57 protein-coding genes and 1 tRNA gene (2 of these 58 cut by a window edge) are annotated in these 57,274 nt (G+C 49.8%); 21 read left to right on the top strand and 37 right to left on the bottom strand.

All coding sequences use genetic code 11. The features are described 5' to 3' along the window. On the top strand, positions 1–2,018 hold the 3' portion of the coding sequence (locus ACSYSY_RS04055) for a heavy metal translocating P-type ATPase (protein WP_491708018.1). It extends 442 nt beyond the left edge of the window; the window shows 2,018 of its 2,460 coding nt (coding positions 443–2,460); its start codon lies off the left edge, out of view; its stop codon occupies positions 2,016–2,018. Beyond that, positions 2,015–2,467 (top strand): Cu(I)-responsive transcriptional regulator, encoded by a 453-nt coding sequence (gene cueR / locus ACSYSY_RS04050; RefSeq protein ID WP_491708017.1) that lies wholly within the window; start codon positions 2,015–2,017, stop codon positions 2,465–2,467. Before ACSYSY_RS04055 ends, cueR begins: the two co-directional genes overlap by 4 nt. 14 nt (positions 2,468–2,481) lie before the next feature. On the opposite strand, the gene ACSYSY_RS04045 is transcribed toward cueR, so the two are convergent. Next, positions 2,482–2,718, bottom strand: coding sequence for a hypothetical protein (locus ACSYSY_RS04045; RefSeq protein ID WP_491708016.1), 237 nt, complete (start codon positions 2,716–2,718; stop codon positions 2,482–2,484). Between the two features lie 230 nt (positions 2,719–2,948). Here ACSYSY_RS04045 and ACSYSY_RS04040 point away from each other — a divergent pair, with 230 nt between their 5' ends. After that, complete coding sequence (locus ACSYSY_RS04040) at positions 2,949–3,698, top strand: orotate phosphoribosyltransferase (RefSeq protein WP_491708015.1); 750 nt, start codon at positions 2,949–2,951, stop codon at positions 3,696–3,698. 8 nt (positions 3,699–3,706) lie between these two features. Then, positions 3,707–4,549, top strand: a complete 843-nt coding sequence (gene murI / locus ACSYSY_RS04035; protein WP_491708014.1) for a glutamate racemase — start codon at positions 3,707–3,709, stop codon at positions 4,547–4,549. A gap of 24 nt (positions 4,550–4,573) precedes the next feature. Here murI and ACSYSY_RS04030 read toward each other — a convergent pair whose 3' ends face one another. From ACSYSY_RS04030 to fabI, 5 genes are all read right to left on the bottom strand, one after another. Further along, entirely contained in the window at positions 4,574–5,599 is a 1,026-nt protein-coding gene (locus ACSYSY_RS04030; protein ID WP_491708013.1) for a polyprenyl synthetase family protein, read from the bottom strand. Positions 5,600–5,818: 219 nt separating this feature from the next. Beyond that, entirely contained in the window at positions 5,819–6,841 is a 1,023-nt protein-coding gene (locus ACSYSY_RS04025) for a ribonucleotide-diphosphate reductase subunit beta (RefSeq protein ID WP_491708012.1), read from the bottom strand. A 58-nt stretch (positions 6,842–6,899) separates the two neighbouring features. Continuing rightward, positions 6,900–8,792, bottom strand: a complete 1,893-nt coding sequence (locus ACSYSY_RS04020) for a ribonucleoside-diphosphate reductase subunit alpha (RefSeq protein WP_491708217.1) — start codon at positions 8,790–8,792, stop codon at positions 6,900–6,902. Positions 8,793–9,188: 396 nt separating this feature from the next. Next, on the bottom strand, positions 9,189–10,277 hold the full coding sequence (gene aroC, locus ACSYSY_RS04015) for a chorismate synthase (RefSeq protein ID WP_491708011.1): 1,089 nt from the start codon (positions 10,275–10,277) through the stop codon (positions 9,189–9,191). Positions 10,278–10,282: 5 nt separating this feature from the next. Then, positions 10,283–11,134 (bottom strand): enoyl-ACP reductase FabI, encoded by an 852-nt coding sequence (gene fabI, locus ACSYSY_RS04010; protein ID WP_491708010.1) that lies wholly within the window; start codon positions 11,132–11,134, stop codon positions 10,283–10,285. A 180-nt stretch (positions 11,135–11,314) separates the two neighbouring features. Here fabI and pdxH point away from each other — a divergent pair, with 180 nt between their 5' ends. The 6 genes from pdxH (at position 11,315) to ACSYSY_RS03980 (ending at position 16,619) form a co-directional block, all read left to right on the top strand. Next, positions 11,315–11,980 (top strand): pyridoxamine 5'-phosphate oxidase, encoded by a 666-nt coding sequence (gene pdxH / locus ACSYSY_RS04005; RefSeq protein WP_491708009.1) that lies wholly within the window; start codon positions 11,315–11,317, stop codon positions 11,978–11,980. Between the two features lie 27 nt (positions 11,981–12,007). Continuing rightward, positions 12,008–12,913 carry a universal stress protein gene (locus ACSYSY_RS04000; protein WP_491708008.1) on the top strand — a complete coding sequence of 302 codons (906 nt, stop codon included), beginning with the start codon at positions 12,008–12,010 and terminating at the stop codon, positions 12,911–12,913. A gap of 48 nt (positions 12,914–12,961) precedes the next feature. Beyond that, on the top strand, positions 12,962–14,242 hold the full coding sequence (locus ACSYSY_RS03995) for a 3-deoxy-D-manno-octulosonic acid transferase (RefSeq protein ID WP_491708007.1): 1,281 nt from the start codon (positions 12,962–12,964) through the stop codon (positions 14,240–14,242). A gap of 10 nt (positions 14,243–14,252) precedes the next feature. After that, a complete protein-coding gene (gene lpxK, locus ACSYSY_RS03990; protein ID WP_491708006.1) occupies positions 14,253–15,242 on the top strand; it encodes a tetraacyldisaccharide 4'-kinase in 990 nt (329 codons plus the stop codon). Beyond that, entirely contained in the window at positions 15,239–16,174 is a 936-nt protein-coding gene (locus tag ACSYSY_RS03985) for a lysophospholipid acyltransferase family protein (protein ID WP_491708005.1), read from the top strand. The genes lpxK and ACSYSY_RS03985 overlap by 4 nt, the downstream gene beginning before the upstream one ends. Positions 16,175–16,262: 88 nt before the next feature. After that, positions 16,263–16,619 (top strand): hypothetical protein, encoded by a 357-nt coding sequence (locus ACSYSY_RS03980; RefSeq protein WP_491708004.1) that lies wholly within the window; start codon positions 16,263–16,265, stop codon positions 16,617–16,619. A 79-nt stretch (positions 16,620–16,698) separates the two neighbouring features. Here ACSYSY_RS03980 and ACSYSY_RS03975 read toward each other — a convergent pair whose 3' ends face one another. Beyond that, complete coding sequence (locus ACSYSY_RS03975; RefSeq protein ID WP_491708003.1) at positions 16,699–18,009, bottom strand: penicillin-binding protein activator; 1,311 nt, start codon at positions 18,007–18,009, stop codon at positions 16,699–16,701. Here ACSYSY_RS03975 and rsmI point away from each other — a divergent pair. Further along, complete coding sequence (gene rsmI / locus ACSYSY_RS03970; RefSeq protein ID WP_491708002.1) at positions 17,994–18,881, top strand: 16S rRNA (cytidine(1402)-2'-O)-methyltransferase; 888 nt, start codon at positions 17,994–17,996, stop codon at positions 18,879–18,881. The genes ACSYSY_RS03975 and rsmI overlap by 16 nt on opposite strands. Before the next feature lie 6 nt (positions 18,882–18,887). Here the strand turns inward: rsmI and ACSYSY_RS03965 are convergent, their stop codons facing one another. The 3 genes from ACSYSY_RS03965 to ACSYSY_RS03955 form a co-directional block, all read right to left on the bottom strand. Beyond that, on the bottom strand, positions 18,888–19,490 hold the full coding sequence (locus ACSYSY_RS03965) for a LolA family protein (protein WP_491708001.1): 603 nt from the start codon (positions 19,488–19,490) through the stop codon (positions 18,888–18,890). A gap of 21 nt (positions 19,491–19,511) precedes the next feature. Next, positions 19,512–20,894 (bottom strand): glutamate--cysteine ligase, encoded by a 1,383-nt coding sequence (locus ACSYSY_RS03960; protein ID WP_491708000.1) that lies wholly within the window; start codon positions 20,892–20,894, stop codon positions 19,512–19,514. 142 nt (positions 20,895–21,036) lie between these two features. Further along, positions 21,037–21,741 (bottom strand): 16S rRNA (uracil(1498)-N(3))-methyltransferase, encoded by a 705-nt coding sequence (locus tag ACSYSY_RS03955; RefSeq protein ID WP_491707999.1) that lies wholly within the window; start codon positions 21,739–21,741, stop codon positions 21,037–21,039. A 94-nt stretch (positions 21,742–21,835) separates the two neighbouring features. Between ACSYSY_RS03955 and ubiA the strand changes: the two genes are divergently transcribed. Further along, positions 21,836–22,750 (top strand): 4-hydroxybenzoate octaprenyltransferase, encoded by a 915-nt coding sequence (gene ubiA, locus ACSYSY_RS03950; RefSeq protein ID WP_491707998.1) that lies wholly within the window; start codon positions 21,836–21,838, stop codon positions 22,748–22,750. Here the strand turns inward: ubiA and ACSYSY_RS03945 are convergent. The 5 genes from ACSYSY_RS03945 to ACSYSY_RS03925 all read right to left on the bottom strand — a co-directional run bounded on the left by ACSYSY_RS03945 (position 22,747) and on the right by ACSYSY_RS03925 (position 29,168). Next, positions 22,747–24,153 (bottom strand): MFS transporter, encoded by a 1,407-nt coding sequence (locus ACSYSY_RS03945; protein ID WP_491707997.1) that lies wholly within the window; start codon positions 24,151–24,153, stop codon positions 22,747–22,749. The two genes, ubiA and ACSYSY_RS03945, sit on opposite strands and share 4 nt — an antisense overlap. A 7-nt stretch (positions 24,154–24,160) precedes the next feature. After that, on the bottom strand, positions 24,161–25,573 hold the full coding sequence (locus ACSYSY_RS03940) for a sugar porter family MFS transporter (protein ID WP_491707996.1): 1,413 nt from the start codon (positions 25,571–25,573) through the stop codon (positions 24,161–24,163). Positions 25,574–25,664: 91 nt separating this feature from the next. Beyond that, complete coding sequence (gene der, locus ACSYSY_RS03935; RefSeq protein WP_491707995.1) at positions 25,665–27,032, bottom strand: ribosome biogenesis GTPase Der; 1,368 nt, start codon at positions 27,030–27,032, stop codon at positions 25,665–25,667. Next, entirely contained in the window at positions 27,025–28,473 is a 1,449-nt protein-coding gene (locus ACSYSY_RS03930) for a PQQ-like beta-propeller repeat protein (RefSeq protein WP_491708216.1), read from the bottom strand. The genes der and ACSYSY_RS03930 overlap by 8 nt, the downstream gene beginning before the upstream one ends. Next, a complete protein-coding gene (locus tag ACSYSY_RS03925) occupies positions 28,473–29,168 on the bottom strand; it encodes a tetratricopeptide repeat protein (RefSeq protein WP_491707994.1) in 696 nt (231 codons plus the stop codon). The genes ACSYSY_RS03930 and ACSYSY_RS03925 overlap by 1 nt, the downstream gene beginning before the upstream one ends. 103 nt (positions 29,169–29,271) lie before the next feature. Here ACSYSY_RS03925 and ACSYSY_RS03920 point away from each other — a divergent pair, with 103 nt between their 5' ends. After that, the gene (locus ACSYSY_RS03920) at positions 29,272–30,198 is read left to right on the top strand and encodes a glycosyltransferase family protein (RefSeq protein WP_491707993.1); all 927 of its coding nucleotides are present in this window, start codon (positions 29,272–29,274) and stop codon (positions 30,196–30,198) included. 17 nt (positions 30,199–30,215) lie between these two features. On the opposite strand, the gene ACSYSY_RS03915 is transcribed toward ACSYSY_RS03920, so the two are convergent. Genes ACSYSY_RS03915 through ACSYSY_RS03890 form a run of 6 tightly spaced genes read right to left on the bottom strand, consistent with a single transcriptional unit; the run spans position 30,216 to position 35,425 of the window. Next, positions 30,216–31,535, bottom strand: a complete 1,320-nt coding sequence (locus ACSYSY_RS03915; protein WP_491708215.1) for a dihydroorotase — start codon at positions 31,533–31,535, stop codon at positions 30,216–30,218. Continuing rightward, positions 31,525–32,487: a glycosyltransferase family 9 protein gene (locus tag ACSYSY_RS03910; protein ID WP_491707992.1), complete on the bottom strand. Its 963-nt coding sequence runs from the start codon at positions 32,485–32,487 to the stop codon at positions 31,525–31,527. Before ACSYSY_RS03910 ends, ACSYSY_RS03915 begins: the two co-directional genes overlap by 11 nt. Further along, positions 32,484–33,182 (bottom strand): DNA polymerase III subunit epsilon, encoded by a 699-nt coding sequence (dnaQ, locus tag ACSYSY_RS03905; RefSeq protein WP_491707991.1) that lies wholly within the window; start codon positions 33,180–33,182, stop codon positions 32,484–32,486. The genes ACSYSY_RS03910 and dnaQ overlap by 4 nt, the downstream gene beginning before the upstream one ends. A 7-nt stretch (positions 33,183–33,189) precedes the next feature. Next, on the bottom strand, positions 33,190–33,816 hold the full coding sequence (coaE, locus tag ACSYSY_RS03900; protein WP_491707990.1) for a dephospho-CoA kinase: 627 nt from the start codon (positions 33,814–33,816) through the stop codon (positions 33,190–33,192). 14 nt (positions 33,817–33,830) lie between these two features. After that, entirely contained in the window at positions 33,831–34,667 is an 837-nt protein-coding gene (locus tag ACSYSY_RS03895) for a shikimate dehydrogenase (protein WP_491707989.1), read from the bottom strand. Beyond that, a complete protein-coding gene (locus ACSYSY_RS03890) occupies positions 34,664–35,425 on the bottom strand; it encodes an N-formylglutamate amidohydrolase (protein ID WP_491708214.1) in 762 nt (253 codons plus the stop codon). The genes ACSYSY_RS03895 and ACSYSY_RS03890 overlap by 4 nt, the downstream gene beginning before the upstream one ends. 38 nt (positions 35,426–35,463) lie before the next feature. Between ACSYSY_RS03890 and ACSYSY_RS03885 the strand changes: the two genes are divergently transcribed. Both ACSYSY_RS03885 and argH read left to right on the top strand, forming a co-directional pair. Continuing rightward, entirely contained in the window at positions 35,464–35,589 is a 126-nt protein-coding gene (locus ACSYSY_RS03885; protein ID WP_491707988.1) for a hypothetical protein, read from the top strand. Further along, positions 35,579–37,021, top strand: a complete 1,443-nt coding sequence (argH, locus tag ACSYSY_RS03880; RefSeq protein WP_491707987.1) for an argininosuccinate lyase — start codon at positions 35,579–35,581, stop codon at positions 37,019–37,021. Before ACSYSY_RS03885 ends, argH begins: the two co-directional genes overlap by 11 nt. A 148-nt stretch (positions 37,022–37,169) precedes the next feature. Here argH and gluQRS read toward each other — a convergent pair whose 3' ends face one another. The 9 genes from gluQRS to ACSYSY_RS03835 all read right to left on the bottom strand — a co-directional run bounded on the left by gluQRS (position 37,170) and on the right by ACSYSY_RS03835 (position 45,669). Continuing rightward, a complete protein-coding gene (gene gluQRS, locus ACSYSY_RS03875; RefSeq protein WP_491707986.1) occupies positions 37,170–38,021 on the bottom strand; it encodes a tRNA glutamyl-Q(34) synthetase GluQRS in 852 nt (283 codons plus the stop codon). A gap of 18 nt (positions 38,022–38,039) precedes the next feature. Then, positions 38,040–38,570, bottom strand: coding sequence for a hypothetical protein (locus ACSYSY_RS03870; RefSeq protein WP_491707985.1), 531 nt, complete (start codon positions 38,568–38,570; stop codon positions 38,040–38,042). Next, positions 38,567–39,370, bottom strand: coding sequence for an MBL fold metallo-hydrolase (locus tag ACSYSY_RS03865; protein WP_491707984.1), 804 nt, complete (start codon positions 39,368–39,370; stop codon positions 38,567–38,569). Before ACSYSY_RS03865 ends, ACSYSY_RS03870 begins: the two co-directional genes overlap by 4 nt. After that, entirely contained in the window at positions 39,367–40,152 is a 786-nt protein-coding gene (locus ACSYSY_RS03860; RefSeq protein ID WP_491707983.1) for a TatD family hydrolase, read from the bottom strand. The genes ACSYSY_RS03865 and ACSYSY_RS03860 overlap by 4 nt, the downstream gene beginning before the upstream one ends. After that, positions 40,149–41,687 (bottom strand): methionine--tRNA ligase, encoded by a 1,539-nt coding sequence (gene metG / locus ACSYSY_RS03855; RefSeq protein WP_491707982.1) that lies wholly within the window; start codon positions 41,685–41,687, stop codon positions 40,149–40,151. The genes ACSYSY_RS03860 and metG overlap by 4 nt, the downstream gene beginning before the upstream one ends. Before the next feature lie 46 nt (positions 41,688–41,733). Next, complete coding sequence (locus ACSYSY_RS03850) at positions 41,734–42,666, bottom strand: DNA polymerase III delta subunit-related protein (RefSeq protein WP_491707981.1); 933 nt, start codon at positions 42,664–42,666, stop codon at positions 41,734–41,736. Further along, positions 42,663–43,325, bottom strand: coding sequence for a dTMP kinase (gene tmk, locus ACSYSY_RS03845; protein WP_491707980.1), 663 nt, complete (start codon positions 43,323–43,325; stop codon positions 42,663–42,665). Before tmk ends, ACSYSY_RS03850 begins: the two co-directional genes overlap by 4 nt. Continuing rightward, the gene (locus ACSYSY_RS03840; RefSeq protein WP_491708213.1) at positions 43,309–44,544 is read right to left on the bottom strand and encodes a D-alanyl-D-alanine carboxypeptidase family protein; all 1,236 of its coding nucleotides are present in this window, start codon (positions 44,542–44,544) and stop codon (positions 43,309–43,311) included. The genes tmk and ACSYSY_RS03840 overlap by 17 nt, the downstream gene beginning before the upstream one ends. A gap of 93 nt (positions 44,545–44,637) precedes the next feature. Continuing rightward, positions 44,638–45,669 (bottom strand): lytic murein transglycosylase, encoded by a 1,032-nt coding sequence (locus ACSYSY_RS03835; RefSeq protein ID WP_491707979.1) that lies wholly within the window; start codon positions 45,667–45,669, stop codon positions 44,638–44,640. Between the two features lie 186 nt (positions 45,670–45,855). Here ACSYSY_RS03835 and ACSYSY_RS03830 point away from each other — a divergent pair, with 186 nt between their 5' ends. Both ACSYSY_RS03830 and ACSYSY_RS03825 read left to right on the top strand, forming a co-directional pair. Further along, positions 45,856–46,422, top strand: coding sequence for a DedA family protein (locus ACSYSY_RS03830; protein WP_491707978.1), 567 nt, complete (start codon positions 45,856–45,858; stop codon positions 46,420–46,422). 6 nt (positions 46,423–46,428) lie between these two features. Beyond that, positions 46,429–47,499 carry a D-alanine--D-alanine ligase gene (locus ACSYSY_RS03825; RefSeq protein ID WP_491707977.1) on the top strand — a complete coding sequence of 357 codons (1,071 nt, stop codon included), beginning with the start codon at positions 46,429–46,431 and terminating at the stop codon, positions 47,497–47,499. Positions 47,500–47,501: 2 nt separating this feature from the next. Here ACSYSY_RS03825 and ACSYSY_RS03820 read toward each other — a convergent pair whose 3' ends face one another. Beyond that, the gene (locus ACSYSY_RS03820) at positions 47,502–47,960 is read right to left on the bottom strand and encodes an MlaD family protein (RefSeq protein WP_491707976.1); all 459 of its coding nucleotides are present in this window, start codon (positions 47,958–47,960) and stop codon (positions 47,502–47,504) included. Between the two features lie 132 nt (positions 47,961–48,092). Here ACSYSY_RS03820 and ACSYSY_RS03815 point away from each other — a divergent pair, with 132 nt between their 5' ends. The 3 genes from ACSYSY_RS03815 (at position 48,093) to ACSYSY_RS03805 (ending at position 50,857) form a co-directional block, all read left to right on the top strand. Beyond that, positions 48,093–48,935 carry an undecaprenyl-diphosphate phosphatase gene (locus tag ACSYSY_RS03815; RefSeq protein WP_491707975.1) on the top strand — a complete coding sequence of 281 codons (843 nt, stop codon included), beginning with the start codon at positions 48,093–48,095 and terminating at the stop codon, positions 48,933–48,935. A gap of 114 nt (positions 48,936–49,049) precedes the next feature. Further along, on the top strand, positions 49,050–50,603 hold the full coding sequence (locus ACSYSY_RS03810; RefSeq protein ID WP_491707974.1) for an APC family permease: 1,554 nt from the start codon (positions 49,050–49,052) through the stop codon (positions 50,601–50,603). A gap of 179 nt (positions 50,604–50,782) precedes the next feature. Further along, positions 50,783–50,857 (top strand) — tRNA-Met (locus ACSYSY_RS03805). Positions 50,858–51,159: 302 nt separating this feature from the next. On the opposite strand, the gene ACSYSY_RS03800 is transcribed toward ACSYSY_RS03805, so the two are convergent. Both ACSYSY_RS03800 and prmC read right to left on the bottom strand, forming a co-directional pair. After that, positions 51,160–51,651 carry a DUF4167 domain-containing protein gene (locus ACSYSY_RS03800; protein WP_491707973.1) on the bottom strand — a complete coding sequence of 164 codons (492 nt, stop codon included), beginning with the start codon at positions 51,649–51,651 and terminating at the stop codon, positions 51,160–51,162. Positions 51,652–51,782: 131 nt separating this feature from the next. Next, entirely contained in the window at positions 51,783–52,619 is an 837-nt protein-coding gene (prmC, locus tag ACSYSY_RS03795; protein WP_491707972.1) for a peptide chain release factor N(5)-glutamine methyltransferase, read from the bottom strand. A 57-nt stretch (positions 52,620–52,676) separates the two neighbouring features. On the opposite strand from prmC, the gene ACSYSY_RS03790 reads away from it, so the two are divergent. Further along, complete coding sequence (locus tag ACSYSY_RS03790) at positions 52,677–53,156, top strand: hypothetical protein (protein WP_491707971.1); 480 nt, start codon at positions 52,677–52,679, stop codon at positions 53,154–53,156. A 4-nt stretch (positions 53,157–53,160) separates the two neighbouring features. Here ACSYSY_RS03790 and prfA read toward each other — a convergent pair whose 3' ends face one another. From prfA to ACSYSY_RS03770, 4 genes are all read right to left on the bottom strand, one after another. Next, positions 53,161–54,228, bottom strand: a complete 1,068-nt coding sequence (gene prfA, locus ACSYSY_RS03785; protein WP_491707970.1) for a peptide chain release factor 1 — start codon at positions 54,226–54,228, stop codon at positions 53,161–53,163. Between the two features lie 21 nt (positions 54,229–54,249). Continuing rightward, positions 54,250–55,488, bottom strand: coding sequence for a histidine--tRNA ligase (gene hisS, locus ACSYSY_RS03780; RefSeq protein WP_491707969.1), 1,239 nt, complete (start codon positions 55,486–55,488; stop codon positions 54,250–54,252). Beyond that, complete coding sequence (gene ispG, locus ACSYSY_RS03775) at positions 55,488–56,627, bottom strand: flavodoxin-dependent (E)-4-hydroxy-3-methylbut-2-enyl-diphosphate synthase (protein WP_491707968.1); 1,140 nt, start codon at positions 56,625–56,627, stop codon at positions 55,488–55,490. Before ispG ends, hisS begins: the two co-directional genes overlap by 1 nt. A gap of 80 nt (positions 56,628–56,707) precedes the next feature. Continuing rightward, a protein-coding gene (locus ACSYSY_RS03770; protein ID WP_491707967.1) for a helix-turn-helix domain-containing protein crosses the window boundary here: on the bottom strand, positions 56,708–57,274 show its end. 660 nt of this gene lie beyond the right edge of the window; the window shows 567 of its 1,227 coding nt (coding positions 661–1,227); its start codon lies off the right edge, out of view; the stop codon is at positions 56,708–56,710.

Raw genomic sequence — 57,274 nt, 5'->3', positions numbered from 1 at the left:
TTGATGAAACCACCTCCAAAGAAAAAGAAGCGGAAGAAAAAACTCTTAAACGCGATCTTTTATGCGCAATCACACTCTCCCTGCCTGTATTCCTTCTTGAAATGGGGGGCCATCTTATCCCTGCCCTCCATAAGATTCAGATAAGCTGGTACCTCCAATTCATTCTGACCTCATTAGTCCTCGCACTCCCCGGTTTTCGTTTCTATAAAAAAGGCATACCCGCTCTTATACATTTTGCACCGGATATGAATTCTCTCGTCGCTATCGGTACGTTAGCGGCCTATATTTATTCTGTTATAGCAACATTTTTCCCTGCTCTTTTACCTGAGGGCACGGTCCATGTTTATTATGAAGCCGCGGCTGTTATCGTGACTCTTATTTTGCTGGGTCGCTACCTGGAATCCCGGGCAAAAGGCCGCACATCAGAAGCCATCAGAAAACTGGGACGATTACAGGCTAAGACAGCCAGAGTTTTCCGCAATAACAATCTGGTGGAAATCCCTGTTAGTGAGGTTGCAACAGGCGATCATGTCGAAGTGCGCCCTGGTGAACGGATCCCTGTTGATGGAGAGGTCACAGAAGGACAGAGCTATATTGACGAGTCAATGATTACAGGCGAGCCCCTTCCTGTTCTGAAAACCAGAGGCAGTTCCGTCGTTGGAGGAACCATTAATCAGCAAGGAACACTGACCTTCCAAGCCACAGCTGTTGGACAGGCCACCATGCTTGCCCAGATTGTCCGCATGGTTGAACAGGCTCAGGGAGCAAAATTGCCCATACAGGCCCTAGTCGATAAAGTAACGATGTGGTTTGTTCCTGCTATTTTTGGCTTGTCCGCTCTGACCTTTATCATCTGGTTCTGGTTTGGTCCTTCTCCCTGCCTGACCTATGGGCTGGTCAATGCCGTTTCTGTGCTTATCATTGCCTGCCCTTGCGCCATGGGACTGGCAACCCCCACTGCGATTATGGTCGGCACAGGCCGGGCCGCTGAGTTGGGGATCCTCTTTCGCAAGGGAGAAGCCCTTCAGAGCCTTAGAGACGTCACAATAGTCGCATTTGATAAAACCGGCACTTTGACAGAGGGACGTCCCGTTCTCACGGATTTTCAGACAATAGAAGGATATGACAGGAAACAGGTGTTAGGCCTTGTGGCTGCTACTGAAAGCAAGTCTGAACATCCTATCGCTCACGCCATTGTCTCTGCTGCTGAACGTGAACAGATCACTCTTCCTATTGTTACCGATTTCACTTCTATAACAGGTTTGGGCGTTAAGGCCCGAATTGATGAAACGTTGGTACAGATCGGTGGAAGCCGGTATATGCAGGAAATTGGGGTGGATATGACCCCCTTTTCCACTCTGGCTGACCGCTCTGGTCAGGAAGGAAAATCCCCTCTCTATGCCGCAATTGATGGAAAGCTCGTTGCGCTCCTAGCTGTCTCAGATCCGATCAGACCGACAGCACCATCAGCCATTAAGGCTTTGCATCAACTTGGCCTCAAAACAGCGATGGTCACCGGTGACCATCAGATAACTGCGGAAATAATTGCCCGTCAGCTTGGAATCAGCACTGTTATCGCCAATGTTCTTCCAGCAGGGAAAGTGGAGGCCATCAAGCAGTTAAGGGAAAGCTACGGCAAAATCGCCTATGTGGGTGATGGCATTAATGACGCCCCTGCCCTGGCCACTTCAGATGTTGGAATAGCCATTGGAAGTGGGACCGATATCGCCATTGAATCGGCTGATATTGTGCTCATATCAGGTCATCTGGAGAGCGTTCTGACAGCCATTACACTCTCGCGCGCGACAATTCGTATCATTGAGCAAAATCTCTTCTGGGCTTTTGCTTATAATGCCCTTCTAATTCCTATCGCAGCCGGAATTCTTTATCCCCTATCGGGTATCCTGTTATCTCCGGTTATGTCAGCGGGTGCTATGACATTATCAAGCATTTTTGTCCTGGGAAATTCCTTGCGTCTTCGCCGCTTTTCATCCGGTGTGAAAGAGAGAAAATCATGAATATCGGACAGGCTTCCAAGAACTCAGGCGTTTCTGCCAAAATGATCCGCTATTATGAACAGATCAATCTTATCCCCAAAGCTGAACGCACAGAATCAGGCTATCGCGACTATTCAGCACGGGATATTCAACGCCTGCATTTTATTAAACGCGCCCGTGATTTAGGTTTTTCTCTCGAGGAAATCGACACTCTCCTTGCACTCTGGCACGATAAATCCCGCCAGAGTGCCGATGTCAAACGCATCGCCCAAACCCATATTTTGCGGCTTCATGAACGTATCAACCATTTGCAGCAAATGGTTGCGACACTTGAAAATCTGGTAAAATGCTGTGCAGGCAATGAGCGACCTGAATGCCCTATTCTTTCAGATCTGGAAGATATTTCTGACGGGCTCAAAGCCGAACAAAACATGCCGGATTTAAGAGAGACGCTCCGTCATCGGCTTTAAAAACGATAGGGGATTTAACAGTTACAGCCCCGGGTCTCACCTTTGCTTTTCTTTACAAGATGATGGTCAATCCATTCCGAGACCAGCAAACGGGCCTCAGGTAAAGAGGCTTCAGGATGGTAAATGCGGTAAAGAGATGTACAAGCCGTAAAAGCCTGCATATCATTCCGACCACTTTCCTTGAGTTCCTGATAAGCTGTAATAACAGCTCGCTCACAGTTACGCCCTATATGACGTGTATCAATTACCATTATGCGCAATCCCTATAGAAGCCGCCTGCCCGAAATGCGACTCCATCGTTGCATGGCTCTTCAGCCATAACGGACGATTGTTATTAAGACACGATCGCATCAAGGCTTTCAAACTATTTATGAGGTAATCGCATTAATAACCATCTTTCCTCTACCCTTGGAGGTCTCTAAAGGCTAGATGTCTGTTAAAAGCATTACCAAGAAAAGAATTTGTTCTGGGGGAGATAACCATGACCGCCGATGCTCATTCAACGGCACCTGCACGCTCAACACAATGGGACCGCGACGCTGCGCTTACAACAGCGCGTATCCTGCTTGAAATCAAGGCGATCAATTTTCGCCCCAGTGAGCCTTATACCCTGACTTCCGGCTGGAAATCTCCAGTTTATATTGATTGCCGCAAAATCATTTTCTTCCCACGCGCCCGCACCAAAATCATGGAGCTTGCTGTCGAGAAAATTGAGCGGCATATCGGCTATGAAAGCCTTGATGCCGTTGTCGGTGGGGAAACAGCTGGTATTCCCTTCTCCGCATGGATTGCAGACCGCTTGATGACCCCCATGGCTTACGTGCGTAAAAAACCTAAAGGGTTTGGCCGTAATGCCCAGATTGAGGGTGACGTTCCTGAAAATATGCGGACCCTGCTGGTTGAAGACCTGACCACTGATGGGGCCTCCAAAATCCGTTTTGTCAAAGCCTTGCGTGAAGCCGGCGCAATCGTCGATCATACATTTGTGGTCTTTTATTACGGCGTCTTCCCCGGCGCGCAGAAATCTCTTTCCGCTATGGGGATCAATCTTCATGCGCTCTGCACATGGTGGGACGTTCTGGAAGCTTGCGCGGGTGGCAAGTATTTCTCTGATGAGGATAGTGCTGAAGTCCGTCGTTTCCTTGAAGACCCTTGCGGGTGGTCAAAAGCACATGGCGGTGTAGGCAGTGTGGAAGAAGCCCTCGCCTTCAAAACCGAAGAGAAAGGCTGAGCTTTTTCATGAACACGCTCTCTTCCCCCCCCAGAGATGCTCCCAGAATTCTGGTTTTTGATTCTGGCATTGGGGGGATGGGAGCCGTTCAGGCATTACGTCAGCTTGCACCGGTTTTACGCATCGATTATCTGGCAGATACCGCTCTTTTCCCCTATGGAGAGCAGGAAGACCAGTTCCTGACCAACAGGATTGTTTCTCTTCTAAGCAAAGCGGTAGAAACCCTGGCCCCAGATATATTGGTTGTTGCCTGTAACACAGCCAGCACGCTGGCGCTGACTGCCTTACGGGAGCATTTGACACTCCCGATCGTTGGCTGCGTTCCCCCCATCAGATGGGCTGGTCGCGTATCAGTAACGCGCACAATCGGCCTTCTGGCAACATCAGCCACTGTAAGACGCCCTTATATTACACAGCTTTGGCGTGATTATGCCTCTGACTGTACTCTCCTCGTTCATGGCGGGCGCGCTCTTGCAGACATGGCCGAACAGGCCTTCCGTGGAGAAACGCCCGATCCGGCAGCCATCAGGCACGAACTCGAACAGCTCTTCAGCCAGAAGGGCGGCGATAAAATTGACACAATCGGATTAGGGTGCACGCATTACAGTTTCCTGCTACCCAGCTTTCAACGCGTCAGCCCCCCCTCGATCATGTGGCTGGACCCGGCTCCCGCAGTCGCTCAGCAAACCTTACGGCGTCTGGGTGAAAACTGGCCCTCTCCCCTTAAGGTCGGCCATGACGCTCCCGCACCACGTTTTTTTATGACAGCCCTGCCCTCGGATGAAAGCAAATTACTGCATCAAATCCAATGGCTGGGCTATCAAAGCTGTGCTCTTTTCCCATTTCCCTAGGAAAAGAGCATCACATCACGTCATTTAATGAGCGCGATGAACTGTATAGAGCACCGTATTGACCAGAAGGGTCTTTAATTCACTTGGAGGGAAAATTTCGAGTGATTTTACAGCCTGTTCGGCGTAATCACGCGCTTTTTTCAATGTGACCCTGATGGCATCTGTCTGTTCAATCAGGGAAAGAGCATGCTCCAGATCTTCTTCTGTCTGCTCATTTTCTTCAACCACACGTTTCCAGAAGATTTTATCTTCCGCGCTTCCTGCTTCATAAGCCGTCAGAACCGGGAGCGTAATCTTCCCTTCACGGAAATCATCCCCCACGGTCTTGCCCAGCAATTTCTGATCCGCTGCATAATCAAGAGCGTCATCTACAAGCTGAAACGCCATGCCCAGATTTGTGCCGTAAGCTTCCAGTGCAAGCTCTTCTTCTTCACTTTTCTCTGCCACAACGGCTCCCACGCGGCAGGCTGCGGCAAAAAGAGCGGCTGTTTTGCCATGAATGACTTCCAGGTAACGATCAACAGGGGTGGAAAGATCATTCTGGGTTGTCATCTGAAGGACTTCACCCTCAGCAATCGTCGCAGAAGCATCAGAGAGAATGGCCATAACCTTGATCGAGCCATCAGCGGTCATAAGCTGGAAGGAACGAGCAAAAAGGAAATCACCGACAAGAACTGAGGCCTTATTCCCGAAAAGCGCATTTGCCGATTCAAGACCACGCCGGAGTTTGCTTTCATCAACCACGTCATCATGAAGCAACGTGGCTGTATGGATAAATTCCACACAGGCTGCCAGGCCCACATGGCGCTGATGGTCAGGTCCCGCGGGATAACCACACAGCCTGGCAGAAGCAAGTGTCAGTAAAGGACGAAGTCTTTTACCGCCAGCGGCGATCAAATGAGCAGCCAGTTGCGGAATCAAGGCAACCGGGCTTTGCATACGCTCTAGAATAGCATGATTGCAGGCCTGCATATCCACATCAAGATAGGCTGCCAAAGCGTGAAGAGCATCCTCACTTCTGGCGCTCTCTTCGGCCGAGTCAGGTGTCATTTTTGTTTGATGATCCGGTGAGAAAGAAACCAAGGGCCGCAACTCCACTCTCCATATTCCGTCATCGGAAAATGGTCATATATTAAGGATTGGGGACTCTCCGTTTTCTTTCAAAAAAGAGAGTCCGATCACTGATGCGAACTCTAGCAAAATTATAAGCTATGAAGAAGAGGTGAAGAAACGCGATCTTTCCTCTTCTAGTGCCCTCTTAAAGGAAGCTCAGTTAAAAATGCCGCTTTCAAAAGCTTCTTCCCAGCTTCCCTGGGTCGAAGCGCGGGAATATTCCGTGGCACGGTTTTCAAAGAAATTCGTGTGCTCGACAGCATTGAGCATATCATCAACCCATGGAAGTGGATTTTCCTCAATCCCATAAACCGGGTCCAGACCAAGCTGCGTCAGACGACGGTCCGCAATAAAGCGGATATAACGTTTTACCTGTTCAGCATTCAGCCCTTCAACCGGCCCCATCTCAAAAGCGAGATCAATAAAGGCGTCTTCATGCTCAACAGTTTCACGGCATATGGCTGTTAATTCATCCTGAAAATCCTGCGTCCAGAGTTCCGGATTTTCACGAATAAAGGTGCGGAAAAGCCGGATCATGGAGAGGCAATGCAGGGTCTCATCGCGCACTGACCATGAAACAATCTGCCCCATACCTTTCAATTTATTGAATCGGGGGAAATTCAGCAAAATCGCAAAGGATGCAAAAAGCTGCAACCCTTCCATAAACGCCCCGAAAGCCGCCATCGTCTTGGCAATCTCACGTTTATTATTGATGTTGAAGGACTGCATGAAATCATACTTGTCCTTCATTTCCTTATATTTCAAAAAGGCTGAATATTCCGTCTCCGGCATCCCGATCGTATCGAGCAGGTGAGAATAAGCCGCGATATGGATCGTCTCGATGTTGGAAAAACAGGAGAGCATCATCAGCACTTCAGTCGGCTTGAATACCTGACTGTAATATTTCATGTAGGCCGAATTCACCTCGACATCGCTCTGCGTAAAAAAGCGAAAAATCTGTGTAACGAGGTTACGCTCTGTCTCTGTCAGCTTACGGTGCCAATCCTTGACGTCTTCGGACATCGGGACTTCTTCTGGCAGCCAGTGCAGGCGCTGTTGCGTCAACCATGCATCATAAGCCCAGGGATAACGGAAGGGCTTATAAACAGGATTTTCAACCATCAGGTTCGATTCAACAGTCCCTTCAGGCGCCATTGGAAGGGGTTTCGTCTCTGTCATGGTTGTCCTCTCCTACCTCTTTGAAATATCACTCTATCAACATTTATGTTGCCCTGCCTTACTGGCAGGACAGACACTCCTCATAATCGTTATTTTTCTGCTCTGGTGTGCGTTCTGTCGCGGTCGGAAGGTGGTTGTCATCTCCTTCCATAATATCGCGCTTGACGGCCATGTTAGAGACGGCATCCGCCCGCTGGATGGAAAGAGAGCGGCAGTAATAAAGTGACTTCACGCCTTTCTTCCATGCCTCGTAATGGACACGTACCAGGTCACGTTTATGCACATCGGCCGGCAGGAAAAGATTGACTGACTGCGACTGACAAATAAAGGGCGCACGATCTGCGGCATGTTCAATCACCCAACGCTGATCAATCTCAAAGGCCGTCTTAAAGACGTCCTTTTCTTCCTGTGTCAGAAATTCAAGATTCTGCACCGAACCTTTATTCAAGGTAATGGCAGACCACACTTCATCGGTGTTCTTTCCGTATTTATCCAGCACTTTAGCCAAGTGGCGGTTTCTGACGGTAAAGGAACCGGAAAGGGTCTTCTGCAAAAAGACGTTCGCACTGATGGGGTCAATCCCGGGGCTCGCATTGCCTGCGATAATGGAAATGGACGCCGTCGGGGCAATCGCCAGCTTATGGGAAAAACGCTCCTTGATCCCGTAATCGGCAGCATCCGGGCAGGCGCCTCTTACCTCGGCAATATCACGTGATGCCTGATGAGCCTGCTCAGAGATATGAGCAAATATCTTTTTATTCCAGACCTTGGCCATCACACTGCCAAAAGGAATCATACGCGCCTGAAGGAAGGAATGGAAACCCATAACCCCCAACCCGACCGAACGTTCTCTCATAGCGGCATAGCGCGCATGATCCATATGGCTCGGAGCATTATCGATAAAATCCTGCAAGACATTATCGAGAAAGAGCATCACATCACTGATAAACTGCTTATTATCTTTCCATTCATCCCAATATTCCAGATTGAGAGAGGACAGGCAGCACACAGCTGTACGGCGCTTTCCGTGATGGTCAACACCGGTTGGTAGGGTAATTTCAGCACAGAGATTGGAGGTTTTTACCTCAAGACCAGCGAGACGATGATGCTCAGGGCGTGCCCTGTTCACCGTATCGGAATAAACAATATAAGGCTCTCCCTGCTCCATACGGGCTGTTAGAAGACGGATCCAGAGAGCACGGGCTGAAACCTTGCGAATGACGCTATGATCTTTGGGAGAAACCAGAGCCCATTCTTCATCATTGGCCAGAGCACGCATGAAATCATCAGTAATCAGCACACCATGGTGCAGATTCAGCGCCTTACGGTTAGGGTCACCGCCTGTAGGACGACGCATTTCGATAAATTCTTCAATTTCAGGGTGCCAGATCGGCAGATACACAGCCGCTGACCCACGGCGCAAGCTTCCCTGACTGATTGCCAGAGTCAGACTATCCATCACACGGATAAACGGAATAACACCAGAGGTCCGACCATTACGACCGATATGCTCACCAATGGAACGCAGATTGCCCCAATAAGAGCCAATCCCACCCCCTTTGGCAGCGAGCCAGACATTTTCATTCCAGAGGTCCACAATTCCCTGAAGGCTGTCATCAGCCTCATTTAAAAAGCAGGAAATGGGCAGACCACGCTTTGTCCCACCATTGGAAAGAATAGGCGTTGCCGGCATGAACCAATGACGCGACATATAATCGTAAAGACGTTGCGTATGCTCTGCGTCAGCTCCATAGCGTGAAGCAACGCGTGCAAACAGGCCCTGATAAGTCTCCCCCTCCAACAGATAACGATCATCCAGTGTCGCCCGCCCGAATGCCGTCAGAAGGGCATCACGTGAAGAGTCGATATGGACCGCATAATGGTTGGGAAGTTGAATATCCTTCTCAAAAAGTTCTTGATCAACGACATCTGCATTATCGGCGAATGTCATCTTGGCTTCCTGGAAGGTCATGGCCTAAAACCTCTGGCTAAAATCTTGAAATCACCCTTTTTCGGAAGTTTTTTCCGAACGACAGCGTACTCCGGTTACGCTACCCCTAAGGGGTAATAGCGTAACCGGAGTACGCACATAGCACATATTGGTTAAAAATAAGATCTTGACTACTAGATATCGTTTCTAAAGATAGTTTGTGAATCGAAAAATTTAAAAAAAATCAGAGAAATACGTGTGTTTCCTTGATTTAAAAAAATATTTTATCTTTCTTTCAGCCCCCCTTACCCTCCCAAAAAAGAGGGCATTTTTCAGTAAGGGAAATGATCTAGAAAAATCAGCCGGACATAAAAACGCCCGGCTGTAAAAACTTTTAAAGCGGCGCGGATAAAACCCCTACCCGCATTGAGCACGATGACGTAAAAGCTGATCGGTCAGCACACACGCCATCATGGCTTCTGCAACAGGTACAGCCCGTATGCCGATGCAGGGGTCATGACGTCCTTTTGTCATAACCTCTACATCTTCGCCTGCTGAATTGATACTGGGAACCGGGACAAGAATGGAGCTGGTTGGCTTTACAGCCATCCGTGCAACAATAGGCTGCCCGGTCGATATTCCCCCGAGGATACCGCCCGCATGATTACTGAGAAAATGCGGGTTTAAACGGTTTGCTCCGTGACGGATAGGATCAGCATTTTCCTGCCCTTTAAGAGAGACAACGCCAAAGCCATCACCAATTTCAACAGCTTTGACGCCGTTAATCCCCATCAAGGCAGAGGCAATCTCGGCATCCAGCTTGCCATAAATCGGAGCACCGAGCCCTGGTGGCGCATTTTCGACAACAACTTCAACGAGAGCCCCGATAGATGAGCCTTCTTTGCGAATGGCATCAAGCTGTTTCACCCACTCATCAACTGATCGCGCATCCGGGCACCAGAAGGGATTTTTTTCTCTTTCATCCCAGTCCCATCTCTCACGATCAATAGGATGAGCACCGATCGCGGTCAGGGCCCCTCTGATCGTCAGTTCCGGTCCGACAAGCTTTCTTAGAACAACGCGCGCTACTGCACCGGCAGCCACACGCATGGCTGTTTCACGCGCTGAAGAACGCCCTCCCCCCCGATAATCACGAATGCCATATTTCAGATCATAAGCGATATCGGCATGCCCTGGCCGGTATGACTGGGCAATATCTCCATAATCCTTTGAGCGTTGATCCGTATTCTCAATCAGAAGAGAGATCGGTGTCCCGGTTGTCTGCCCCTCAAAGACACCTGAGAGAATTCTGACCTGGTCAGCTTCGCGTCTCTGGGTGGTGTATTTTGACTGTCCTGGCTTGCGTTTATCAAGCCAGGGCTGAATATCACTTTCGGAGAGTTTCAGGCGGGGGGGACAGCCATCAATCACACAGCCAATGGCCGGTCCGTGACTCTCCCCCCATGTCGTAACGCGAAAAAGCCGCCCGAAACTATTCTCCGACATAGATATTACTCTCCTGAATTCAGGGTGATATCGGGCGCATCAGGATTTTTCATACCGATGATATTATACCCGCAATCAACGTGATGAATTTCACCTGTGACACCAGATGACAGGTCAGACAGCATATAAAGCCCTGCTCCGCCAACATCCTGCAGGGACACATTGCGCTCCAGCGGGGAATTCAACTGGTTCCAGCGTAAAATATAGCGGAAATCACCAATCCCATTAGCGGCCAGAGTCTTGATCGGGCCAGCTGAAATGCCATTGACGCGGATATTATCCTTGCCCAGATCCACAGCCATATAACGGACAGACGCTTCCAAAGCGGCTTTGGCAACACCCATGACATTATAATGAGGCATGACGCGCTCAGCACCAAGATAGGTCAGTGTCAGAATGGAGCCGCCCGGATTCATCATCGCTGAAGCACGGCGTGCGACGGCTGTGAAAGAATAGCAGGAGATATCGAGTGCCTGAAGAAAGGCCTGACGGGGCGTATCAACATAACGGCCACGCAAAAACTGTTTATCAGCCCAGCCAATAGCGTGGACGACGAAGTCAATTTTGCCCCATTTTTTCTCAATTTCGTCAAAGGCTGCGTCAATAGCGCTGTCATCGCTGACGTCACAGGCAATCACCATATCTGATCCCAGACTTTCAGCCAGCGGGTGAACACGCTTGCCAAGAGCCTCTCCCTGATAAGTGAAAGCGATTTCAGCGCCCTGAGCGGCACAGGCCGTCGCAATAGCCCAGGCGATCGAGCTTTTATTGGCGACTCCCATAATGACCCCTCTTTTACCCTTCATAAGCGTTCCGCCAGCAGGGGTCTGAGTGGTGGTCTCTTCTGTTTCAGTCATAATTTGAATCCTGATCGTGTTAAGTACTACAACTCTTTGCTTTTTCTGCTTGCATAAGTCCTACGCTCGGGCAAGAGTAAGTTCTCATAAAAACGCATGATCTTATCTGAAAGTCAGAAAAGAACAATATTCATGCACCTCCCTCACTCTTTGGGAGTTACTGCCTTAAGGAGATCACATATGTTCAAAAAGCCGTCTAAAGGGAAAATATCAGCTCTGCCGGAACATATGCTTCTTGATCTCAGCGCTGATCCTTTTGACCTTTTCAGCTCCTGGATGCGAGAAGCTGACGCCAGCGAACCAAATGACCCGAATGCCATGAGTGTGGCGACAGCCACCCCGGACGGGCGTCCTTCTGTCAGAATCGTACTTCTGAAAGGCGTTAGCCGGCGCGGTTTTATTTTTTATACCAATAAAAACAGTCGTAAAGGTGAAGAGCTGGAGCAAAACCCTTATGCCGCATTGCTTTTTCACTGGAAAAGCCTCAGACGGCAGATTCGCATTGAAGGGCGCGTGGAATCGGTCTCATCTGAGGAGGCTGATGCCTATTTTGCCAGCCGGTCACGCATATCCCGCCTGGGAGCCATTGCCTCCAACCAGTCTCACAGGTTGGAAACAAGAGAACTCCTTGAACAGAAGCTGACAGATTTGCAGGCACGCTATAAAGAAGGGGACCTCATTCCCCGCCCCCAGAACTGGTCTGGCTACCGGGTTATCCCTGACGCATTTGAGTTCTGGCAGGAGCAACCGCACCGCCTGCATGACCGTGCACGGTGGGAAGCTGAAGATCACCCTGACAGAACGATCGAAGCAAGAAGCTGGAGTGTTGAACGCCTCTACCCGTAACGCAATCATCAGGAAAGGCCTCGTTTCATGAACTCGGAAACCAGAAATATTCTTCTGCCCCTGACGTCGATCCATTCATTGGAAAGTGTCTTTGAAACGGGGCTGCTCCTTGCAAAACGTTACCGCGCCCGGATCAGCTGTATCTTATTTAACGACCGCCCCGGTGAGATCGCCGCCATAGCTGGCGAAGGCATGGCGACCGTTGCCATGGCTGATATGATCGAAGCGACCATTAATCAGTCTAAACGCAATTTCGATACGTTACGCCATTATCTTGATAAACTTCAGAATGAAGGAAAGATCATTTGGCGCAACCTCTCTGATTCAGAGCAAGGGTCTGCCTTACCTTCGCTCCGCGGGACAAACGTCCCCCAGATTACCTTGAAATTCATGGAAGGAACGGTTGAAGACGTTCTGACGTGGCAGTCCCGCCTGGCTGACATTATCCTGGTCCCGCCTATTGTTTCCAACAAAGATTCACACGCTTCTGATATTCTCCATGCCATGCTCTATGAAGGCAGTCAGCCAGTCGTAATCGCTCCCCCGAAGCCCCCGGCGCATGTGGGTCAGCATATTGCTATTGCCTGGAATGGCACTGCTGAATCAGCGCTCGCCCTGCGTAATGTCCTCCCCTGGACCCGACAGGCTGAAAAAGTCACATTACTCACGAGCCCCGATTATCAGAGGCTTGGACCTGACGTGAAAGAAGCGCTCGCTTACCTTGAACTGCATGGCATTACAGCGCGCTCAGAAACGATTGAAGGCGGCAAACGCAATGTCGGTAAAAATCTCCTGAAAACAGCTCACGATCTCCGTGCGGATCTGTTAAGTATGGGCGCCTATTCTCACTCCCGCCTCAGGCAACGTCTTTTAGGCGGGGTGACACGTTATATGCTCGAAAATGGCGATATGACGATCATGATGAGCCGTTAAAAAGACTTTATGACGTCCATTTTCAGGAAAAACGAACGTTTCTGATTTATGTCCCGCTCCCAAACGCCACGACGGAAGTGGTCTTTTTTTTTCGTTCTCTGGACTCTGGCAGGCTGGTGCCTAACGCTGCCTCTTATCATTTATGGATTCTGGCGGAAGACTAAAGGAAAAGAGATCCCTGGGCGCCTGAAAGAACGTTTCGGACTGCTCTCAGCCTGCCAGCGGGACTTTTTGTCCCGCCTCCCTCCAAACCATAAAAAATTATGGATTCATGCTGCCAGTGTCGGGGAGACACTTTCTGCCTTCCCTCTGATTGACACCCTGCTGGAACGCGATGACTCGCTCATAATTCTCCTGACAACCATGACCGTCACCGGGGCACAGATTGCGCGTAAACATCCTGCTTATAATCATCGCCTCATTCACGCTTTCCTCCCTTACGATACTCCCTTGGGGCGTTTTCTATTTCTGAAAAACTGGAAACCATGTGGAAGCGTCTTTATCGAAAGTGAGGTCTGGCCTGGTATCGTCAGAGAATGTAGCCGCAAGAACGTCCCTTTTATGCTGGTTAATGCCCGCCTGTCCGATAAAACGGTTCAAAACTGGTCACGTTACAAAACGCTTTTTCAAAACATTCTCTCTTCCGCTAGCTGGGTCATGCCGCGTGATTCTCACGACCGGAACCAATTTCAGAGACTTGGCGTTCAAACACTTGTTCCGGTGGGCGACCTGAAAGAGGATGCACCTCCTCCCTATGCAGATCCCATCCAGCTTGAAATTTTACGGAATAAAATTGCTGATCGTCCTGTTTTTATTGCTGTTTCCACTCATGAGGGAGAAGAAGAGATCATCATTTCTGCCTTAAGGATCGCGCGACAGAAAGTCCCGGCTCTTCTGGGAATCATTGTTCCCCGTCATCCAGAACGTGGGGAAATGCTTGCGACCCGATTTAAGGCACCAAGGCGCTCTCTCAATGAGGTTCCGACATTATCAGATCCCTTATGGATCATCGATACATTGGGAGAAATGGGACTGTTTTTAAATCTTTCCCAGTCTGCCTTTATCGGGAAATCTTTATGCCTGCCCGGCGGAGGACATAACCCTTTCGAACCTCTCAAGGCTGGATGCAGAGTTGCCTGTGGGCCCTATATGAGCAACTGGACTGAAGCCTGCGACCGATTACGTTCTCATTTGACCACGCTTAAGAGCGAAACTGAGATCGCAAACTGGATTACTGAGCGCACCAGCACTCCCCCCGATAACCTTTTTAAAAAGAGAAATGTTTCTTTTTGTCTTTCTGAACAAATTTTAAACACAATCATCTGTTAATCGAAGAGAAATGAAGAAGTTACGTCAGCCGAAATTCTGGAGCGGTTCAACGGTACGTTTGCCTGCGCGCTTCCTGTCTCCAGTTACTTATTTTACCCAATATTTGAACCATAGACGACAAACCAGGCCTTCCACCCGCGTCTCTGTTCCGGTTTTATGTATCGGAAATATTACAGTCGGCGGCACTGGTAAAACCCCTCTTACCCTTGATTTTATCAATCGCCTTAAAGAAAAAGGGCACTCTCCACACATTATAACCAGAGGGTATGGCGGCCAGCCTCACGAGGCTCATAAGGTTGATTTACGTCATGATAGTGCTGTGACTGTGGGTGATGAAGCCCTTCTTCTGGCTGTTTCTGCCCCAACATGGTGCGGGAAAGACCGTGTTGCCTGTGCTTTGAGCGCTATTGAGGACGGTGCGGATTGCCTCATCCTTGATGATGGTTTTCAGGATCCCTCCCTCTTTAAAGATCTCTCTCTCGTCGTTTTTGACGGGGAATATGGGGTCGGGAATAATTGCCTGATCCCCGCTGGGCCACTTCGGGAAACATTTGATTATGCCATCCAACGGGCCCAGGGCGTTGTCATTATCGGGCAGGACAGGCATAAACTTTCCGAAAAACTGCCTCCGGCTTTTCCGCTTGCACAGCTCTCTTTTTATCCACGGCCGGAAATAAGGGCTCTTCAGGGAAAACAGCTGATCGCTTTTGCAGGGATCGGGCGCCCTGAAAAATTCTTTGATATGCTTCGGAAGGCGGGTTTGTTTTTACTTAATACAGTTCCTTTCCCCGATCATCATACCTATTCCAGTGCCGAACTTTCAGACCTGGCTCTTCTCGCACAGATAGAGGGAACAGCTTTGGTTACGACAGAAAAAGATGCTGTGAGGCTTCCTTCCGACTTTATGAAAAAGGTTACAGCCGTTAAAATAGATTTATATTGGGATGATCCAGCCATGGCTGATCATTGGTTGGATCTGTTATTTAGTCATAAAAAGTGAAGCTTTTCCTTTATTACCTTCAAAATATCCTTCTCAAATTCGCCATTTTTTTTCTGTCACATCTGCCATTCAGAGTCGCCTCATGGATGGGTGGTACTTTGTGCCGCCTTATAGGACCCTCTTTGAGGCTCTCAAAAATTGCTGATCGCAATATGCAGATTGCCTTCCCTGACTGCACGACCCAATGGCGTAAAAAAAACATTCAGGGCGCCTGGGATAATATAGGCCGCACTTTTGCAGAATTTCCCCGTCTCCGTGATATTTCCCTGAACGCTTCTTCTAAAGTCGCCTGTGGCATTATGGGAGAAGAGTATCTTTATGAAGCACGACAGAGCGGCCGACCTGTTATTTTCTTTTCAGGGCATATAGGCAACTGGGAATTGCTCCCTGTAATCGTGGCCCGATATGGCCTTCCCTTTTCGCCTTTTTATCGTAAACCCAATAATCCATTTCTCGACCAGACATTACGTTCCTTGCGGGAAAAAGCGGTCGGACAAAAGGTTACTATGTTTCCCAAAGGCGCCAAAGGGGCTCGGCAAGCCCTGAGACACATTGCCTCTGGGGGGCATTTAGGTGTGCTTGGTGATCAGAAAATGAATGACGGGATTGAAACAACATTTTTCAACTACCCTGCCATGACTGCCCCTGCCGCGGCTTCTCTGGCCCTTCGTTACAATGCCTTGATTATTACCGGTCATATCTGGCGTGAAAAATCAACACGGTTTGTTCTTCAGGTAGACCCGCCTTTAGATCCATCCTCTTCATTAAAATCGCTTTCACAGCAGGAGGCTGTCAGCACACTCACACAAATGCTCAATGACACACTCCAAAGCTGGATTGAGCAGCATCCCTCCCAATGGCTCTGGTTTCACCGTAGGTGGAATAAGACACTTTATACGGACAGAGACCGTCATAACGAAAAAATCAATTGAAAGCATTTTATGTTATGCGTTATAAGCATAACAGTGTTGCAATAAGTGAGAATCAAGTTTCTGACTGTAGTTTCGTAGGAATTTCACGATGGCAAGAACTGTTTTATGCGAATCGTCCTCATTTGATTTCGTTTCTCAGACAGACATCAGCAATGTCATTCCATTTCGTCAGAAAATTTTAGCCCGCCATAAAGATTATCTTTCTCAATGGCTGGAAGCTGGGCTTTCTATGGGCTTACTGGATGCCTCAGTGGATCCCCTTTCCCCCCATACAGAGCAGATTACCATCTGGGTCAGAGAAAGTGCCGAGCCCGCTTATATCATCATGCCTGTGGGCAAAGACTGGGTTTTGACGGATCATCTTAATTGCTGTGAATTAGGACGTTTCTCATCGCTGGACAGAGCCTTAAATAAAGTTAGACCCGTCCTGCCCCTGATTCATTAATGTAAGTGGCATAAAAAAACCGGACCTCTTTAAAAAAGGCCGGTTATGATTTGTCCAAACTGCTTTCAGATTTTTGCAATTATTTTTGCATAATCCGACGCGCCCCCCCTCCAGGCAGAATCTGATAAATGACGAGAGAGCGTTCAACGTGCCCGTCATTTTTAAGCCAGAATGTGCCATTCAGGCCAGAAAATCCGTTAGAACGAGTGAGGTTCTCTTTATCAAGCTGGTTATTGCGCACCAGTGATCCTGCCAAAGCCGCTGCGTCATACGCAAAATCAGACACTGGCGATGGAGATGTATGATAAACAGCCTGGTATTTCTGGATATATCGATCTCTCAGACGGTCATCAAAGGCTGGATACCATGCCCCTTGCAAGGCACCTAATTTACCATCAAATGACTTCCACAGCATTGGGCCCAGAATTCTTACCTGAGGGGCCGCAATCTGATGTGCCTGAAGAGCCTGAATCACATGACCAAGAGCTAACCCCGTATCAGCCAGCAATAATGTGTCAAAGGTAGGTTTCGTCTGATTCGCCGGAGGCGCTTGTGTATCTTTGGCAGGCGGAACCTCATCATTACCTAAAGGATCAATGGCTGATGGTTCTGACGATTCCTGCTTTTCATCCTGATGATCTGATAGTGATGCCTGACCAAGTAAAAAGGAAAAGGCTTTATTGATGGAAGCTTCATCACTGGTATGATAGACGACTTTAGGAAGCTCAAGATCATTTTTCTGACAGAATGAAACCAGAGCATTTCCCATGGCATGCCCCAGAGCATTATCAGGAAGAAACGCTGCAAAAGACTTTCTACCTTCGTCCCGTGCGGCCTTTACCAGGCGCTTTACCTGCTGATCAGGCGTCAGTCCCATAATCCATACGGTAGAACGAGCCTGCTGGTCATCACTTGTAAAAGCAAGTTCCGGCACACCGGCTGGTCGAAGGACATCGGCAACACGTTCAGTAGAGCTGGACGTTAAGGGACCCAGTACAATTTTATCACCGGCCTTAAGCGCTTTTTCAGCGGCCTCTGCCGGGCCACCTTTGGCTGTTTCATCATAAATATCGAGACCCGGCTCTTTCCCTGCTGGCAAAGCCAGAAGCGCTGCATCACGCAACCGTACCCCGATAGAGGCCTGAGACCCTGTCAAAGGGAGAATAAGCCCGATACGAGACCGCCCCTCTACCGTGCCCACTGAGGGTCTGGGAGGAGAAAGATCGGAGTCCGAATCATAGGAACTACACGCCGACAGAGCCAGCATCGTGCCACTGGCAAGAACAGCCATTACAAGCGAAGCGCCATTCTTGCTCTTGCACAAGCCGCTCTGATGACGGCAATAATGCGCAAGACGACTCATTGGGGAAAGTAATGTCTGAAGAATCATATAAGCCCCTCCAAGGCAATGCGATTACCGCTTCTAGCGGGCAACTTATTCTTGTAGCAACACCTATCGGCAACATGGCTGATATAACCTTGCGTGCGCTGGAGACTCTGAAACAGGCAGATGCGCTCCTCTGCGAGGATACAAGAGTCACCAGCAAGATATTACGCCATTATGGTATCACAAATACACTCTTTCCTTTGCATGACCATAATGAAGAGGAACAGCTTTCATTTTTTATTTCGGAACTCAGGCAAGGGAAGACTCTGGCTGTTGTTTCAGACGCAGGAACCCCCGTTTTTTCAGATCCCGGCTACCGTCTGGTGCGCGCAGCCCGCGCTGAATCCATAAAAGTTACGGCCCTTCCCGGCCCGAATGCAGCTGTTACAGCCCTGATTTTATCAGGTTTCCCGCCAGCACCATTTCTGTTCATGGGCTTTATGCCACGGGGTGAAAACCGCCGGACGCATTTAGCCACGCTGAAAGCTTCTGAACAGGCAGGCCTTCAGGCAACCGCTGCATGGTATGAATCCCCCCACCGCTTGCTTGAAAGCCTTGAAATGCTGGCAGACGTCTTTTCTCCGGAACGGGAAGTCTCGGTAGGAAGAGAGCTGACAAAACTCTATGAAGAAATAGTGCGTGGCACTCTCTCTGACGTCATCACTCATTTCAGAGATCATGCTCCCAGAGGGGAGATAACGCTTCTGCTGGCCCCCCCGCCACAGGAAGAAACCTCCGAAGAGGATCTGGAGCAAATTCTGGCAAAAGCGCTAAAGACGCATTCCCTCAAAGACGCTGTGACGTTGATTGCGGGCAGCACGAACCTTCCCCGTAAAGTCGTCTATAAAAAGGCTTTAAGTCTGACGCAGAAATAAAGAAGCTTAATCCGCTTTAGGCAGCGTAAAGAGATCTGACGCAAGCGCGATATTCGTCTTGACGTCAGAAAGGCGGATCTGAGTGACAGCGCCCTGCGCATCACGAACATTCCAGCCCAGAAAGGCAAATGGTTTCTGGGCAAAAAACATCGTCAGCTCCCCTTCCTGCGGCGAGGCCGTTTTTACGACGCTGATCTGAATATCACCATTTACTTCGCGGAAAGACGTCACGGTTACGTCGCCTGAGAATCGGGGATCCGGGCGCAGCAGCAACCCTAAAGGCGTGTGCTGTAATGGCAGCGTGGTAACCTGATCTATGGAGCGATCCTGATAGACAACCTTATCGTCATTGGCGATGAGTGAAAGTGTGCTTGGAGCATCATAATTGAAACGCACACGCCCGGGCCTGTTAAGAAAAACAGTGCCCGTGCTTGCTTTGCCATCTGGTGCAATCTGCTGAAACCTGGCCTGAAAACTATGCGTTGCCGCCAGATTTTTCTCAATGCGGTCAATCCATCCCTGCTGGGCATGAGACAACGTCGCTGCATAGGCAGAGCCCGCCACGGCCACAGAGGACAAGCCAAGAACGAGCGCCAGAACTTTCAACATAGATACAACTTTCACTATATTCTAGATAACGGCGGCTTCTTCAAAAATCGGCCGTACATTACCATTCCACACTGTTTTATAACGTTCCAGCCAATAGTGAGCCTGAAGGGGAGCCCCCTCGGAAATTTCCATGAGAGGATCAAGATAGATTTCCTCTCCCAATCCTCTGGCTTTCAATCCTTCAACAGCCAGTGAAAGAACACTACGAGCAAGTTTCTTCAGTCCCCCGGGGAAGGCCGCATCAAGCCCTATATGGGCTACTTCCGGCCTTAGATCCTGATAGACTGTCCAGGGATGTTTTTTAACGAGCTTTTCTGCTTCTGCCAAAATGGAAGGATCATAAAGAAGACCAACCCAGAAAGCTGACTGCGCCAGCATCATATCAGGCCGCCCTGCATCAGCGCCTCTCATTTCCAGAAACTGTTTCAAACGCACATCAGGAAAAACAGTAGTCAGATGATCCTCAAAATCCCCTACGCAAGGGGTTAATCCTCTTAAAGGAGCCTGGTCTTCGCCTTCAAGCCACTTGCGGAATGAACACCCCGCTACATCGTGATACTGACCGGAACGCATGACAAAATACATGGGAACGTCCAACACCCAGTCAACATATTTTTCAAAGCCGAAATCTTCATCAAAAAAGAGCGGCGGCTGGCCACTTCTGTCATTATCCGTATCCAGCCAGACACGTGCCCTGTTTGAAAGCCAGCCATTGGCCTTCCCCTCGACAAAGGGTGAGTTTGCAAAAAGAGCGGTTGCGAGCGGCTGCAAAGCTAGTGACACGCGCATTTTACGCGCCATATCACGTTCGTCAGAAAAATCGAGATTGACCTGTACTGTGCAGGTCCGGGTCATCATATCCAACCCTCTGGTCCCTACTTTCGGCATATAACGGCGCATAATCGCGTAACGGCTTTTGGGCATCCACGGCATTTCCTCACGCGTGCAGAGAGGGCGAAAGCCTAACGGAGCGAAACCCAGCCCCAATAAAGCCGCCGGCAGTTTTGCCTGAACAAAATGAGCGTCCATCTCTTCTTTTGTTTCATGCAACGTCTTGAGTGGCGCTCCCGAAAGTTCAAACTGACCGGCAGGTTCCAGAGACAGTGAAGCCCCTTTATGCTCGCCCGTGCCTGTAAGGCCGATTATATTTCCCTGGTCATAAATCGGCTCCCACCCCATGACGGCAAATGACGTCAGCAGATCCCCTATCCCTTCTGGCTTGTAAGGAGGGGGGCTGAAAGCAGGGCGTTTATCGGATGCTGCATCGGGAAAAACAAAACCGAATTTTTCATGCTCGGTCCCGATCCTCCATTCCCCTGCGGGCTTACAACCTTTTGAGAACACTTCAACAAGCTGCGCCTTACTCTCAAGAGGTGTCTGATTGGTCTGACCAGGGTTCGACATAAATTAAAGGGCCTTATTTGCAGAAAAATTTTTATGAAAACGCGTGGACTATAGACTATTATAGTTCGATTAGCATGGGACTTTTTTCAAGGCCACAACAGGGACGCTTTCACGTTTTTGTGCCATCTTATCACAAAGAGGCTTAATGAAAATTAAGAAGGGAAAGCCCTGCACATATAGCTGTCTCTGCTCGCAAAATACGCGGCCCCAATGAAACGGGCGTCACAGCCTTATGATGTCTCAGCAGCCTCATTTCATCTGCCGTGAACCCTCCTTCAGGCCCGATAACCAATCCACTGGCCCCGGAAAATACTTCCTCTTCCTGCTGTCTTTCCAAGGCAGCGATCAAAGGGATTTCTTCCGGCCAATGCGCCAGGCATACAGAAAGCGGTGTCGCTGCATGAAGGACAGGAATATCGAGACGTTCACACTGCTCTGACGCCTCTCGCGCTATCAGGAGCAAACGTTCCTCATTCATTCTGGGATGATTGGTTCGAGCCGTTATGACAGGATGAAAATGCGTCACCCCCAGCTCTGTCCCCATACGAATGACCAGCTCTGTTGCCTCTCTTTTCAAAAGAGAGAAAATAAGGTGCAGGGGACGTGTTTCTTCCTGAGGACGCAATAAGTCCGTCAAGGCAACAACAGCCTCGCCACGTTTGATTGCAACAAGCTCAGCGCCCCACTCGCCATCCACCCCGTTAAAGAGGCGAACAGTCTGCCCCACCTTGCGTCGCATCACATTGCTCAGATAATGAGCCTGTTGTGGCAGAAGATGCAGTTCCTCACCCCGGGCAAAAAGGCCTTGGGCGGGTGGGAGATAAAGACGGGGATCTGTATAATTCATGGCTTCAAGATTAGCCCACCTCTTATCAAGGTGCCAGATGTCTTTTAAACTGTTAGAGAGGTTCTTCTCTGCTTCATCCGGTCAAGGAATAACAATGCTTCCCCAGGCCCCACATACAGATATTCGTCTGAACGGCTTTATCGCCAAGCTTCCTGAACCATGGCGTTCTTACGCCCTGCTTGCCAGGCTGGACCGGCCTGTAGGCACATGGCTTCTTTTCCTGCCAGGCGTTTTCGGGATTTTTCTGGCTCAGAACAGTACTCTGTGGGACCGGGTTTTTAATGTTCTTCTCTTTGCTCTCGGCTCTCTTCTCATGCGGTCTGCCGGATGTGTCGTTAATGATTTATGGGACCGCAAAATCGATGCCCAGGTTGCCCGTACCGCTCATAGGCCGCTGGCCAGTGGCGCTTTAAGTGTCAAACAGGGGATAGCCCTGCTCATTATTCTTTTGATGCTCAGTTTCTGTATATTGCTGGCACTTCCTGAAATCTGCTGGCTCCTGACCCCGATTGCCCTGCTTCTTGTCGCCTTTTATCCCACTGCAAAACGCCTGACCTGGTGGCCCCAACTCGTTATGGGATTCACATTTGGCTTTGGTGCCCCTATGGGTTACGCCGCCAGTGAAGGGCGCCTCGATGCGGTCGGCCTCACACTTTATGGCGGCGTTATTCTCTGGCAGCTCGGTTTCGACACGGTTTATGGCTTTCAGGATATGGAAGATGACGCCCGCATCGGGGTTAAATCCACCTCATTGAAAATGCAGCATAAAGCACGCTCATTTGTGGGTGGATGTTACGGGACGGCTCTGTTTCTCTTCTTTCTTTCTGCCAGTAGTGCCGGACTGCACCCTTTATTTTATCTGGGATTTATTCCTGCAACCATTCTGCTAACAAGGCAGGCTGTTACCCTTGATCCCTATAATGCCCCTGCCTGCCTGAAGGCCTTCCGGCAGAATGTACCTGCCGGCTTATTGCTTGCTTTGGCCTTTATATTAGGGCGCCTCGCTTAGGACAGTGAAACCCTGCGCCCCTGCAACAGAGAACGCCCGGCACTCAGCCCTGCCCCGAAAAGAGCCACAAGGGCTGCTGCGCCCAGGCAGATAAAGGCGGGATGAGGGAAAATTGTAAACATTCCCGCAACAATCAAGGCACCCGAGGTCTGCCCTCCCAGGCGAGCAACTGAAAGCATCCCACTCGCACTTCCTTCACGCCCGACTGGCGCCGTCACCATAATGGCACGGTTATTGGGAGGCTGGAACATGCCAAACCCCCATCCAGCCAATAAGGTCCGCCAGGCGATATCCATGTTGGAGGCATCCAGCGGAAGAGCCCATAAAAGGACAAAGCCTATCGCCGTAATCAAGAGCCCCAGGGAAGACAGGAAAGACGCCGAAAAACGATCTGAAAAATGCCCGATCACATAAGACATGGAGGCCGTTCCGACAGCCCATGGCGCGATCAGAAGACCAACAGTCGCAGGATTTTTATGAAATGCGTCTGCCAATGTAAAAGGCATCGCCACAATATAAAGATTAGAGGCGATAAAACCACAATAACTGACAAAACAGGCAATGAAAAAAGGACGTCTTTTCAGGATATCCAGAGGAACGATGGGTTCTTCACGATTTTTCTGCCATTTTATCAGACAGTACCAGCTGATCACACTTAAACAGGTTAAGGACGTGCCCAGGGCAAAATCCTCATGCATGAGCCCGTCAATCCCCACCCCCAGGGTCGCGAAAGAGAGAACCGTCAATAACGAGCCCTGATAATCAATTTTTACCTGACTACGCGGTGTTTTCGGCAGTTCCAGCCAGGACAGAAATAAGGCAACAGCTCCAAGAGGCAGATTGATCCAGAAAATCCAGTTCCATGAGGCGACACTGAGAATAAAAGACCCGATGGTCGGCCCAATACTCACGCCAAGCCCGACAAAAAAGCCGTTCAGCGCGATCCCTTTTCCCAGATATTTATGCGGATAAATAAAGCGCACCAGAGCGATATTAACGCTCATAATGCAGGATCCCCCTACCCCTTGAAGGGCACGGGAAAGAGCAAGCTCCAGCATGTTCTGCGACAGGGCACAAAAAACCGAAGCAACGATGAAAAGCGCTATCCCGAACTGGTACATGCGCCCGAAACCAATCCGCGCACCAATAGCTGCCAGGGGGAGCACAAATGAAAGACTGGCAAGCTGGTAGGCATTGACAACCCAGATCGCCCGTGAGGGATCCGAATGGAGGTCACTGGCGATCGTCGGCAAGGCAACATTGGCAATTGCGTAATCAAGAACTGAAAGCAAAAGAGCAAGCAGAACGGCTGACATAGCCTTAAAACGCCGCGCTCCATAAAGCCCGGCATGTCGGAGGGGGTCGTATTCCTCCTGAAGATCATCGGCCTTTTCTGCCTGCATATGTATTTCAGTCTCCTAGATGACGCAGTGCTTTGCCTGCGTATAGATTGCTCTCAATCTTCTCCAAAGTGACGCCCTTTGTCTCAGGCACATAGAAGATCGTAAATAAAATAAAAACACCATTACAGAGGGCAAAAATAACAAAGGTCATGCTTCCGCCAATTTTTCCCATTACTATGGGGAAAATAGCTGAAATAACCATGTTGGCAGCCCAGTTCATCAATGTAGAACAGGCAATGCCGAAATCACGGCCACTGGTTGGCTGGACCTCCGAACATAAGGTCCAGACCAGTGGGCCAGCCCCGATCGCGAACCCTGCCACAAAGAATAAAATAAGGCCGCACAGAATGCTCTCCAGAACCACGCTGTCTGTTCCACTACCCAGAATGGCAGCAGCACCAAGAAGAGAAACAACCATGATGACACAGCTTGTAATCAGGAGTGGCTTTCTTCCCCAGCGATCTGAATAGATAATCGCAACACCTGTAGAAAGCATATTGACCAACCCTACAAGCGACGTTGCCCAAACGGCTGCATAGGTACCAAAATGAGCTGCCTGGAACACGCGGGGAGCGTAATAAAGCAGGGCATTAATCCCTGTTAATTGCTGAAAAATCTGCAACATCAAACCAAGAGCAACAGACCGGCGAAAATTCCTGTTATCGCGAAATAAGGTAAGTCCTGGTTCGTGATTTTTTTCCAGGCGGGACTGAATCCCCTTCAGCTCTTCATCGGCAAGCTCTTTATCAGAACGCAGCATGTATAAGACTTTACGCGCTCTTTCACTTTGCCCCTTCATGACCAGCCAACGCGGACTTTGAGGCAAAAGACGGACAGACACCATAAAAAGAATGGCCGGGACTACCATAATCCCCAGCATCCAGCGCCAATGGCCCCCTTTTGATAAAATGCCATCTGAGACAAAAGCCAGGAAAATCCCTACCGTCACCATTAACTGATAGAAAGCAATCATGGCGCCGCGCGCAGACTCAATCGTAATTTCTGAAATATAGAGAGGCGCTGCGAAAGCAGCTATTCCGACAGCAAGCCCCAGAAATATACGACCAACGTACATAACCGTTACAATAGGCGCCAGAGCACATAAAATTGTGCCAATCACAAAGAGGATCGCTGCGAGGAACATTGCGCCTGTGCGCCCAAATTGCAGCGATATTTTCCCAGCAGTGGCCGACCCGATAACGGCTCCCGCCATCATCGTGCTCACAATCCATCCCTGACTGGCATCTCCGGCATGAAAATATTTAGCGATAAAAGGAAGGGCGCCTGCAATAACCCCTGTATCGAGACCGAACATCAATCCGGCCATACCGGCGATCAAAGCCAGAGCGATACCGCGTCCTTTTCCGCTTGATGACGTCCCTTCCCCTTGAGGAAGAGACATCTTTTGCGTACCCACCATAATTTATCTCCCAAGGCACGTGGTTATGAAGTTCAGGCAATTGACTTCATACGGGCTAACCAACCAGATCTATAAAATTTCGTCTGAAATCTTATTTCTTGTCCTGGGTCGAATATGGATTGCGCGTTCCTCTCAGTTGCAGCCTTATAGGCACACCCGGCAGATGGAAAACTTCTCTGATCCCATTCACCAGATAGCGTTTATATCCTTCAGGCAGCTGCTCAACTCTCGTGCCGAAAATAACAAAGGTCGGCGGACGGGATTTGACCTGAGTGATATAGCGTAACTTTAATCGCCTTCCATCAACCAATGGGGGTTGGTGCCGCTCAAGAGCCTCCTCAAACCAACGGTTTAAATCGCTTGTGCCAACACGGGCATTCCACACTTCACTAGCCTGTCTGACAGCAGGAATCAGGCGGGAGAGGCCCTCTCCTGTCAAGGCAGAGAAAGTTACAACTGTGATTCCACGCATTTGCGCAAGAGAAGACTCAATCCTGTCCATAATGACGGTGCGTGTCTTCTTACGATCCTCTATCGCATCCCACTTGTTAAGAGCTAGTATACAAGCACGACCTTCACGTTCAATTAATCGTGCAATCTGCAGGTCCTGCTCATCAACCCCTCTGGTTGCATCAAGAACAAGAACGACGACTTCCGCCATTTTCAATGCCTCAATCGAGGCTGAAACAGACATCCGCTCGAGCCCCTGATCAACACGGGCTCTTTTTCTCATTCCTGCTGTATCAACAACTTCAATCCTGCCGTGCTCATCTTCAATAAAGACACTCACAGAATCGCGCGTGAGCCCTGCTTCGGGCCCTGTAATCATGCGTTCTTCACCAAGAAGGCTGTTGAGCAAGGTGGACTTACCCGCATTAGGCCGTCCCACAATGGCAATCCGCAGAGGTTTATCCTCTTCAGGCTCTTCCTCTTCTGGCGGGGGCAGACGCTCAACAATCTCACTCATGAGATCGGCGATTCCCTCACCATGCTCGGCAGAGAGTGCCAGAGGTGTTCCAAGACCCAGAGAATAGGCTTCAAGAGCTGCTTCCGTCCCGGCTTTACCTTCAGCCTTATTGGCAACAAGCAATACCGGGCGGTTCTGTTTTCTCAACCAGCTGGCAAAATGAGCATCAACAGGCGTAATTCCCGCCCGGGCATCAATACAGAAAACAACGAGATCAGCCTGGGCAACCCCTTGCTCGGATGAAGAGCGCATCCGCCCGAACAACGTCTCCGGTGCCGCTTCTTCAAGCCCGGCTGTATCAATCAGGCGGACCAGGCGTCCGCGCAAAAGGGCATCACCTTCCTTACGGTCACGCGTAACGCCCGGTTCATCCGAGACGATCGCCTGGCGCCTGCCTACCAGACGATTAAATAAAGTGGACTTACCAACATTAGGGCGCCCTGCAATCACAACGACCGGGCGTTTTGTCGCCCGTTTAATTTCTTCAGCCATAGGCGCGTAATACACCATCCTGACTTAATGTCAGTACTTTTCCATCACAAACAATAGGCTGCACCTGACAGGAAGCAGAAATATCTTTTACCTGCTCTATCTTACCCGTTGCAGCATCAACCACGACCATACCTTCTTTCGGTACAGACGAGAAACAAACAAGCTTATTATTAACGAGCAAAGGCCCTACCCACTCAATTTGACCTTTCTGCTTTTTCTGATGTTGAAAACGACGAAGCTGTGTGATCCAGCGTACCTGGCCTGAAATCCGGTCAAGGCAGGCCAGTTGTTGATCAAGTGATAAGACAAACAGCCAATCACCACAGACGGACAGAGGATTCTGGCTGCTTACTTCACGCTCCCAGAGACGCCGGCCAGACCTCAAATCAATGGCCACCAGCACCTGGGACATGGAGGCTGCATAAGCCGTACCGTCTACAATTACCGGAGCTCCGCGAATGCAGGCAAAATCCAGTATACCACCACGGCCATTGCCGCCCCCCAGACTGTCGCTCCAGACCAGCTCACCAGAGGTTGCACGCAAGGCAACGAGCTCGCCGCTGCCGAAACCTGCAAGCACAACACCATCGACAAAAGCAGGTGTCGCAACGCCGAACAGCCCTGTATTGACGTCTGTTGCCTGATAGGTCCAGACCTGACGACCGGTTTTGGCCTCCAGGGCATAAAGACGCTGGTCAATGGTGATGAAAACCATTAGCCCGTCCTGCACAACAGGGGCAGAACGGCCAGGTGTTGTCGTCGAAACGCTCCATTTTATGTGACCTGTGGCGACGTCAAGAGCTAATGCCTGCGCGACGCCATCAACGACGTAAAGCGTATCCCCAACCAGAGCGAGCCCCCCGCCGAGATTGGTTGAGCGTGTGTGTTTGGCTGGTTGGCGCGTCCAGAGAGGATGCCTGCCAGGCCATGAGAAAGCATGCACGGCACCTTGTGCGTCAACCACAAATATCCGGCCATTACCGATTACAGGAGGCGACTGCAAGGCCCCACGGTTATTGGGGAAAAAGAGCACCATGGACAAAAAGCTGACAGGGTTGACCTCAGGCCCGACCGAGCGTTTCCACTCCGGTTTTGTTGCGGCATCCCAACGGGCATTCACAGCCTTATGAGAGGTATCCCGACCGTCCATGGTCCATTCATGCACGTCCTCAACGGGTGGTAAGGTAAAGGCGCTTTGCTCATTATGGGCAACGCTCAGCCCTGCCCCTGTTGAAAGCACATCCAGACGATGGCCGATTGCTCTCGTTTTTTTCTCATCACTGCTGAAGAGGTCACACCCGCCAAGCCCCGTTATAGCACCCGCAGAGCACGCCATTTTCAGAAGATTGCGCCGACTGAAAAGAGACGCTTTTCTATCTGGCTCTCCTTTGATGACAGGAGACGTATCAGTAACAGTTCGATGGAAAAAATCACGCAGCATCATTTGACATCCCCCAAAGTCCTCAAGAGCAACCCGGCCCTCTGGCGCAGAGCATCACTGGTATCAGCTGAAGTCTGAATTTCAATCAATAATCTTTTCGCTTCCTTGCGCTGATCTGCCGTATTATCAGGCCCCAGGTCAAGAGCTACGATCCCTTCTCGGGCCAGAGAGGCAAAACCTCCCCCTTTTTTTATGAGTGACTCATAGCCTTTTCTCAGTTCAGAGTTAGGTTTCTTTCCCATCTGGGCATTCAGGGAAAGATAAAGAGCCATATCCTTTAAAACGGATTCCGCATTTTTATCTGATTCGACCTTTGCCCAAAGAGACAGAGCGGTTTTATCATCACCATCCTCTTTTTTGAGATCAGCCAGTCTCATCATGGCATAAGCCTTGATCCCATCAGGAGCTTTATCGGCAAGTTCTTCAAAAAGAGCTTCTGCCTGCTTTCTGTGTGACGGACCAGCGGAATCAGCCTCTCCTGATGGAGGGGAAACCAGACGAAGAGCCTCAAAATAGCGTACAGACGCTTTTTCTTCCGCTTTTATCACGCTGTGATGGTGCCAGAACCAAACGCCGCCACCGGCAAATATAAGGATAACAAATACAACAGCAACAATACCAAAACGGCGTGCGGCCTGTACTAGGCGTTCTCTACGCTGTTCTTCCTGCATTTCCTGAATAAAATCGTCAGTCACACTGCTTTCCCGCTGGATCATCTGTCAAATTGATGCAAGCATACGTGACAATTTGCTTTCAGCAAACAACCTGAAAGCAATTTCATTGATAAAAACAGGTTTTATGACAATGCCAGTGGTTAAAATTCTAATGATGCAAAAAAACGAGGGCCCCTTTCTGGCCCGTTGGCTTGCCCACTATAGCCACATTTTTGGCACGCATAACCTTATCATCCTCGATAATGGCTCCACTGACCCATATAGCCTGTCCTTGCTCAATGAGGCGGAATATAGAGGGGCCCTCATTGAACGAAATTTCACCAAAGCCGAAGATTTCCAGCATAAAGGCCGTCACTTTACCAACCTGATCAGTTCACTTGATAAGGATAGTGACTATGATTTTGCTCTCCCTGTTGATTGCGATGAGCTCCTGGCAGTTTTTACGCCATCCGGCCTTTCAATCGACAAGAAAAAAATCCTGGCTGAATTTGACCGGTTAAGAGGACAGCGCAGCGGTTTTTTAATCACCCCCTCTCTTTTTAATGTGCCTTTGCAGCCAGGATGGTTCTCTCCCAACAGGCTTTTTCCGAAAGGCTTTGTCCCGTCCAGATGCGGTGCTGTCATTGATGACGGGCATCATTTTCCCGCCTCTATGGAAGTTGCAGGCCAGGCCCCTACAAAATTCACCTATCTTCATTTTCACAACCGCCCTTATGAGGAAATGCAGGCCACCTGTCGTGCCAAACTGAGCCTTGAACTTGACGATGTGACAGATGAAGAAAAATTACGTGAACATGAACGCCTCTCCCGGCCGGGAGGGCATCTGGTCCGCTCCCTTCTGTTGGATGAGGAAGAGTATCGGCATATTTATGACAAGGACGTTCAGCTCTATTTTGAAGGGAGCGGTGTCATGATTCGTACTGCCGACACTATCCGCCTGTGGGATGCCCAACGTTATCTTGCGAGGCACCCCGATACGCATGTTTATGGGGCGGGCCCTCTCTCTCATTACCTTATGCACGGCTTTCTGGAAGGAAGAGAGCTCCCCTGAGTTTTTTCCTTTCAGAATCAGGGCAGAAACGACATCGTTTTTCCCTGATTGGCGGACACGATTTCATCATCACGCATGACCACATGACCGCGGACGATTGTCCCCACTGGCCATCCTTTCACTGAAACACCGTCATAAGGTGTCCACCCGACAGGAGAGACGATCCAGTCATTGGTGATGGTCCGTTCTTTTTTAAGATCGACCAGCGTAAAATCGGCATCATAACCAACGGCCAGCCGCCCTTTAGTCGAAATCCCATAAATACGGGCAGGCCCTGCGGCCATGACGTCGACCAGATGGGAAAGCGACAGGCGCCCGGCATTTACGTGGTTTAACATCAGTGGAACAATCGTCTGCACACCGGTCATGCCTGATGGACATTCCAGCCAGGGCAGTTTTTTCGCCGCCAATGGATGAGGCGCATGGTCAGAGGAGACCACATCCACCCGCCCTTCACGTAAAGCGGCCCACAAAGCCTGATGATGACGCTCGTCACGAATAGGCGGGTTCATGACAGCAAGCCCACCAAGCCGTTCATAACATTCCGGCCCGACCAGTGTCAGATGATTGGCCAGTAGCTCTACTGAGGCAACGTCACGCTGGCCTGCCAGAAATTCCAGCTCCTCTGCCGTTGAAACATGGAGAATATGGACAGGGCGCCCCGTTTTATGCGCCAACGTTACAATACGTTTTGTCGCACGCAAGGCACATTCCACGTCACGCCATTCAGCATGCATGGCGTAAGGCTGACCTTTCTGAAAAAGCGGCTTTCTTTCTCTGAGGCGATATTCGTCCTCCGCATGGAAAGCGACACGACGGTGACCGGAACGAAGCACAGCCTCGATCCCCTCATCACTTTCAACCATGAGAGAACCGGTCGATGACCCTGCGAAAACCTTTACGGCACAAACGCCTGCTTCCTCCTCAAGCTCTGCAAGATAAGGCGCATTTTCACGCGTGGCCCCGACATAGATCCCCACATCAATATTGGCGACCTGATTAATATGATTGCGCTTCCATTCCAGCATGACGGAATCTGTCACAGCCGGATTGGTATTGGGCATATCCATCACACTGGCCAGACCACCAAGGGCAGCAGCGCGTGTCCCGGTTTCAATAGTTTCAACATCGGGCTTGCCCGGATCACGAAAATGGACCTGCGCATCCATAAGACCTGGCAGAATATGGAGATGAGACGCATCAATCACCTGATCGGCCTCATCGGCAACGCCCACATTCAGAGAGGCAATACGCTGGCCTTTGACACCAATATCGGCTTTCACCTCTCCCCACGGGAATACACACGTCCCGTGACGCAGGATCAGATCATAATGCATAATGCGGTTCTCCTTCATTCAAGAGGGCCTGCCCTTCAACCGGAAAGGACGTGGTTTTTTCATAAAATTGTTTTAACAGAAGCCGGGCTGAGCCAAAAACCTCATCAACACCAATATGGCTCATAATTCCTTTGCCCTCTTCCCCTGGGGCCGAAAGAGCCATGGCTGAGACACCTGATGGCGCATATTGTGAAGCTCTACTGGGGCCGAACAATCCGAGTGTCGGCGTTCCGACAGCGCCGGATAAATGCATCAGACCCGAATCATTACCGATAAAGAGAGAACAGCAGGCAAGAGACGCCGCAACGTCAGACAGCGCCCGCCCTCCCCCATAATCATGGCACGGCAACTGTTTCAGAAGGGGCAATGCGCCATTCCGCTCAGTTTCTCCAGCACCATAAAGCACGAGGATTTTATAGCCTTGTTCCAGAAAAAGGCGCCCGATTTTTATGAAATTTTCAGCAGGCCACATTTTATAGGCAGTCCCGGCTGTCGGCGCCAGAGCAAGCCATTTTTCCCCGGCAGGGAAGAAACCACGTGCTTTTTCCATGGTCTCTTTCTTCAGCCATACGCGAGGCAGAGAGGCTTTTTGAAACCCAAGTGAGTGAGCCTGCTGAAGAATTTTCAATCCCGGTCTGCGTCCACCTTTGACACCATAGCGCTTGCGACTCCATAAAGCGCAGCTGATGATAGAAGAACGAAGATCGACAACCATGAACCAGTTATGAAAAACGATCCGTCTCCACAGCCTGATCCAATGAAGATTATATTTTTGCTTATCCATGCCGATCAGACGTTCACAACGTGGGAAATTTTCAAAAAGCGTCGTATTTTGTGAACCACAGACGATCGTAAAATGAGCTGAAGGGAAACGTTCAAGCAAGGATGACAGTAGCGCTGTGGAAATGACAACATCTCCCAGCCTATGGGACGTGATGAAAAGTATTTTCACCCTTCTCTGGCCCAAAGTGGATCCGTAACGGTTTTGAGAAATTCGCTATGGCGGACCAGCGTCTCCTCATCCGGCTCTGCCATGGGGCGAGGCACGCGGTCGTAACTCTGGCGTTTGATGGTCAGGCGACTGGCGCCACTTTCCTGCCGCTCCATCCCTGCAAGGCCCAGTCCTCTCTGGCGACCGCCGATAAGTTCTATATAGACATCAGATAAAAGACGGCAGTCGAGCAAGGCATTATGGGTACCGCGCTCAGAAAGATCGATCCCGAACCGGCGGCATAACGCATCAAGGCTTGCCGGCATCCCGGGATATTTTCTGCGCGCCATGATAACCGTATCAACCGCACGACTTTGATAATCCAGAATCTGCCTGCCACATCGTTTAAGCTCGGCATTAATAAAGCCAAAGTCAAACTTTGCATTATGGGCGATCATTTTATCATCAGCGATAAAAGCCAGAAATTCGTCAGCAATCTCAGCGAATTTCGGCTTTCCCAAAAGGTCTTCCCGCGTAAAACCATGAACTTTGGTCGCTTCTGGCGGGATATCACGTTCAGGATCAATCAGAACATGAAAATATTTCCCTGTGCGCAGATCATTCTCAAGCTCCAGAGCGGCAATCTCAATAACCCGGTCGCCTGTTTCAGGATCAAGACCAGTCGTTTCTGTATCAAAAAGTATGGAACGGACCATGAGTCTCTTAAACCTTTTCAGTGCGGCGAAAATGAGGATTATGCAGTTCTTTTATCAAAGACACGGTCTGGCGCAACGCCCGGCCGCGGGAGAAACCTGTCTGGATGATCTTATCAGCCCGGTTACGTTTAATCGCTTCAGGAAGTTGTCGTTTCATAAAATGACGTGCTTCTTTGACAGACATTTTCTTTTCTTTCTCAAAACGCCTTTGCAAACGTTCAAGACGCACTCTCAAAGGAGCTGATACAACGATAATTCTGTCACATTCCTTGTCAGACCCGCTCTCCCATAAAAGAGGGACATCAATGACGCAGAATTTCCGCCCCTGCCGCCGGCACGACCGGATAAAAGCCTCTCTTTCGCGCCGGACCAGAGGGTGCATGATGGCCTCGAGCTTTTTTAAATCCTCTGGATGATCAAGAAGATGTTTTCGCAACAGACCCCGGTCAAGGCAATGATCCTGCACAACTGCGGGAAACTGTTTTGCCAGTAAAGGAAGCGCCTTCCCGTAAGGGGCCTGAAGTGATTTCACACAAAGATCAGCATCGAACACCGGAATATGAAACTGACGGAAAAAATCCGCAACGGTGCTTTTTCCCGCAGCCATCCCCCCTGTAAGACCGATCACCTGCATTACCGGGAAAATCCTTACGATTTCTGATTTAAATCATCGACAAGACGCTGAATCAGTATTTCATCCATTTCAGGTTTTACACCAAACCAGAGACGAAAACCTTCAACCGCCTGGCAGACCAGCATACCCAGACCGTCGACAGTCTTCAGACCTTTCTTTTGTGCGGCAAGAATCAGAGGTGTCTCCCTCGGTGTATAAACAATATCGGCAACACAGAGTTCTGGTGACGCCTTTGCAAGGCATTGATCCCACTCAAGTGACGCAGCACCATGCATACCCAAAGAGGTTGCATTGACCAGAAGTGACGCCCCAGCAAGATGAGAAGGCCATTCATCCCACTCAATAACGTGCCCGCCCTGTAAGGCTTTAACCAACCCTTCAGCCCTCTCACGGGAACGATTCGTGATAAGTACCTTCAATCCTCTGTCCAACAGGGACGCAATCACTGCCCGTGCGGCGCCCCCAGCCCCGAGAACAAGAGCGGTTCCTTCAAGACGGCCCGTATGAGCCAGAACATTTTCACAAAATCCTGTGCCGTCCGTGCAATCCCCGATGATACGCCCATTTTCAAATAAAAGCGTATTAGCGGCCCCTGCGCGTTGTGCTGTCAGAGTCAGTTCATCACAGAGAGAAAAAGCCGCTTCCTTATGGGGGATCGTCACATTCACGCCTTTAAAGCCAGCGGCAGCCAAACCTCTCAAAGCAGTTTCAACCTCCCCTGGGGCAACAGGCAACGGCACATAGGCTGCATTCAGCCCATATTTCTCACACCAGTAATTATGAATTAAAGGAGAACGCGAATGAGCAACGGGCCATCCTGTCACGCCCGCTAATTGTGTCTTTCCATTCATTCAGCATTCTTCCTTTTTTGTCTTTCATCCCAATAAAGAGGCAATAAGCGCGCAAGACGCTCTGCCCATTCTTTCTGACCTTCACAATCAGCAATAAGATCCTGCCTGATTTCTATTTCAAGAGCCGGCATAGCCCGTTCCGCCGCATGGTAAGGGACCGTATAATCATTGATAGTGCTCAGAACATAGGGTTCGTTATCACCTACACATAACCCTTCTTTCCGCATCAATTCTATCATGATCTCAGCGCTTAACGAGTCATGATCATGCAGAAGTCCAACATGCCACGGCCTGCGGACACCGTTCATGACAGGCGTAAAACTATGAAGCGATACCAGAACCGTTTCTTTGTGGCTCCTCTGCTCAAGCGCTTCTTCAATCACAGCATGATAGGGATGCAGAATAGCCTCTTCTCGTATTCGTCGTTCCTCAGGTGAAAGCGACTGATTGGCTTCCACCACCGTGTGGTCACTCACTGATGGTATGGAAGTTGGATGTCCCGGAGAACGGTTACAATCAATCACCAGTCTGGAATAAACCTGCTCAATCAAGGGGGCGCCCAAAAGGTCATGGAGACGATGACCCACTTCTTTTATGCCCAGGTCACTGGCAATGTGACGGTTCCAGTCTTCCTCGCTCACACCCATAGTGCCCAATTTTTGCGGAACGTGGCGCCCGGCATGGTCACTGACGAGAATAAAAACACTTTCAGAGGAACTTTGTTTTTTCACAAAAGGAGCCGGATCCTGATCGCTCAAAAAACTCACTTTTCTTCCCTTTCAGAATGTTCCCTTCAGTGACCGAACTTCGCCTTTATCTGGTTGAAATATGTCATCATCACTTGGCCACTCACTCAATCTGGCGCTATTATAACCACTATCTGTTCTTTTCTGTCAGTATTATCGGGCACCATGACGCATAAAAAAACTGAAAATAATATCGCTTCTTCTTCAAAAAATGCCCAATGGGGAGGAAGATTTTCGGGCGGTCCTGCTGCGATTATGGGCGAAATCAATGCCTCAATCGGTTTTGACCGGCAATTATGGCGCCAGGATATTCAGGGCTCGCTCGCTCATGCTGCCATGCTCTGCAAAGTCGGGCTTTTAACAGAACAGGAAGAAGAGCAGATTCGCCAGGGCCTGAATGAAATTGCTCAGGATATTGAGGCTGGACGATTTGAGTTTTCTGATGCGCTCGAAGATATTCATATGAATATCGAAGCCCGACTGGCCGAAAAAATTGGTGAAGCCGGCAAGCGCCTTCATACAGCACGGTCCCGCAATGATCAGGTTGCAACAGATTTCCGCCTCTGGGTCCGTCAGGCCACTGATGACATTATCGCCCAGACAGAAAATCTGATGCTCACACTGGCACGTCAGGCCCTCACCTATCACGCTGTGCCGATGCCTGGCTTTACGCATCTACAGGTTGCCCAGCCTGTCACATTCGGTCATCACCTTCTGGCCTATGTCGAAATGCTCGCACGTGACGTATCCCGTCTGAAAGACGGGCGCAAAAGGCTTAATGAATGCCCTCTGGGATCTGCCGCTCTTGCAGGAACGTCTTTCCCCATCGACCGGCAGATGACAGCGCAAAGTCTGGGGTTTGACCGTCCGACTGCCAACTCTCTCGATGCCGTGTCAGATCGTGATTTTGCGCTGGATTATCTGTCAGCGCTCTCTATTGAAGCCATGCATCTTTCTCGCCTGGCCGAAGAAATTGTGCAATGGACGTCGGCTGCTTTCAATTTTATCAGCCTGTCAGACAGTTTCACCACTGGCTCATCCATTATGCCGCAAAAACGCAACCCGGATGCTGCTGAACTGGTTAGAGCGAAAATTGGCCGGATTATGGGAGACTTTATCGGTCTGCTAACCGTAATGAAGGGGCTCCCCCTCGCCTATGCCAAGGACACGCAGGAAGATAAGGAGCCTGTCTTTGATGCGACCCGCGCCATTACCCTGTCTCTTGCCGCCATGGAAGGTATGATCCGCGATCTCAAACCCAATGAAAAACGTATGAGAGAGCTTGCTGGGGCTGGTTTTTCAACCGCGACTGACCTTGCTGACTGGCTGGTACGTGTTTTACGTGTCCCGTTCCGCACAGCACACCATATTACAGGAACACTGGTCAGCATCGCAGAGAAAAAACAGTGTGACCTTTCTGAGCTGACATTACCTGAAATGCAGGCTGTAGAACCTGGAATTACTCAGGAGATCTACTCAGTTCTGAGCGTGGATTCATCGCTCGCTTCACGCGTCAGCGAAGGGGGAACCGCCCCGCAAAATGTAAAACTTCAAGCCGAAAAATGGATTTTTGCCCTCAGCCAGCACAAAAACAACCCTGAAGGATGATGTTATGAAGTTCAGTCACTTACTGTTTTTAGGCGCTTTTATCGTTCCGCTCCTATTGACTGGCTGCGGGATAAGAGGCAATCCTCAACCACCGGGGCCATCAAGAAACATCACCTACCCTCACTCTTACCCACCCGCATAGAGTCTATCAAGCCAGCGAACTGGAAAGAGCTTTCTGAACGAGCGGGTGCGCCATAATCTGAACGGCCGACCATCCTGATTGCCTCAGACCATGGACGCCTGCTGCTCCATCACGTTTGGAAAGCTTTTTTCCGTTCTGCCCATCCATTACGAGGCAATGATGGGCATAAACTGGTTCAGGCCAGCTCATCAATTTCTGTAAAACGCGGTGGATGCCGGTTAAGGGTTCAATATCCATCCCTCTTGTCACGCATGTCACACCTTGCAGCGCATCGTCATGCGTTACACAGAGATGGTACGATAATCCTGTATCCCGGCGCGCCAGCACGATATCGCCAAAGGAAGCGGCATTTCCTTTATGGTGTCCTGCTCCGGCTGCGTGTCCTATTTCTGTCCAGCCAGGTTCCTCACCAAGACAATCCAGTGCCTTCTGCATATCTAACCGCCATTGAGGCGCTATAAGAGACCCCGCGACGTCAGACAGATGACGGCATTTTCCGTTATAGACCCAGCTTCCATCAGGAGCTTTTTCCGTTGCGTTTTCAGCAACGTCACTTCTGGAACACCAACAGGGATAAAGCAGACCACGGCCGCGCAACTCGGCTAAAACTCTCTCATATTCTGCTTTATGCTGAGATTGGACGCGTACTGTATCTTCAGGCCATAAGCCCAGCCACTGCAAATCATCCATCAGGATCGTTTTGAAGTGATCCGTGCAGCGGACCTCATCGCAATCCTCAATTCTGACATGATAACGTCCGTCATTGCCCGCCATAATCCGTGCATACAGAGCCGAGACAATATGTCCCAGATGAAGATACCCTGTGGGACTGGGGGCAAAACGGGTGATCGTGGACATGGATTTACCGCAGTGAAATTACGGTGTGTTTTCAATAAGTCTCACATTTTCCAGGCAGGATTTATAGGGCACGTCCCTCCTGGTATAAGCCAGAATGACTCCCCCCTGAGGGCCAAAAGAGAACTGGAAATGATTGCCTTCGAGGAAAAGACCTCCCTCTCCGCTCCAGGAAGGCGAGTCCTCTCTTGCGTTCGTCAGTGAATGGCTCTGAATATACTGCTCGGGATCCCACTCTCTGGCAGTGTCCTGATTATCTTTCATCAGAACATGGCCTCCTTGATAGGAGATATGACTCACCTGGCCTGGAGCTATGGTGATTTCATACCAATGACCGGGTCGCCCTGTTAAAAGTTCAACCTGATAAGGACCGCGACGGCACAAAGTGAGAGCTGTCAGCCCCTCCAGGGAAAAACTGAAATCCACCAGAGGAATCTGCCCGAAACTACCGGCCTGATAGGTGCTACAGTACCAGTCCTTGAATTGCTCCAGAGTTTCAAAGAATTCTGTTTCTTCAGACGTGTTCGCCACTGGTTTTATCAGGATTTTCACTTATCAACTCCCATCTGAATGGTAAGACCGTCCCACGCAGGTTCAATATCTGGAGGTAACATTCTGATTAAGGACTGATAATCCAGTTTTTCCCCCATATGGGTCAGGATAATCCTGCGTGGCTTCAGCTGATCGCGCCAGCTCATCACCTGCTCTAACGATGCATGAGAGGGATGCGGCTGATATTGCAGGCACCCTACGACCCAGACGTCGAGTTCCTGTAGCTGTTTCAAAGAATGATCAGGAAGGTCATGAACATCCGTGGAATAAGCGAAACTTCCACATTTCAAACCCAGAGAACGCACCCGGCCATGATGTTGGGTAAAACCATAGAGCTCCAGGGGACCTATTGTAAAAGCACTGTCAAAATCAATAACGACTTCTTCAAAAGCCGGTCTGAAGAACTCGCCCCCCTGCCATGGATGAAACGCATAATGGAAGCGTTTCTTCAGCTCGATCATGACCTCCTGCGTTGCGATGAGTGGTAAAGGCCGTCCGATAATCCTGTTAATGGCCCTTAATTCATCCAACCCTGCCAGATGATCGCTATGGGCATGGGTAATAACCACTGCATCAATGCGCCCCATATGATTGGCCAACATCTGGGAGCGAAAATCCGCGCCGCAATCAATCAAGACTCTATAGCCATCTTTTTCAATGACAGCAGAAGAACGCGTGCGCCGGTTGCGCGGCTCAGCGGGATCACATGCACCCCACTGCCCCGAAGGAGTGTTCTGCTCGTCTCCCCCAATCATCGGCACGCCTGGGGAGCTTCCACAACCTAGAATCGTTACTTTCATAGGGAAAGTTTCGTAAATAACCGGGCCGTATTGGCTCTGGTCTGCTCAATAATCTGCTCAAAAGGAACGCCCCGTTCCTGTGCCAGACGTTCGGCCGTAAAACTGACAAAAGCGGGCGTGTTAGGCTTTCCCCTCTTGGGAACAGGGGCAAGAAAAGGGCTGTCTGTCTCCACTAGAATACGCTCTACAGGCGCATCCCGAACGACGGTACGGATTTCCTCACATTTAGGGAACGTCAGAAGACCAGAAAAACTCAGATAACCACCAAGTTCGAGCACGGCGTTTGCCAGAGAAGGCCCTGACGCAAAACAATGGATCAGAAAGGGAAAGGCACCTTTCGCGCTCTCTTCCTGTAAAAGCGCCACCATATCCTCATCTGCCATGCGCGAGTGGATAACCACCGGCAGTCCCGTTTTCCGGGAGGCTTCTATATGACGCCGGAAAGACGCTTTCTGGGCCGGTTTTGCTTCATCACCACTATGGAAATAATCCAGTCCCGTTTCGCCAATCGCGACAACACCCGGCTGTTCAAGAACTGAGATCATCTCATCACAGTCAGGCAAGGATTCCTCGCACGCATGATCAGGGTGTGTCCCCAGAGCGCACCAGACTCTCATTTCCGGGCTGTCATATTTCAGAAGATCAAGCTGCTTCTGGCGCTCTGACCATCTTGTGCCAATCGTAATCATGCCACTCAGCCCCATCTCACGTGCCAGAGACAGAGCTGGTTCTACCGCTTCGAGACGGTCAAGATGACAATGAGTATCGATTAAGCCGCTCACTCTTTTTCCACCTCTGCAAAACGCGGGAAAAGCCCTTCCGGTTTGGGCAGAACACGCCCCTCTTCAATAAGATGACTTAAAGACGCAAAATCGCGTTCCTCTGCCTTCAGGGCGAGCTGGTCCAGCATTTTACCCATTGTGTCAGGCATATAAGGCTGCAACATGGTGGCAATCGTACGAATCACATCATACAGCACGCGCAGAACGGCAGCCATTCTCACTGGATCGGTTTTTTTCAAAGCCCAGGGAGCCTGACGGTCAATATAGGCATTCGCAGCGCGAATCAGCTTCCAGACTTCTTCGAGTGCATCACTGATCGCCATACGCTCAATCTGCTCTGACATCAGGTCAGGTAAAAGAGATGCCTGCGCCAGAATCGCTTCATCATCTTCTGTCAGTTCCGCACGGGCCGGCAGACGACCCTCAAGATTACGGGCAATAAGGCTCAATGTTCTTTGCGCCAGATTCCCCAGATCATTCGCCAGCTCAACATTCATACGCGTAATCATGGAGCGACGGCTGAAATTTGAGTCCCCGCCGAAAGGAACTTCCCTCATCAGGAAAAAGCGTAACTGATCGAGACCGAATTCACCAGCCAGAGCCTTGGGATCAAGCACATTCCCAAGTGACTTGCTCATTTTCTCGCCCTCAACCGTCCACCAGCCATGGGCAAACACTTTTTTAGGCAAAGGCAAGCCCGCTGCCATCAGGAAAGCAGGCCAGTAAATGCAATGGAAACGGACAATTTCCTTGCCCACAACATGCACATCAGCCGGCCAATAGGCTGCTTTTTCTCCGTGAAGGTCAGGATAGCCGACTGCCGTCAGGTAATTGGCGAGCGCATCAAACCAGACATACATGACATGCTCAGAATCACCCGGGACCTCAATCCCCCACTTAAAGCTTGTGCGACTGACCGAAAGGTCACGCAGCCCCTGACGGACAAAGGCCTCCACTTCACGTCTGGGGCCTTGAGGGCCGATAAAATCAGGATTTTCATCATAGAGTTTCAGCAACCGGTCCTGAAATTCTGACAGTTTGAAGAAATAGGAAGGCTCACGCACCCACTCAACAGGCGCGCCTGACGGAGCCGTGCGTCGACCATCTTCATGAAGGGTCACTTCATCCTCACCGATGAACGCTTCATCACGCGTGGAATACCACCCCTCATAGGCGCCTAGATAAATATGTCCATTCTCTGCGACTTTTTCCCATAATGCCTGGGCGGCCTTTTTATGGCGCGGTTCGGTCGTTCTGACAAAATCATCGGCAGAAATGGCCATATCCTTCTGCATCTGACGAAACTGTGCTGAAACGCTATCAGCAAATTCCTGCGGAGCCATATTCCGGGCAATGGCACTTTGCTCAACCTTCTGACCATGCTCATCTGTTCCGGTAACAAAGAGCACATCCTCCCCCTTGAGGCGGTGGAACCGTGCGATGACGTCACAGGCAATTGACGTGTAGGCATGCCCGATATGGGGCGCTCCATTCACATAAAAAATAGGAGTTGTGATGGTAAAACGCCGCGTCATAATTCTTCCCGTCAATGTGTCAGACATAATCACCAAGTCTATACTCTTACGCTGCAATAAGCGCAAAAGCTTCTCGTAACGTCACTATTTTATCAAGATTATAATGCTCAAGTTTCTGCCATAAACCTGAAAGTTCGGAGTATTTTTCCGCCCATCTGGCAGCCTGCGCCAAATCCCCTTTTTCGAGAGAATGTCTGGCATATCCAGCGACATTCTCAGCCAACTGGTCACAAAAAAGAGCGAATAGCCGGCTATCACGCGCTATCATGGTCATTTTTTGCAGGATGTCACTATCCAGCCGGAAAGAGGGAGACAGGATATGCCTGATCAGAGCGATCATTTCCTGTCTCTGATCCTGGTTCAAAAAAATCATCCGGCCCGGCGAACCATTGGCCTGATCGAGCAGCTCGTCACTCAGCTCCGGCCATAATTTTTTCATCTCCTGATCCGTCAGTGGCGATAAAGAGAGCAGACGGCAGCGGCTTTTCAAGGTCGGCAAAATTCTGCCTGGTGACGCTGTGGTCAAAAACATCACTGTTTTCGGAGGGGGCTCTTCAAGGACTTTCAACAGGGCATTTGCCGCGAAACGATTTAAATATTCCGCACCATCAATAATGACTACGCGCCACCCTCCATCCATCGCTGTCTGATGGAAAAAAGGTTGCACCGGTTGCACGTCGGAAACCGTTATTTCTTTTTTATATTGGTCTTTTTTGCTGTCATATTGCCGGGAAATTTCGAGAAGATCGCCATGTGTGCCCGCCGTGATCCTGCGCCCGGCAGGAGAGGACAGGTCCTCCCCTTTTAGAAGCTTCCGTGCCAGATAATAGGCAAGGCTGGCCTTACCTATCCCCTCCGGACCGGTAATCAGCCAGCCATGATGGAGCCTGCCTGACGCCCATGCTTCCTGAAATTGCTCTATCGCGTCCTGATGGCCGATAATTGTTTCAACAGAACGGGGCTCGGGCAATAAGGTCATTGTCTCTTTTGCAACAGAAGCTCTTTGACTTTACGGTAAATCGGCTCCTGTACATCCTTTTCAGAAGGGGTCGCATCAATCTGGATCATTCTAGCTGTTTCTGAGCTGAAAAGTTCCATAAATCCGTTTCTTGCCCGTTCATGAAAAGCAATTGCCTCCCCCTCATAACGATCAGTCTTTCCACCGCGGCCTTTTACGCGCAGAAAAGCTTCATCGAGAGGCATGTCGAGCCAGAAGGTAACATCGGGCTCACAATTTATGAAACGACGCAGAAATCTGGCGAGCTCCAGAGCTTTTTCATCACCATGGCTCGTTCCATAAGCCTGATAGGCAATTGTCGAATCATGAAAACGGTCACAAATAACGACCTGCCCTTTTGCCAGGGCCGGTCTGATCTTTTTCTCCACATGGTCCAGTCTGGCTGCCATATGAAGGAGGATTTCAGAGCAGGAAGAAAAATCCGCCTCACCGAAAAGAAGCAGGTTTCTGAGTTCCTCAGCCCCTTTTGTTCCCCCCGGCTCCCGCGTGAGAAAAACGCTAAAGCCTTCTTTTTCCAGTCTCTCGGCAAGAAGGCGCGTTTGCGTTGATTTTCCTACGCCTTCATTGCCTTCAAATGTAATAAACAAACCTTCAGAAAGCCTTTTATCGTGAAGGACCATAACCCACTCTGGACATCACACGCCCCATAAATCCTAATTTATCAACACTCTCGCTCAATGCGAGCGGATATTGTTTCTGTGAAGGCAGCCCCGCTACTTTGGGAAAGCTCAAAGTCAGAGTTCCATAGGACTGACCTTGCGTAAGGGGCGGAATAAGGGGCGATTGATAGTCAGTGCTCATAGTGACGCGGTCACGTGCTCCCGTCGGCAGGGTCATGCTGACGGTCTGCATGGCCAGAAGAGAGACTGTTTTATGTGACCCCATCCAGACAGGCACGTTCCCTTCAATAACCTGTCCTTTATGGAAAAATGTAGCCGTCTCAAAATTGGCAAAGGCCCAGGACATAAGGCGTTCGCCTTCCTGCGCACGTTGATTGCTGGAGGCAAGCCCGTTCACGACGACAATCACGCGATTTCCGTCACGTAATGAGCTGGCACAGAGACCGTATCCCCCTGCATCTGTATGACCTGTCTTCAGACCATCAGCCAGCCCTTTATCCACCAGAACGTTACGATTTCCTTGACGGATGCCATTAAAAACGAATTCTTTCTCACCAAAGAAATGGTAATATTGCGGGAAATCATGCGTCAGATGAGCCGCCAGAACAGCAACGTCACGGGCCGTCATATAATGGCCTTCCACAGGCCAGCCGGTCGCATTCATGAAATGAGATCCCGTCAAGCCGAGACGTTGTGCCATTTCATTCATCATGACCGCAAAACGTTCTTCGGACCCGCCTATATGCTCGGCAAGCACGATACAGGCATCATTCCCCGACTGAATCACCATTCCCTGTATGAGATCCTGGACAGAGACTGTCTGGCCAAGAGGAACGAACATTTTGGAGCCTTGCATCCGCCAGGCTTTTTCACTCACAGGGAGCTGCTGGTCCAGATGCAGCCTGCCAGAAGCCAGGAAGGCAAAAACCACATAGGCTGTCATCATCTTTGTCAATGATGAAGGCACCATGTGTACATTGGCTGCTTTTTCCAAAAGAACTGTGTTGGTCGTCGCATTCAGGACATAGGCCCAACGGGCAGGCGTCGGCATAGGACCGAGCAACGTCTGGGCATTATCATCCGCCGAGACCTGAGCTGCCGGCACTGACGCCGCAGATTTCCTGCCATGTGCAGGACGCTTTCGTGCAGCAATAGCATCAAAGGCACATAGGCCCTGACCTGCCCCGACACCCACCGCGAGAGCGGCTGCACCGCTCATAAGAGACCGTCTTGTCTGCACGCTAAATCCTCACTCTTTGCAACATTACCGGATTCCTATCCCGTCATAATCATAATGGCTTGATAGGCTGACTTACTCTCTTAATTCAACTGCTCTCTGACCCAGTATTCCAACTGCCAGAGCATAAAAATCAGACGGGTTATAGGCCCTGATTGCCTTGAAATTCGGATAAAGCAGAAAGGCATCGGTCCCTGCACCATCGGGCTGGATTAATCGCGCCTCAGGGGCCGCCATATTCAAGGCAGAGCCATCCGGTCTTGTCACGCCAAGAGACGCCCATTCACTCACGGGTCGTGACTGAGCCTCCCTGTAACTTTTAGCTACCGGGGCAGAAAAATGTCCGTTTTCGCCCAAAGGAACAGAAACTTCTTCTCCCCATGGCTGGCCATAATGCCACCCTGAACCGCTGATATAATGAGCAATAGAGGCAAATACGTCTGGCTGTGAATTCCAGATATCGCATTTACCGTCCCCATCTCCGTCAGAGCCATAGCGCAAATAGGCACTGGGCATAAATTGCGGCTGCCCCATGGCGCCCGCATAACTGCCCATCATCGCCTCCGGCGCGATATCACCGCGCCCCAGAATCATCAGGGCCTTGATAAGCTCACTTTGAAAGAATTTTTTACGGCGGCTTGCAAAACCCAACGTTGCCAGCGCGTCGACAACGTTGAATTTCCCCTGCGTAATACCAAAAGAGGACTCCAGCCCCCATATTCCCATGATAATTGAGCTGTCACATTGATAATGAGACGCGATCGGGTCCAGCACTGACCTGACCTGACTATAGGTCGTTACACCCTTTGCCAAGCGGTCTCCCCCCAACACCTTTGCACGATATTGCGCCCATGTGAGTGTAAATTCCGGCTGGTGTCTCTGCCGCATAAGAACTTGGGAATTCGGGACTCTCAAGCCCCCCAGAGCCTGCTGGAGAATTGTCTCAGGCACCCCTTGAGCAAGAGCCTGCCTATGCACTGACTGGATGAAATCAGCGTAAGTACCGGTCGCTCCTATGGCAGAATTCCCTGAAGAAACTGCCTTCGCCAGTGCTGGAACAGATAATGTCCCGGCGGTCAGTAGAGTAAGAAAATTCCGTCTTTCCATAAAAATCGCCCTTTCAGGCCTTACAGAATCATGACACTGGACTATAAAGCGAAATCACCTTGAACATCTAGCAGTCTCAAACGTTAACGGCTAGATAGCTTGAACTATATGAATCATTACGGCAGAATTTCCGTACTCTGTCATCGGCCCTCAAATTGGCCCTAAAAACTGGAATGTCACGATCTGGTGTTTAATTTCTCAACCTTTATCGCTTCTCAGTCTCCATGGGTCAAAGCCTTTTCTGTCATAATTGGCACATTTATCCTCGAAGACGTCACAACTGTTCTTGTCGCTATCGCGACGCAGGCACATGAAATTTCGGTCCCTTTAGCCCTTATTGCCCTTTATATCGGCATTGCCGTGGGCGATATAGGGTTGTACGGACTGGGATGGTCAGGGGCCAAATGGCCACGTATCAAACGTTTTCTGACCCTTCCAAGCCAGGCTCAGACTAAAAAATGGTTTGGTCATAATGTTATCAAAATTGTTGGAATCTCACGCTTTATTCCCGGGGCCAGACTGCCTCTCTATACAGCCTGCGGTTTTTACCATGCTCCGTTTGTCGCCTTTGCTCTGACTGCTGTCGTGGCCACTCTGGTATGGACCTCTTTGTTGTTCCTGCTCTCACTACATATTGGTGGCTGGCTTCTGGCGCATAAAGGAGGGTGGCGTTGGGCCGGGCTCATCGGGTTTGTTTTATGTATTTTGGTTATGGGGCGTCTCATCGCTCATTTTCAGAAAGTGAATCGTTAAATCAAAATGTCGCCCACTCTTCCTCAACCACAAGTCAAATCTCTCTCTTTGTTTGAATTCTGGCCTGATACGATTTTTTATACCCCGATTGTCATTTATTGGCTGTTAATGGGTATAAGATACCGTGACTTCACCATTCCAACAGCCGCCAATCCCCGTATCGAAACAGGAGGATTATGTGGAGAAAGCAAAAGCTCCATATTGGATGATGCCGGGCCTCTGGCACAAAATTATATTGCCCCTTACGTTATTTTCCGTAGTGGCAAATCTGCCCTTGGAAACGCCCTATCGGCCATGGAACATGGGAAAATTTCTTTCCCGGTTGTCATAAAACCCGATATCGGCTGTAACGGCACAGGCGTCAAGCTTGTTAAAACCAGAGACGAACTGGCGGAAATTCTACCTCTTTTCCCTGCGAATGTCATGATGATGGCACAGACACTGGTGACCTATCCTCATGAAGCAGGCATTTTTTACATCAGGAAACCTGGCGAGAAAACCGGGCGCATTACCTCTGTTACCTATAAGGAATCTCCTGTTGTTATTGGTGATGGTGCTTCAACCATAAAAGAACTGATCTGCAATGATCCTCGTATGGGGCTCATTCCTCATATCTATCTGCCCAGACTTCAGCAACGCGAACAATTTGTTCTCCCAAAAGGGGAAAGCCTTCACCTTGTTTTTGCAGGAAACCATTGTAAAGGCTCTATTTTTCGTGATGCCCGAGAGGATATAACCCCTGCCCTCAGTCAGCGGATCAACGAAATCATGACGGATATCCCCGATTTTCATTTCGGGCGGATTGACGTCAAATTTGCCTCTATTGATGCTCTAAAAAAAGGGGAAGAGTTTCAGATCATCGAAATTAACGGTGTTGGATCTGAGGCCATCCATATCTGGGATCATAAAACCACCATCTGGGAGGCTTACCGCGCCCAGTTCTATCACTATCGGCAGGCTTTTCTAATCGGCGCGGAGATGAAAAAGAGAGGCTGGAAAAGTTCCGGGCTGTTCTCCCTGCTCCGCTCATGGCTCAAACAGCGCAGACTTCTTGCCTCTTACCCCATGAATGACTGAAGCTAGAGATTGCCGGCCCCGAAAATATAATTACTGATCTGCTGTTCCAGAGATAGCAGGGGGCGGGCATCATTAATCATGCTGCCAGGGGGGAGATGATCATGTTTCTGCCCTGTCAGTAATTGGAGAGCATTATTTCCAGTCAGGGTTGTGGCACCAATTGTAACAGCCGTATCACTGGGGAAATGAAGCGCCTGGTCAACCCCGAACGAAACGATTGCCTTTCCCAGAACCGGATCAAGCGTGATTCCGTAAACACGCCCGACCGGAATGCCGTTCATCACCACATCCGCCCCTGAAGCGAGACCATTGGCTGAAATAAAAGATGCTTTATACTGTGTCAGATCACGCCGATTGATATGACCCTGCTTCAGGCAATAGAGAACAAACCCTAACGTTAGAAGAACAATACCGGCACTGGCGATAAAAGCACCAACCCGTCCTTTTATGATGCTTTGCATAGTACCCTCGAATTTCTACCTGTCCTCTGGTATGTGAGGATTTAAAGTAAAGATGTCCTCAAATCGGGTCAAGCTTATGCTCTACCGGATTGTGAGACTGGTGAAACGCTTCAAAGGGGCAGAAAACAAGGCATGACCTATCTCCAGGCTTTTATTCTTGCACTTGTGCAGGGTGTGACCGAACCATTTCCCGTCAGCAGCCTGGGTCATGCTGTCCTGCTCCCCGGCCTGCTTCATTGGTCTATCGACAAAAATAATGACTTCATGCTGCCTTTTCTGACCATGCTGCATGTCGGCACTCTTATTGCCCTGGCTGGTGTATTCTGGGGCGACTGGATGACGATCCTCAAAGGGCTTGCAGGACGCAATGGTAAAGAAGGCCGTCAGATTGCGCTCAGAATTTGTCTGGCCCTGATCATCGCCACAATACCGGCTGTGATTATTGGCGGTTTGTTCGAGCATAAACTTAGAATCCTGTTTGCCAGCCCGATTATGGTGGCCTGTTTCCTGAGCTTGAATGGTGTTCTGCTGATCGCCACAGAGCAAATTCAGCGCCGTCACCATGAACGGGCTGATCAGGAATTAGGTCACATTACCTTCAAGGACGCTTTAATCATCGGTTTCTGGCAATGTCTGGCCCTGCTGCCAGGTTTTTCACGCTCGGGAGCCACCATGAATGGGGGACTTCTACGCGGATTCAATCACTTTAACGCTGCCAGATTTTCCCTCCTCATGGCCCAGCCTGTTATTTTAGCGGCAACCGCCAAGGAAGCCTGGGAAATGAGACATGTCAGCCTCCATTCCCAAATTGTGTATCAGTCTCTTTTGGGAGCGATCGTCGCAGGGATTGCTGCGCTTATATGCTCAAAATTACTTCTCCATTTCTTCCATAAAACAGACCAGCAGGCCCTGACTCCCTTTGGAATTTACTGCTTATGTGTCGGAATTGGGGCAATTCTTTTCCTTTCCTTGTAATCTTTTCCTTCCCTTCCCTCTATTTCATCGCTAACTAGAGGGAATCATTACATAAATGCTGAAACCCGCCTTCTGTCTCAGGAGGCTTTTTTCATTGTTGAGACACACTATTTTATGACCTCTCCTGCTTCCCCTGTCCCGTCAAAGAATAATTCACGGCGCAAGACACTGGCGCAATTAACAGCAGAATCACAAAGTCACGGCTTGAAACGAAAGCTGACTGCCTTGCAACTTCTGCTGATCGGTGTCGGGACAACGGTGGGAGCAGGTATTTATGTCATGACCGGTACGGCCGCAGCAGAATATGCTGGCCCTTCTGTTCTGCTCTCTTTTCTGGTTGCCGCGCTGGCCTGTTTGTTTACGGCCCTCTCCTATGGGGAACTGGCATCGACATTTCCTGTTTCAGGATCGGCTTATTCCTATGCCTATATTTCCATGGGTGAAAAAGTGGCCTGGACCGTCGGTTGGCTGCTTTTGCTGGAATATGGCATATCCTGCACCGCCGTTGCATCAGGCCTTTCAGGCTACGCAACCTCTCTGATCGAGACATTCGGCATCCATATTCCGGATTATCTGCACCATTCGACCATACAGCCTGTCCCCGGCTCTGATGGAACCGCGCTCTCTTTTGACTGGCGTTTTGACGTGATCGGCTTTGCCGCAACAATGCTCATTACCTGGCTTCTGGTCAGAGGCGTTGAAGAAACAGCAAAGTTCAACTCACTCGTCGTGTTCATCAAGGTTGGTGTTCTCTTCATCTTTATGATTGTTGGCCTTAAAACCCTTAATCCAGCAAACTGGCACCCATTCATTCCACCTTCAAAAGGGAATTTCCATTTTGGAGTTGCCGGGATTTTCAGGGCCGCTTCAACGATATTTTATGCCTATGCCGGCTTTGAAGCTGTCTCCACTGCCTCTTCAGAAGCCCGAAACCCGACCCGTGACATCCCCCTCAGCATTATCGGCAGTCTGATTATCTGCACGCTGATTTATGTTGCCGTAGCAGCCGTCCTGCTGGGTGTTGTCCCTTATCAGCAGCTTGATGTTGCCGATCCTATTGCCGTGGCTACCCGCATCATGCATGAGCCATGGCTGGCCCTTCTGGTCAATCTTGGAGCAACGATTGGTTTATGCTCCGTTCTGTTAGGGCTGATGTACGGACAATCCCGAATTTTATTGACAATTGGCCATGACAGGTTGATTCCAAAAATTTTCTGCCAGATTCATCCGAAATTCCGGACGCCCTGGATTGGAACAATCATTATGGGGCTGCTGATTGGGCTCATGACCGCAACAATGCCGATTGATATTATCAGTGACCTTGTGTCCATAGGAACAGCTACCGCCTTTGGTATTGTCTGTTTTACGGTCATCTGGCAGCGCAATAAGGACCCAGAAACACCTCGTCCTTTCAAGGTCCCTCTGGGAGGGATACGCATCAAAGGCGTATGGATCGGCTTTATTCCTGCTCTGGGGATCGGTTTTTGCGGTATTATGAGCTTTCCGCTTCTGGCAAATATGGTGCACTCTCTCGCGGGCGGGAATCCTGTTCCTGTAATCCTGCTCACTCTTTATTGCGCTCTGGGACTGCTCACCTACGTCTTTTATGGACGCAAGAATTCCACAATGGCGCCAAAAATAGATAGTTCTTCACCTGAAAGATCATAACAGGAGTCCACTCTCTGATTTCGCTTAGTCCCTGCTGAAATCAGAGAGTGCGCAACAGATTGTAACAAAAGAAAAAAGAGCGTTAAAAAAACTGAATTCCCGCCTTAATAGACGTTGACACTAACCGCTTACTAGCTTAGAAAGCCACTCAACGTTTCAGGGAACACCAGAAACAGAATGGCGGCGTAGCTCAGTGGTAGAGCAGGGGAATCATAATCCCTTGGTCGGCGGTTCAAATCCGTCCGCCGCTACCAGTAAATTATTACTTCCACGAAATAATTTACCACCTTTCTTCAGTTAATGAAGAGCGTTTTTTTCAGTCAGCTTTAAACGAACTATCAAGCCTGCTCATAGGGCCTTCTTTCCAGGCTTGTGCCTATGAGAACCGCAAAGCGTCTCAATAAGACGGCAAAGTGCTTTATTTTATCAGGCTATTGAGGGATCTCCCAGCTTAGGCCGGAACCTTGTGGGAGATCTTGCTTTAAAAGGGATTCATAGAACCCCGGATTTAAGGCCGAACATTGCCGGCACAATATATAATTTTGCTACAGAAACATCAGTCCTCTGACTGAGTGTCATCTGACTCTTCGTCCTGCTGCTGTTCCTGTTCGACGTCAGACTGTTGTTCTTCCTCTACCTCTTCACGTCTCTCGCGCGACAAAGCCTCACGGCGCCCTCCCTGACGGCCCTGTTCATAAGAGCGCTGACGCTCAGCACGCTCCTGCTGGGCTGTCTGAGCCGCCAGATTCATCGCATTGAGGGTACGGAAATAATGTTCAGCATGCTGGAAATAGGCCTCAGCCTGAATACGGTCACCCGTTCCAGTCGCATCTCTTCCTAATTGCAGATATTTCTCAAAAAGCTGCTGAGCTGTACCGCGGACGCGCAAATCAGGACCATTGCTTTCAAAGACATGGTTCCGGTTAAGAGGTACCTGACCAGCCCCATGGCGCGAGGCTCCACTGCCACTTCCTGCGCGATGGTGACGGCTTCTCATACGCTTCATATCATTCTTACCCGCTAATGTCTGGTTTATCGGTTTTTTCATTTTGCAGTCTTTCTTGACCTCTCAGGCTATATAGCTCTCAGGCCGGAACTCTCATTTCTTTCAAAAGAGACATTACAGGGAAAAATATTTTCACCCGGTTGACTTGGGTTCTCTTACCAATTTTGGAACTGTTAGCCAATATTTTTATTCGCCTTCTCCAGAACAAGTGCCCGCTCTATTCCCGCGAGGTCAGTTTTGACCAGACGTTTTTTCAACCCGTTTCCTACTGCGATTTCAGTCACGGCCGCTTCCTGCCCCTGCCCTAATTCGAAAATAATACAGCCTTCATCTTCAAGATAATCCGGCAAGGTCGCGCATAAAATCCTATAGGCATCCAGACCATCCCGACCTCCATCCAAAGCTCTATGGGGTTCATAACAGGTGACTTCCGGCATAAGATCGGCCATCACATCGTGCTCGATATAAGGGGGATTGGAGAGAATAACATCAAAGCGGCCCTGAACCTTTTCTGCCCAGGATGATTGTATGAAATTCGCGCGCTGATCCAATTGATTCAATACCGCATTATGACGCGCCAATAAAACAGCCTCTTCGTTAATATCTACCCCCAGCCCCGTTGCATTTTTATATTCGCTCAAGGCTGAAAGTAAAAGGCAGCCCGTACCAGTTCCCATATCCAGAATGGTTTTAACAGTCGGGCGCACCGGTCGAACCTCCAGCAATGCTTCAATCAGGCTCTCACTATCCTCTCTGGGAATAAGCGTTGCTGGTGAAACCTCAAAATCAAGAGTCCAGAATCCTTTCCGACCTGTGATAAAAGCCAGTGGCTCCCGTTTCATACGACGTGCTAATGCTTTTTTGAATGAAATTACGTCATTTTGCGAAAGAGTCTCACAACGCCATAAAGTAAGTGGATCACATTTTAAAATATTCTGTAAAAGTAATGAGACGTCGCGTTGCGGTTCTTCAATCCCGGCTTGCAGTAATTGCTCTGCAGCCCAATTCATGAGTTGTTTTTTACTGGTCATTTGCAGCATACTTACCAAAGGTTAAAAGAGGTCCTTATGAAGTGTCTAAATCTTGTTGCCTTAGGTCTTGTCATCATAGGAAATGTCTCTTTCGGGACATGTTTCTCACAGGCAGCCACGCAGATTAATGGCCCGACCGGTGGCAGTTTCACAGTTCTCGACCGTCGAGCTGAAGACGAAATTTCTGAAATCTCACGGCTGTACGTTAATGGCACATTAGTGGCAACTTTCTCACTTTCGATCAACCACGACAGTCAGGAAGTCACCGTCCCGGTTCCATTAGGACGGATCGATGTTCCTTACGTCCTGTGTGGAGAAATCACTATCAGCCATAATGGCCATATAGAAACCCACAGTGTGAGCAGTGACGGGACCCTTCACAACCCTGATGGCCACGCCTATGAGGCCATCGGTGCCGAGAATTTCACCGATTTTTACCTCATTGATTATGATGACCCCTATTCGGCCACCCATAAATCAGGGCGCTCGCGGCTATGCTCACTGCCAACAAGTTAAGTAATCAGGCTTTGAAACCCTCAGCGGCCAATAACTCAGTCTGCTCATGTTGGGTCAGTGCATCGACAATTTCATCAAAATCACCGGCCATAATCTGAGCAATTTTATAAAGGGTCAGATTTATGCGGTGATCTGTCACACGACCTTGAGGGAAGTTATAGGTCCGGATACGTTCTGAACGATCGCCCGTTCCCACCTGAGCTTTACGATTCGCAGCGCGGTCATTGTGAGCTCTCTGACGCTCTGATTCATACAGCCTGGAGCGTAGGATTTTCATAGCCTTTTCACGGTTACGGTGCTGACTGCGTTCCTCCTGCATGGCAACCACCACACCCGTTGGCAAATGGGTAATACGCACGGCACTTTCTGTTTTATTCACGTGCTGCCCCCCAGCACCCGATGCTCTATAAACATCTATGCGGAGATCTTCATCATTAATCGTGACATCAACCTCTTCTGCCTCAGGCAACACAGCAACGGTCACGGTCGAGGTATGAATACGCCCCTGGCTCTCAGTCGCAGGGACACGCTGGACACGATGAACCCCTGATTCATATTTCAGTCTGGCAAACACGCCGGCCCCTGAAATGGTCGCAACGCCTTCTTTAAGCCCTGCCAACTCACTTTCAACAAGGCTCATGACCTCAAAACGCCATCCATGTTTTTCAGAAAAGCGACGATAAGCGTCAAAAAGCTCTGCTGCAAAAAGAGCCGCTTCATCACCGCCTGCCGCCGGTCTAATCTCAAGAATGGCACTACGCTCATCAGCGGCATCCTTCGGCAGAAGAGCCAAATGCATGGCATGTTCTAAAGCCGGAAGAACTTCAGACACTTCGCGAATCTCTGCTTCAGCCAGGTCTTTTAACTCAGGATCAGCCAGAAGAAGCTGCGCCTCATCCCTGCGGGTAACGGCATCCTGCCAGGCTTTTATCGCCGCAACCGGCCCTTCAAGGGCTGCATAGTCACGTGAAAGGCGGGTAAACTCTTCCCCGCTACTTTCACCTGAAGACATAAGTGCCTGTAACTCTTCAAAACGAGCAATGATCTGCTCAAGGCGATGATCAACTGACAAAAAACCGGGTCCCTATATTTATTACCGCTTCAGCGTCTCAATAAGCTGCGTCCGAGGCACTTCCACCTGTTCACGCTGCTTTAAATCACGAAGTTGAACAACACCGCGCTCTATATCCTCATCGCCTATAAAGACAGCCTGCGTTGCACCAGATTGCAAAACACGATCCATGCGTTTTTTAAGAGCACCACGTGTTTCAAGAGAGGTGACAAACCCAGCCTGACGGATCTGACGCGTCAGAGAAATGGCTTCCATAAGGGCTTTATCACCCATTGGAAGAACAGCAACGCCTTCTTTCTCCGCTTCAGCCAACGTCATTAAAGAGGAAAGACGCTCAATTCCGGCAGCCCATCCAATCGCAGGAACGCAAGGCCCTCCCATTTCCTCGACCAGCCCTTCATAACGCCCTCCGGCAAGGACAGTCCCCTGAGCGCCGAGCTCTGTCGTCACAAATTCAAAGGCCGTATGACTGTAATAATCGAGCCCGCGCACAATACGGGGATTTTCAACAAAACTGACACCAAAGGCGGTCAGATATTGCTTTAATTCATCCCAGAATTGTTTTGAAGAATCATTGAGGTAGTCTGCGTATAAAGGAGCATCCGCAAGAAACTGTTTATCTTTTTCAGATTTGCTATCAAGAATCCGTAGGGGATTCGCTTCAAGCCTGACCTGACTTTCTTCTGACAGAGCGTCCTTATGCTGACGGAAATAGGCAATCAGAGCCTCTCTCCATGCCTGGCGGCTTTCCAGATCGCCCAGCGTGTTCAGCTCCAGCGTCACATTGCCCGTCAGCCCCAGAGAGGCCAGAAAATCCTGGGCCATAACAATGGTCTCAGCATCTCTGAGAGGGCCATCCGCTCCAAGGAATTCTGCCCCAATCTGGTGGAATTGACGGAAACGTCCTTTTTGCGGCCGCTCATAGCGGAACATGGGGCCGTGATAAAAGACCTTCTGCGGCAATGATTGCGTCAATGAATTGGAGACAAGCGCACGACAGACCGCAGCTGTGCCTTCCGGCCGCAAAGTCAGGCTATCGCCGCCCCTGTCCTGGAAATTGTACATTTCCTTTGAAACGACGTCTGATGTTTCACCCAATGAACGGGCAAAAACGCGCGTATCTTCAAAAATGGGGGTCGCCCATTCTGAAAACCCATAACGACGCAGCACATCTCTGGCCGTATCAACAATATGAGCGTAACGACGCATATCTTCACCAAGAAGATCATGCGTCCCGCGTGGTGGCTGTAAACGTGACATCAGTGACCTGCAACGCTCCCGGCTTCACCTTGTGCCGCTTTTTCTTTTTCCAAAGCGGCAACCCGCTCTTCAACCAGCTCCACGACATGATCAATCATATCATTGGCAGGAATTGTGTGGTCCTGCTTGCCGGCCATATAAACCATATGGCGCCCCTGGCCACCGCCTGTAACACCGACGTCAGTCATAAGAGCCTCGCCCGGCCCATTCACAACACACCCAATGATCGAAAGCGTAAGGGGCGTTTTGATATGCTGTAGACGATCTTCAAGGGTTTGAACGGTTTCAACAACATTAAAACCCTGTCGAGCACAGGAGGGGCAGGAAATAATTTTCACACCACGATGACGCAAGCCGAGGGATTTAAGAATATCCCACCCAACCAGCACTTCTTCTTCAGGAGGGGCTGAAAGAGAGACACGCATCGTATCGCCAACACCTGCCCAGAGCAGATTACCTAGTCCAATGGAAGATTTAACCGTTCCGGCGCGCTTTGATCCCGCTTCTGTAATGCCAATATGAAGTGGATGGTCACAGCAATCAGCCAGCTGCTGATAGGCTGCTACAGCCATAAACACGTCAGACGCTTTTACGCTGATCTTGAATTCATGAAAATCGTGATCCTGAAGGATCTTTGCATGTTCCAGAGCACTTTCAACCAGAGCGTCGGGGTTGGGCTCCCCATATTTTTCCAGCAGATGCTTTTCCAGAGAGCCGGCATTCACCCCGATACGGATGGAACATCCATGCTCACGAGCGGCATTAACAACTTCACGCACACGCTCTGCACTGCCAATATTCCCGGGATTAATACGCAGACATGAAGCGCCTGCCTGAGCTGCTTCAATAGCTCTTTTATAATGGAAATGAATATCGGCAACGATCGGCACATTCACTTCTTCAACGATGGTTTTCAGAGCCTTCGTGCTTTCCTCATCAGGGCAGGAAACGCGTACGATATCAACTCCGGCCATTTCCGCTTTACGAATCTGGGCAATCGTCGCTTCAATATCGGTCGTAAGAGTATTTGTCATCGTCTGGACTGATATGGGAGCATCGCCCCCAACAGCCACTTTACCAACATGTATCTGGCGAGATTTACGGCGTTCAATATATTGATAAGGACGATAACTGCTCATGAACAACCTTTCTGAGTCAGAATGAAAGACTCATAAATCGATAAAGAATATAAGGCCAAAACTGCCAAACTGTTTTTTATTTAATGCTTCTGACCAGTTTGTTCCAGATTTTTTGGTCCAGTCTGTAAAACATTATTGGGCCCGACAGATTGGACCGAGCGATCAGGTGGTGAATCTGTATGGCCAAAAGTACCACCTATAATGCCTTCGGCAGTGACTGAAATATTCCGTCTGACCTGCCCTGGCTTCCCTAATGGAGCACTGGTGACATTACCCGCTTTCATAACGACACCAGAGGCATTCCCGGCGGTAATGATATAAGGCGCAGCCCCGCCATCCCCATTCCAATTCTCTCCTGCTTTGAACACCCGTTCCTCGATCACTTTTCCGCTATGATCGGCAATTTTCACCCAACTATCCTGCGTGAAGTGAAGCTGGACGGCATGAGCAGGCACTTCGCCGGAATTAACCACCGGTTCTGAAGGTTTCGGAAATTGTGATTCTGTTGTCTGCGCTGGCGCAGATTCCTCAAAGGGAGATTTCTGTTGTTGAACCTCAGGATCTGCCGGAGCGGCAACAGATGGCGACGTTGATGCCTGAGGGGATGGCGCCTGTGGCGTAGACGCCTGAGAGGAAGGAGCCTCAGG

The sequence above is a fragment of the Aristophania sp. ESL1100 genome, from assembly GCF_058511235.1.
Note: the sequence above shows the minus strand (reverse complement) of the source record. Positions and strands in the feature narration are given on the sequence as shown.

Bases quoted from the DNA above. Each gene is read 5' to 3' on its own strand.
- ACSYSY_RS03945 (WP_491707997.1), bottom strand. From the start codon at position 24,153: ATGCAGGCAGAAAAGGCCGATGATCTTCAGGAGGAATACGACCCCCTC.
- ACSYSY_RS03865 (WP_491707984.1), bottom strand. From the start codon at position 39,370: ATGAAAGTAACGATTCTAGGTTGTGGAAGCTCCCCAGGCGTGCCGATG.
- lpxK (WP_491708006.1), top strand. From the start codon at position 14,253: ATGAAGAAGTTACGTCAGCCGAAATTCTGGAGCGGTTCAACGGTACGT.
- ACSYSY_RS03790 (WP_491707971.1), top strand. From the start codon at position 52,677: ATGAAGTGTCTAAATCTTGTTGCCTTAGGTCTTGTCATCATAGGAAAT.
- ACSYSY_RS03800 (WP_491707973.1), bottom strand. From the start codon at position 51,651: ATGAAAAAACCGATAAACCAGACATTAGCGGGTAAGAATGATATGAAG.
- ACSYSY_RS03815 (WP_491707975.1), top strand. From the start codon at position 48,093: ATGACCTATCTCCAGGCTTTTATTCTTGCACTTGTGCAGGGTGTGACC.
- ACSYSY_RS04000 (WP_491708008.1), top strand. From the start codon at position 12,008: ATGAACTCGGAAACCAGAAATATTCTTCTGCCCCTGACGTCGATCCAT.
- argH (WP_491707987.1), top strand. From the start codon at position 35,579: ATGACGCATAAAAAAACTGAAAATAATATCGCTTCTTCTTCAAAAAAT.
- murI (WP_491708014.1), top strand. From the start codon at position 3,707: ATGAACACGCTCTCTTCCCCCCCCAGAGATGCTCCCAGAATTCTGGTT.
- gluQRS (WP_491707986.1), bottom strand. From the start codon at position 38,021: ATGTCCACGATCACCCGTTTTGCCCCCAGTCCCACAGGGTATCTTCAT.
- rsmI (WP_491708002.1), top strand. From the start codon at position 17,994: ATGTCTGAAGAATCATATAAGCCCCTCCAAGGCAATGCGATTACCGCT.
- ACSYSY_RS04045 (WP_491708016.1), bottom strand. From the start codon at position 2,718: ATGGTAATTGATACACGTCATATAGGGCGTAACTGTGAGCGAGCTGTT.
- ACSYSY_RS03810 (WP_491707974.1), top strand. From the start codon at position 49,050: ATGACCTCTCCTGCTTCCCCTGTCCCGTCAAAGAATAATTCACGGCGC.
- ACSYSY_RS03915 (WP_491708215.1), bottom strand. From the start codon at position 31,535: ATGCATTATGATCTGATCCTGCGTCACGGGACGTGTGTATTCCCGTGG.
- pdxH (WP_491708009.1), top strand. From the start codon at position 11,315: ATGTTCAAAAAGCCGTCTAAAGGGAAAATATCAGCTCTGCCGGAACAT.
- ACSYSY_RS03980 (WP_491708004.1), top strand. From the start codon at position 16,263: ATGGCAAGAACTGTTTTATGCGAATCGTCCTCATTTGATTTCGTTTCT.
- ACSYSY_RS03850 (WP_491707981.1), bottom strand. From the start codon at position 42,666: ATGACCTTATTGCCCGAGCCCCGTTCTGTTGAAACAATTATCGGCCAT.
- ACSYSY_RS03940 (WP_491707996.1), bottom strand. From the start codon at position 25,573: ATGGTGGGTACGCAAAAGATGTCTCTTCCTCAAGGGGAAGGGACGTCA.
- ACSYSY_RS03960 (WP_491708000.1), bottom strand. From the start codon at position 20,894: ATGTCGAACCCTGGTCAGACCAATCAGACACCTCTTGAGAGTAAGGCG.
- ACSYSY_RS03995 (WP_491708007.1), top strand. From the start codon at position 12,962: ATGTCCCGCTCCCAAACGCCACGACGGAAGTGGTCTTTTTTTTTCGTT.
- ACSYSY_RS03955 (WP_491707999.1), bottom strand. From the start codon at position 21,741: ATGAATTATACAGATCCCCGTCTTTATCTCCCACCCGCCCAAGGCCTT.
- ACSYSY_RS03825 (WP_491707977.1), top strand. From the start codon at position 46,429: ATGTCGCCCACTCTTCCTCAACCACAAGTCAAATCTCTCTCTTTGTTT.
- ACSYSY_RS03930 (WP_491708216.1), bottom strand. From the start codon at position 28,473: ATGCTGCGTGATTTTTTCCATCGAACTGTTACTGATACGTCTCCTGTC.
- ACSYSY_RS03920 (WP_491707993.1), top strand. From the start codon at position 29,272: ATGACAATGCCAGTGGTTAAAATTCTAATGATGCAAAAAAACGAGGGC.
- ACSYSY_RS04030 (WP_491708013.1), bottom strand. From the start codon at position 5,599: ATGACACCTGACTCGGCCGAAGAGAGCGCCAGAAGTGAGGATGCTCTT.
- cueR (WP_491708017.1), top strand. From the start codon at position 2,015: ATGAATATCGGACAGGCTTCCAAGAACTCAGGCGTTTCTGCCAAAATG.
- ACSYSY_RS04025 (WP_491708012.1), bottom strand. From the start codon at position 6,841: ATGACAGAGACGAAACCCCTTCCAATGGCGCCTGAAGGGACTGTTGAA.
- ubiA (WP_491707998.1), top strand. From the start codon at position 21,836: ATGCTTCCCCAGGCCCCACATACAGATATTCGTCTGAACGGCTTTATC.
- prmC (WP_491707972.1), bottom strand. From the start codon at position 52,619: ATGAATTGGGCTGCAGAGCAATTACTGCAAGCCGGGATTGAAGAACCG.
- coaE (WP_491707990.1), bottom strand. From the start codon at position 33,816: ATGCAGGTGATCGGTCTTACAGGGGGGATGGCTGCGGGAAAAAGCACC.
- metG (WP_491707982.1), bottom strand. From the start codon at position 41,687: ATGACGCGGCGTTTTACCATCACAACTCCTATTTTTTATGTGAATGGA.
- ispG (WP_491707968.1), bottom strand. From the start codon at position 56,627: ATGAGCAGTTATCGTCCTTATCAATATATTGAACGCCGTAAATCTCGC.
- der (WP_491707995.1), bottom strand. From the start codon at position 27,032: ATGGCTGAAGAAATTAAACGGGCGACAAAACGCCCGGTCGTTGTGATT.
- ACSYSY_RS03895 (WP_491707989.1), bottom strand. From the start codon at position 34,667: ATGAATGGAAAGACACAATTAGCGGGCGTGACAGGATGGCCCGTTGCT.
- fabI (WP_491708010.1), bottom strand. From the start codon at position 11,134: ATGACTGAAACAGAAGAGACCACCACTCAGACCCCTGCTGGCGGAACG.
- aroC (WP_491708011.1), bottom strand. From the start codon at position 10,277: ATGTCGGAGAATAGTTTCGGGCGGCTTTTTCGCGTTACGACATGGGGG.
- tmk (WP_491707980.1), bottom strand. From the start codon at position 43,325: ATGGTCCTTCACGATAAAAGGCTTTCTGAAGGTTTGTTTATTACATTT.
- ACSYSY_RS04040 (WP_491708015.1), top strand. From the start codon at position 2,949: ATGACCGCCGATGCTCATTCAACGGCACCTGCACGCTCAACACAATGG.
- hisS (WP_491707969.1), bottom strand. From the start codon at position 55,488: ATGTCACGTTTACAGCCACCACGCGGGACGCATGATCTTCTTGGTGAA.
- dnaQ (WP_491707991.1), bottom strand. From the start codon at position 33,182: ATGGTCCGTTCCATACTTTTTGATACAGAAACGACTGGTCTTGATCCT.
- ACSYSY_RS03835 (WP_491707979.1), bottom strand. From the start codon at position 45,669: ATGGAAAGACGGAATTTTCTTACTCTACTGACCGCCGGGACATTATCT.
- ACSYSY_RS03965 (WP_491708001.1), bottom strand. From the start codon at position 19,490: ATGTTGAAAGTTCTGGCGCTCGTTCTTGGCTTGTCCTCTGTGGCCGTG.
- ACSYSY_RS03820 (WP_491707976.1), bottom strand. From the start codon at position 47,960: ATGCAAAGCATCATAAAAGGACGGGTTGGTGCTTTTATCGCCAGTGCC.
- ACSYSY_RS03975 (WP_491708003.1), bottom strand. From the start codon at position 18,009: ATGATTCTTCAGACATTACTTTCCCCAATGAGTCGTCTTGCGCATTAT.
- ACSYSY_RS03840 (WP_491708213.1), bottom strand. From the start codon at position 44,544: ATGAGCGGTGCAGCCGCTCTCGCGGTGGGTGTCGGGGCAGGTCAGGGC.
- ACSYSY_RS04020 (WP_491708217.1), bottom strand. From the start codon at position 8,792: ATGACATTCGCCGATAATGCAGATGTCGTTGATCAAGAACTTTTTGAG.